We start from the raw sequence: 55,688 nt of genomic DNA on the forward strand, positions 1-55,688 counted from the left end.
CCGCGACGGGTGCGCCACGATCGGGAACCCGAAGTCCGACGGCAGCGAGGAGCCGATGTCGTGCCAGCTGCCGCCGAAGTCGTCGCTGCGGTAGACGCCGAAGTGGTGCTGCAGGTAAAGCCGATCGGGTCGGGACGGGTGCATGGCGACCTTGTGCACGCATTGCCCGAACTCCGGGTATTGCTGGCCCTCGGGCATGAAGGGGGCGCGGATGTTCTGGTTGGCGGCCTCCCACGACAGGCCGCCGTCGGTGGTGCGGTAGAAGCCGCCCGTGGAGATCGCGACGCCCATGGTGCCGGGATCGGTGGGGTGGTTGATGATCGTGTGCAGGCACAGGCCGCCGCCGCCCGGCTGCCAGTGCGGCCGGTGCGGGTGCTCCCACAGCCCCTCGATGAGCCGATAGGTGACGCCGCGGTCCTCGGAGCGGAACAGCGCGCCCGGCTCGACGCCCGCCCACACCACGTTGGGCTCCGACGGGGAGGGCATGAGCTGCCACACCCTGGTCAGGGTCGCCTCGGTCTTCTCGGGGAAGGCGATGGGCGGCTGCTCAGCCTCTCCCCAGGTCCGGCCGAGGTCATCGGAGTACATGACGGACGGTCCGAAATGGCCGTATTCGATGCCGGCCAGGAGCCGGGGCGTGGCGCCGCGGGTGTCGATGGCCACCGAGGGCACCGCGACCGTGGAGAACTGGATCGGCTCGATCTCGAACGGACCGCCGTCCGCCGAACGGGCGAGGAACAGGCCCTTGCGGGTGCCGATCGCGAGAATTGCCTCACTCATTCCATCCCCTCCTCTGCTTGCGGCCATCGTGCCACGGAACACCGACAAGAACCGAGGACTGGGAGATTCCCCCTTAGGGCGCTGGTCGCGCCGTTCTTTACCTGACAGGTAATCGTGGGCCTTCCCTCGCGGCCGGTAGGTTGCCGGATATGGGAGCGATTGCCGTACGAGAAGAATCTTTTGGTGATTTGTTGCGATCGTGGCGTCAGCGGCGCCGGGTGAGTCAGCTCGATCTGGCCATCGAGGCCGACGTTTCGGCCCGCCACATCAGCTTCCTGGAGACCGGGCGCGCCCGGCCGAGCCGCGAGATGGTGATGAAGCTCGCCGAGGAGCTGGAGGTGCCGTTGCGGCACCGCAACAGGCTGCTGATGTCGGCGGGGTTCGCGCCGGTCTACCCCGAGCGCGAGGTACGCGCCCACGTCGTACGGCAGGCGCTGGACAAGATCCTGGCCGGGCACGAGCCGTACCCGGCGATCGTGGTGGACGCGGGGTGGAATCTGGTGGCGGCCAACTCGGCGGCCGGGATGCTCATGGAGGGTGTGCCGGCCGAGCTGCTGGAGGAGCCCATCAACGTGATGCGGCTGTCGCTGCATCCAGAGGCGATGGGCGGGCGGCTGCTCAACCTGGCCGAGGTGCGCGCCCACCTGCTGCACCAGCTGCGCAGGCAGGCCGAGATGTCCAGCGACGGGCAGCTGGCGGAGCTGCACGACGAGCTGGCGTCCTACACCTATCCCGGCGTGGACCTGAACGTGGCGCACGTGCCGGGACCCGGCGACATCCTGGTGCCGCTGCGGATGGCGGCCGGCGACCGGGTGCTGTCGATGTTCACGACGATCGCGACGTTCGGGACGCCGGTGGACGTGACGCTCTCCGAGCTGGCCATCGAGACGTTCTGGCCGAACGACGAGGAGACCGCCGCCGTGTTCCGGCACAAGGCCGCGTACTCCGCATGATCGCGTCGCACGTGGCCGGCCCCGCGTTTCGCGTGGTCGCCGATCGGTGAGCGTCTCGTGGGAACGGCGACTCTCACGCAGAGGCAGAGGGGTTGCCGCCGGTCCCGCGGAGGACGGCCGCTAGCGGGCCGTGGCCGGGAGGTCGGGGACGGGGTCGCCGGCCGCGGTGGGCGCCTCGATGGCGATCGTGGCGGGGCCGCCGCCGGCGATCGGGAGGCCGCCGGTGACGGTGTAGGTGCGCACGTCGTACCCGTCGCCCGCGGGCCGGGCCACGGCCGTGAACGCGGTGAAGGCGTTGCCGCCGGGGATGACCGAGGTGGAGATGTAGTCGCCGGCCATGCGGCCCTGCGCGGTGTCGGCCAGCCTGCCGGGCTCCATCGGCCCGTGCAGCTCGGCGGGCGCCGACCAGGTGGCGCCGCCATTGGTGGAGGAGGTGTAGCCGACCGTGAGGCGGCAGGTGCCGGCCGTGCAGGCGGCGTCCGGGTAGCGGTAGTAGGCCAGGGCCAGCCGGGCCGAGCCGCCCGAGGTGGTGCGGTCGACGCCGAGGCCGGGGATGACGTGGTCGCCTCCGTCCCTGGTGGCCCGCGTGACGTACCCCCAGTCGCCGCCGTTCGCCGACTTGCTCAGCACGATGTCGTTGCCGGCGCAGCCGGGCTGGAAGCGGCAGTCGTGCCAGGCGACGTAGACCGTTCCGGTCGCGTCCGTCTCCGCCGAGGGCAGCGGCGAGGCGCGTAGCCCGCCCGCGACCGGGTGCCGCTGCACGGAGGAGACCAGCACGCCGGCGCTCCAGCTGTCCCCGCCGTCGCGGGAGCGGAAGGCGCGGATCTGGTTGTCGTTGCTCAAATACGGCACCACCACGGCGCCGTCAGGCCGCACGACCGGCTGGCCGCCCAGCCCGGTGGCGGTGGTGCCGGTGACGGTCCAGGTCAGGCCGCCGTCGGACGAGCGGGCCAGCGCGATCGCGTTGCCCCTGGCGTGATCGTCGAAGGCGACGTAGCAGCGGCCGCGGTAGGGGCTGTCCTGCCCGTTGTCGCAGCCGATCCAGCTCTTGTCCAGATCGCCCCCGTTCGCGACGGCGGTCGTGACCGGGGCGTCCCAGGTCAGGCCGCCGTCGGTGGACCGGCTGGTGAGCACCGCGGCGCCCGTGATCCCGCCGGAATCGGTGATCCCCACGGACGAGATGAGCCAGACGTCATGGCGGGCGTCGTAGGCCACCGCCGGGTTGCTGACCCGGTGGTACGGGCCGTCGCCGAAGACGGTGATGCCGGGCAGGACGCCCCTGGCCCACGTGGCGCCGTTGTCCGTGGAGGTCGCGAACGCGATCCCGGAGGCCCCGCCGTCGAAGTACCTGCCCGCCTGCTGGGCGGCGACGATGGTGGTGCCCCACTGGTAGGTGTCGGGTCCTGCCTGGGTGCCGTGCTGGCTGGTGGCGTTGGCGTACGGGTCGGCGCCTATCTCGGTCAGCGGCACGTCCGCCACGGCCGGGGCCGGGGTGAGGAAAAGCGTCGTGACGATGACGAGCGCGCCGATTCCTCGGCGACTGGCGGGGGATGGCACAGTCGACCTCCACGTGGCGTGTCAACTTCCACATGGCACTGTCCAACCCCCGCTGTCAACCTCTTGGTGAGGATCACCGCTCGCTCTGGATGACGTCGCGGTGGATGCGCGAGAGGGGGACGCCGTCGATCTGCAGGCGGCGTACCGTCTCGTTGACCATGGCGGACGGGCCGCACACGTACACCTCGTGCTCGGCCCAGGAGTGGAAGCGCTGTGTGACCTCGGGCAGGTGGCCGCGCATGCCGTCGTACGACGGCTGGTCGGAGACCACGGGCAGCACCCGCAGCCAGGGGAACGACGACTCCATCCTGATCAGGTCGGGCAGGTCGTACAGCTCCTCCGCGGTGCGGGCGCCGTACAACAGGTGGATGTTGGGGCGGCGGCCAGAGGCGATGATGGACTCGATGATCGCCTTCAGCGGTGCCAGGCCCGTGCCGCCCGCCACGCACAGCACGTCGCGCTCGCCGCACTCGCGCGGCGTCATCGTGCCCATCGGCGGGCCCACCAGGAGCGTGTCGCCGATGCGGGTGTGCCTGATGAGCGTGGTGGACACCCAGCCGCCGGGGACCGAGCGCACGTGCAGCCTGATCGTGTTGTCCGGGCGCGGCGCGTTGGCGATGGAGAAGGTGCGCCACACCCGTGGCCAGCGCGCGGTCTGCACGTTGACGTACTGTCCCGGCAGGTACGGCAGCAGCTGCGTGGGCCGCAGCGTGATGACCGCGATGTCGCGATAGCGCCGCTCGTGGTCGATGACCTCGGCCAGCCACCAGGCGGGCGAGACCCCCGAGTCGGACTCGGCCGATTCGATCATGAGATTGGCGGCGGCCGTGTAGGCCGTCACCCAGGCCGCCTCGATCTCGTGGTTCCAGACGGCGGCGGCGAAGCGGCGCAGCGTGGCCAGCAGGGCGTTGCCGATCGCGGTGTAGTGCTCGGCGATCACGCCGTACTTGCGGTGGTCCCTGCCCAGCTGGCCCAGGAAGCCCGCCAGGCTGTCCGGGCTGTCCAGGCTCCACACGATCCGCGTCAACGCGTTGAACAGCCGGTCGCGCTGAACGTCCATCGCGGGCGGGAACATGGCTCTCAGGTGCGGATTCTCGGCGAACAGCCGACCGTAGAAGTAGGCCGTGGCCTTGTCGGCGTGCGGCTCGACGACGGAGAAACTCTCTTTCACCAGGCGCGGATTCAACGACATATAACGCAACCCCACTTATGGACCGGAAACGTATTCCGGTCGCGTTGTCCACCTCCCTGACGGCTCCGGGTCGTGAGCGCCCGGCGGGCCCCGGCTCATCCGACGCGCTCGAAAACGAGTCTTACACCGCTGTTCACGCGTCACAACCGTTTCCCCTCAATACGGTGCGAAGCAGAACTATGAGTAGCGGCTTCGTGATTCTGTGCACTCGGCGGCGCTGCTTTTTCGGACAACAAATACGAATAAAAGTCATATTCGTATTTCATTCCTCTGTTCGATGGACGGCCACGCGTCCTGCTCATGGAACGGCCGGGGGCGGCGGCATGTCTCCTTACGGCGTCGCGAACGGCGTTCCGGCGCGGCGGGCGTACGACCCGGCCGTCCACGGCCCGTCCCTCACCTGACGGCTCAGCGCCACCGGGCCGTACAAAAGGGGCAGACGGTCGGCGGCGGGGAGCGGCGATCATGCGAAACGCAGGCCGGCCCTGCTTACGGGACTGAAGTGATGGGTGGGGATCTTTGCGAGAGACGACATATCGGAAAGCCAGTGCGTCATGATGGGCATGTGGCCGTCACCGGACGGCGGCGGCCCAGAGCCACCACGCCACGGGAGATCGCATGTCCCGACCGCTGATCGGTATCTCCGCCTACTTCGAGGCAGCCCGCTGGGGCGACTGGGTCAGGGAAGCCGTGCTGTCGCCCACTTCCTACACCAAGGCGGTCCTGCGGGCGGGGGGCGCGCCCGTGCTGCTGCCGCCGCTCGGCCCGCAGGCGGTCGAGGACTACGTACGCGGCCTCAACGGCGTGGTGCTGGCCGGCGGCGTCGAGCTGGCGGCCGCCGCCTACAACGGCGAACAGGACGCGCGGGTCCCCGAGCCGCAGCTGCTCCGTGACCGGTTCGAGCTCGCCCTGGCCAGGGCGGCCGTGCGCGCCGACATCCCGATCCTGGCCGTCTCCAGGGGCATGCACGTGCTCAACGTCGCCCAGGGCGGCACGCTGATCCCGTGGCTGCCGGAGGTGCTCGGCAATGACCGGCACGGCGAGCCCGGCGCGACCCACGTGATCCAGGTCAGCGTGTCCAGCAAGCTCGGCAAGGCGGTCGGCGACCGGATCGAGGTCGTCGCGCCGCACCGCCAGTCCGTACGCCGGCTCGGCGGCGGCCTGCTGGCCGTGGCCTGGGCCGAGGACCAGATCGTCGAAGGGGTCGAGCTGCAGGGGCACCGGTTCGGCGTGGGCGTGCAATGGCATCCGGAGCGCGGCGCGGACAACCGGCTCTTCGATGCGTTCATGGAGGCGGCCCGCTAGGCTGCGATCATGCCGCTGCACCCCCAGGCGCGGGATTACGTCGCCCTCCATCCGTCGGATCTCAACACCGATCTGGCCACGCTCGACCTGGCCAAGATCCAGGAGCTGCGCGCGCAGGACGGCATGGCGGCGCACAGAGGACCGCTCACCAAGCTGCCGTTCGTCCGCGACGAGCGCGCCGAGGGCGTGCCGATCCGGATCTACCGCGCCGACCCCGGCGACGGCCTGCTGCCGGTCGTGGTCTACTTCCACGGCGGCGGCTGGGTCTTCGGCAGCGTCAAGCGCAACGACGCGGCCGCGCGCGACCTGGCCATCCGCACCGGTGCCGTGGTGGTGTCCGTCGACTACCGGCTGGCCCCCGAGCATCCGTTCCCGGCCGCCGCCGACGACGCCTGGACCGTCGTGCGCGACATCTTCGCCAGGCCCGCCTTCTACCAGAGCAGCGGCAGCGTGGCCGTCGTCGGCGACAGCGCGGGCGGCAACCTGGCCGCCGTCGCCGCCTGGCAGGCCCGCGACGCCGGGTTGCGGCTGTCCCACCAGGTCCTCGTCTACCCGGTGCTCGACGTGGCCATGGACACGCCGAGCTACCGTGAGTTCAGCAAGGGATTCGGGCTGGACGCCGAGGAAATGGCGTGGTTCGCCCGGCAATACGCGTCCGGCGTGGACCCGGCGGACCCGCGGCTGTCCCCGCTGCGCCTGCCCGACGTCACGGGCCTGCCGCCCGTGACCGTCGTGACCGCCGAATACGACGTGCTCAGGGACGAAGGCGAGCGGTACGCCGACCGCCTGGCGGCGGCGGGCGTGCCCGCCGAAGTGCGCAGGTTCGACGGGGCCGTGCACACGTTCTTCGTCCTGCCGGGCCTGTTCGACCAGGCCGTCGAGGCCCGCGACTACGTGGCGGGGCGACTGCGGGAATCGATGTGACATACGACAAGCTCAAGATCGACACTCCGGCCGACGGCGTCCTGAGGGTCACGATCAGCAACCCGGCGAGGCTCAACGCCGTCGACGCGACCGCCCACCGCGAGCTGGGCGAGATCTGGCGCGACGCGGACCGCGACGACGGCGTGCGGGCCGTCGTCGTCAGGGGAGAGGGCGAGGCGTTCTCCGCCGGCGGCGACCTGTCCATGATCGAGGAGATGACCCGCGACCACGCCACCAGGCTGCGTGTGTTCGCCGAGGCCCGCGACATCGTCTACAACGTGCTCAACTGCTCCAAGCCGATCGTCTCCGCCATCCAGGGCCCCGCGGTCGGCGCCGGGCTGGCGGTGGCGCTGCTGGCCGACATCTCGGTCGCCGGCCGCACCGCGCGGATCATCGACGGGCACACCAGGCTGGGCGTCGCGGCGGGCGACCACGCCGCGATCGTCTGGCCGCTGCTGTGCGGGATGGCCAAGGCCAAATACCACCTGCTGCTGTGCGAGCCGGTCACCGGGGAGCAGGCCGAGCGGATGGGGCTGGTCAGCCTGTGCGTGGACGACGACCACGTACACGACAAGGCCATGGAGATCGCCGTCCGGCTCGCCGCCGGCGCCCAGGAGGCGATCAGGCTCACCAAATACTCGCTCAACAACTGGCTGCGCCTGGCCGGGCCTGCCTTCGACGCCTCGCTGGCCATGGAATTCCTCGGCTTCAGCGGGCCCGACGTGGCCGAGGGCGTACGCGCCCTGCGGGAGAAACGGCCCCCCGCGTTCGGCTGAGCGTGTGCTTCTCAGGCCCTCGGGTAGGCGCAGGCACATGAAGGACAACGACGTCGTAGACCTGCTGCTGCACCAGCACGAAGAGATCAAGGGCCTGTTCGACGAGGTCGAGAACGCCGCCCCGGAGGACAAAGCAGAGGCCTTCCAGCGGCTGGTGCGGCTGCTGGCCGTCCATGAGACGGCGGAAGAGGAGATCGTCCACCCCTACGCTCGCCGCAAGATCGATCACGGCGACGAGGTGGTGGACGATCGGCTGGCCGAGGAGAACTCAGCCAAGGACATGCTCACGCTGATGGAGGAGGCGGGCGTCGACGACCCCAAGTTCGCGGTCAACCTCGCCACCTTGCGCACGGCGGTGATCGCGCACGCCGAGGCCGAGGAACGAGAGGAGTTCCCCAGGTTCCGGCAGGCGACCGGCGACAAGGAACGTCAGGCGATGGCCGTCGGGGTCAAGGCCGCCGAGGCCATGGCGCCCACGCACCCGCACCCCGGCGTCGAGACGGCGACCCAGAACCTGCTGCTCGGGCCGCCGGTCGCGATCATGGACCGGGCCCGGGACGTGATCCGCAAGGCGATGGGCAAGCCGGGCTGAGCACGCCCGGTCAGGTCCGGAGGAACGCGTGAACGCGGCCGAGCCCGGCGAACCCGAGCCGGCCGTAGAAGTCCTTCGGCCAGTCGCCCGCGTCGGCCACCAGGAAGATCAGCTCCGCCTCCGCCTCGGCCGCCTCCGCGAGCAGCGAGGCCATCAGGGCACGCGCGTAGCCCTTGCCCCGATGCTCCTCGCCGGTGAAGACGCCCTCGATCTGCGCGACGCCGTCGTGCACGTAGAGGTCGGCCCTGGCGGCGATCTCGCCGTCCGGGGCGCGTACCCCGCGAAAGCCCACGAGGTCGGCGCCCCGGAGCCGGGCCTCGACCCGTGCGGCGAGCCCGTCGATCACCTCGTCGGGCGCCTCGGGCAGCGTACGGCGCCAGTCACGCCGTAGCAGGGGCATCAGCTCCGCCAGGTCGAGCCGTTCGGCCGCGGGCGGGTCCTGCGCCGGCGTGCCGCGGAATGCCATGACGAGGTTGGTCTCCTGCGCGTAGCCGGCGGCGGCGAACGCGGGCGCGACCGCCGTCCCGAGCCGGTCGTCGTCCACGCACACCAGCCGGTGAGCCCGGTCGGCGAGCGCCTCGTCGGCCGCCCGCAGCAGCTTCGCGGCCGCCGTTTCGGACGGCTGCGGGTCGAGGGACCGGACGATCAGCTTGTTGTCGTCGTAGGAGCCCGGATAGCGGTCGTCGAGCACGGCGAACCCGCCCGGCACCGCGATCTCCCGCGGTGCCCTGCGCCGGGCGAAGGCGTGCACGAAGCCGATCGCGCGGGCGAGCTCCACGTCAGCGGGCACGGCGTACCGCTTCCAGGAAGGCCCGGATGAGCGCCGGGTCCTTGACTCCCGGCGAGAGCTCCACGCCGCTGGACACGTCCACCCCCCATGGGTCGGCGGCCGCGATCGCCTCGGCCACGTTCGCCGGGCCGAGGCCCCCGGCCAGCAGCCACCGGCCCGACGGGCGGCCGCGGACCGCGGCCCAGTCCCACGGCTGTCCGGAGCCCGCGTGCGGCGCGTCGACGAGGAGGAGGTCCTCGTCGTAGGCGCCGCACCGCAGATCGGCCGCGGCGTCGACGGCCCGCACCAGGACGACGCCGAGGTCCTTCAGCGCGGTGAAGTCGCCGTGCGGGTGCCTGCCGTGCAACTGGATCGCCCGCACCCCGGACGCCAGTGCCGCCGCCCGCACCGTCTCGGGATCCTCGCCGCGGAACACGCCCACGGTCAGCACGCGGTCGGGAACCAGCGCGGCCAGCTCCGCGGCCCGCTCGGGCTCGACCCTGCGCGGACTTCGGGTCATGACGAACCCGATGGCGTCGGCTCCCGCCTCGACGGCGGCGGCCACATGCGCGGGCTCGCTCAACCCGCAGATCTTGACGTACACACTTATGAACCCTAGCTCCGTCCGCACATGGTCGCTCCGCGCCCGGGACGCCCGGCGGCGCAAGGGCGGCGATCAGGTGAAGCGCGGGCCTACCGGCGTCGGGCGGCCGCCGGTGACCAGGCCCAGATCAGCACCGCGGCGGTGAGGCCGAACAGGAGCACTCCGCTGGGCACGTGGGCGGCCAGCCACGCCCAGGTGAAGTGCTGGCCCATGCCGGCGACGAACAGCGCGAGGCTGGCCAGCGCCGGCCAGCCCGCTCCGCGCCCCGGCCGCCAGACGAGGACGGCCAGCAGGATCTGCACGAGGGCCACGAGGTGGACGGCCATGCCCGCCATGACGTGGGTCTCGGACATCGCGCCGGACTCGACCGCCTGGCCCGCGAACGAGGCCGCCACCAGCAGCGCCGCCGCCTGGGCGATGACGGCGACACGCAGGCTGTAGAGCAGGCCGGGGGAGACCCGGCCCGTCGTCTCCGGCCGGGGCATGACCGCGGTGTCCATGATCGGGTCCTTTCCTCGAAGGTGGCGAGGAACCACATCGTGACGAGGCGGACGGTGGCCGGTCGTCAGCCTGCGGGATGACCGCCGGTCCGCCCCGCGGTTTACCCGACCGGCGGATGGCCGCGCTGCGGGCGTACCGGGCGGAAGGACGCGTCCACGAGGCCGGCGCGGTGGGCGACGACGGCGGCCTGGATCCGGTTGCGCAGGCCCAGCTTGTCCATGGCGGCGGCGATGTGGGTCTTGACCGTGGTGACGCCGATGTGCAGCTCCTCGGCGATCTCGGCGTTGGACAGGCCGGTGCCGACCAGCGAGAGGACCTCCAGCTCGCGCTCGGTCAGTCCGGCCGGCGGGGGTGCCGCGGCCTGCTCCTCGGCTGCGAGGAACCGCTCCACGACCCTGCGCAGCACCGACGGCGCCAGCAGCTGCTCGCCGGCCGCCGCCCGGCGCACGGCGTCCACCATGCGTTCCGGCTCGTCGTCCTTGACCAGGAAGCCGACCGCGCCGGCACGCAGGGCGGCGTGGACGTTGGCGTCCTCGGCGAACGTGGTCAGCACCACGATCCTGGTCCCAGGCCGGGCGGCGAGCACGCGTTTGATCGCCTCCAGGCCGTCGACCCTGGGCATGCGCAGGTCCATGAGGACCACGTCGGGAAGGTGGCGCTCGGCCAGGCGCACCGCCTCGGCGCCGTCCTCGGCCTCGCCCACGACCTCCATGTCGCCCGCGGCCTGCAGCAGCATGCGCACGCCCGCGCGGACTAGCGCCTGGTCGTCGGCCACCAGCACACGGATCATGCGGCGCTCCTGGCCGGCAGGCTCGCCGCCAGCCGCCAGCCGCCCTCGCCGTCGGGGCCCGCGGAGAGGGTGCCGCCGAGGGCGCGGACGCGTTCGCGCATGCCCGCCAGGCCGCGGCCGGAGGAGGGCAGGCGCTCGATGAGGGCCGGTGGGCGGCCGTTGCGGATCTCCACCGACAGGCCCTCCTCCGCGCGGGCGACGACGACGCTGACCCAGGTGCCGGGGCCTGCGTGTTTGAGCACGTTCGTGAGTCCTTCCTGGACGATGCGGGCGGCCGAGGCGCGGGCGATGAGCGGCGCGTGATCGGTGGCCGGGTCGAGATCGAGGTCCACCACGAGGCCCGCGGCGGCCATGCGCTCGGCCGACTCGCGTACCACGTCGGCCGGGTTGGCCAGCAGGTCGGGCTGGCGGTCCGGGTCTCGCAGCAGGTCCAGCAGATCGCGCAGGTCCTGCAGCACCTGGTGGCCGGTCTCGCGGATGTCGGTGAGCGCGTCGGCGACGGGGCCGTCGGGCGCGGTGTAGCGGGCGGCGCTGGCCCGCAGCACCATGGCGCCGACGTGGTGGGCCACGATGTCGTGCACGTCGCGGGCGATGCGCTCGCGTTCGGCGAGCTGGTCGGCCCGGACCTGGGCGAGCGCCGCCCTGGCCGACTCCTCGGCGCCCTGCCGCGCCGCGGCCGTGGCGGCCTGCCGCATGCCCAGGTAGCGGCCGATCGCGATCGGCGTGGCCACCAGCGTCATCAGCACCCCGATGCGGAACAGCGTCACGTCGGTGTCGTCACCGACGATGGCGATCGCCGTCAGCAGGGAGCCGGTCGCGTACGCCGCCACCGTCCAGGGCCAGGAGTCCACCCGCATGGCGAACACGCCGATGGCGATGAGCGTCAGGATCACGCAGGTGTTGACGGCGTCGTTCAGGTAGATGTCGGCGCAGACCAGCAGCACGCCCTGCAGCAGGAAGACCAGCCCGGGCATGCGCCTGGCGATGCCCAGCGACAGGCCGCCCACCACGGCGAGCAGCCCGACCACCCAGACGGGCTGGGTGCCGGAGTGCCAGGAGGTCCAGGTGCCGAGCACGGTGATCGCCACCCCGCCGGCCGCGAGCAGCGCGTCGGGGGTGACGTCGCGCTCCTCCAGCGGCCCAGCGGAGCTGCGCAGGTAGGACCCCAGCACGGCGGGGAAGACCGCCAGCAGGCCGGCGTACATCCACGTGTTGGCGTTGAGCGTGACGCCGGGGTCGGCGATGTTGACCGCGGTCGCCGCGAACGTGGCGGCCATGGCCGCCACGGTGGCCCGCAGGCCCGAGCCGTGCCCGGCCACCCCGAGCGCCACGCAGATGAGGATCTGCAGGGTGTTGGAGGTGAAGGACCCGAGCTGGTCGGTGACCACCAGGAAGGCGGCCAGGTAGAGGGTGACGGCCACCGGCCAGCGCCGGACCAGCCCCATGGGCAGGCCCGCCAGCAGCGCCATCGGGACGTTCATCGCCGCGGGCAGGTATTTCGTGTCGCCCGCTTGAGCCGTCGTCAACAGGTCGAGGGCCACACCAGAACCCGCCAGGAGGACATCCAGCGGCACACCGCGCCAACGCATACACTCACGCTATCGGGCCAGCATGAACGGCTGATCCTCCGCGCGGGGGACTGCGTCTCCTCCTTGTGGCCGCCGATCCGACCGAGAGAGGGAGCGAACCGCGGGGATCTTGCCGCTAATTTCGTGACATGTCCAACGACACCGCACTCTTTCTCGGTCAGTTCCTGCGCGCCCCCGCCATGATCGGGGCGCTCGCGCCCAGCTCGCGCCGGTTGGCCTCCGCGGTCTGCGCTCCGATCCCGGAGCGCGGGGAGCCGACCGTGGTGGAGCTCGGCCCCGGCACGGGCGCCTTCACCACGGAGATCCAGCAGCGGCTCGCCGGGCGCGGCCACCACCTGGCCGTGGAGGTCAACGAATTGATGGCACGGCTGCTCGCCGAACGTTTCCCCACCGTGGACGTGGCGCACGCCGATGCCGCGCGGCTGGGCGAGCTGCTCGGCGAGCGCGGGCTGAGGCAGGCCGATGTGGTGGTGAGCGGGTTGCCGTGGGCGGCGTTCCCGGAAGAGTTGCAGCGTGAGTTGCTGGAGGCGGTGACGGAGGCGATGGGCTTGGGCGCGGCGTTCACGACGTTCTCCTATATTCACGCCATCCCGCTCAGCTCCGCCCGGCGCTTCCGCGGGCTGCTGGCCGAGCGTTTCGAGGAGGTCGTGGCCGGGCGGACGGTGTGGCGCAACACTCCTCCGGCTTTCGTGTTCCACGCGCGCAGACCCCGCCGTTCACTGAGGAGTTGACAGCGCCGGGTGCGATCGTGTGGCCGGCGCCGGGCTCGCCGGCCACAACACCTCCCGACCGGCGGAAAGGCGGCAGATAGGCGGGCCGCTGCGGCGCAGTTCCACGCAGTAGGGTCTGCTGCGTGAGCGAAACTTCCGCGGAGGACCGGATCTGGACGGTTCCTAACCTGCTGAGCTTCCTGCGTCTCCTGGGCGTGCCCGTGTTCCTCTGGCTGGTTCTCGGGCCCAAGGCGGACGGGTGGGCCATCGGGGTCCTCGCGGTTGCCGGGTTCACCGACTGGCTCGACGGGAAGATCGCTCGCGCGTTCAACCAGACCAGCAGGCTCGGCAGGATCATCGACCCGGCCGCGGACAAGCTCTACGTGTTCGCCACGATCCTGGCGCTGCTGCTACGGGAGGTCATCCCCTGGTGGCTGGTCGTGGTCATCCTGGGCCGCGAACTGTTCGTCGCGTGTTTCATCCCCGTCCTCCGCAGACACGGCTACCGGGCACTCCAGGTGCATTTCCTGGGCAAGGCCGCGATGTTCAACCTCATGTACGCCTTCCCTCTCCTCTTCCTTGCGTCCCACACTGGGTGGTATGCCGATATAGCCAGAATTGCTGGGTGGGCCTTCGCGCTCTGGGGAACGGGTCTGTACTGGTGGTCGGGGGTGCTGTATGTGATACAGGTGCGCCAACTCGCAACCTCGGCCAAAGAGGAGTGATCGGGTGAAGGCGGTCGTCATGGCAGGCGGGGAGGGCACTCGGCTGCGTCCGATGACCGCCAACCAGCCCAAGCCTCTGCTCCCCGTGGTCAACCGCCCGATCATGGAGCACGTGCTGCGCCTGCTCAAGCGGCACGGCGTCACCGAGACGGTGGTCACCCTCCAGTTCCTGGCGGCGCTGGTGCGCAACTACTTCGGCGACGGCGACGAGCTCGGCATGAGCCTCCAGTACGCCACCGAGGACCTGCCCCTGGGCACCGCGGGCAGCGTCGCGAACGCCGCCGACCGCCTCCGCGACGACCGTTTCCTGGTGATCTCCGGCGACGCTCTGACGGACATCGACTTAACCGACATGATCCGATTTCACCGGGAAAATGCGGCCCTGGTGACAATCGGCCTGAAGCGCGTGCCGAACCCCCTCGAGTTCGGGATCATCATCGTCGACGAGGGCGGCCGCGTACAGCGCTTCCTGGAGAAGCCCACCTGGGGCCAGGTCTTCTCCGACACCGTCAACACCGGCATTTACGTCATGGAGCCCGAGGTCCTCAGCGCGGTCGCCCCGGGCGAGCCCGTCGACTGGTCGGCCGACGTCTTCCCCGCCCTCCTCGACCGCGGCGCCCCCATCTACGGCTACGTGGCCGACGGCTACTGGGAGGACGTCGGCACCCACGAGAGCTATCTCAAGGCCCAGGCCGACGCCCTGTCCGGCAAGGTCAGCCTGGACATCGCCGGCTTCGAGCTCTCGCCCGGCGTGTGGGTCGCCGACTCGGCCTCGGTCGACCCCGACGCGGTGCTCAAGGGCCCGCTGCTCATCGGCGACTACGCCAAGGTCGAGGCGGGCGCCGAGTTGCGCGAGTACACCGTGCTCGGCAACAACGTCGTCGTCCGCGAAGGCGCCTTCCTGCACCGCGCGGTCGTCCACGACAACGTCTACCTCGGCCCCGGCGCCCACCTGCGCGGCTGTGTGATCGGCAAGAGCACCGACGTGATGGCCGGCGCCCGCATCGAGGAGAACGCCGTCATCGGCGACGAATGCGTCATCGAGGCCGAGGCGTACGTCTCCAGCGGCGTCAAGGTCTACCCCTTCAAGACCATCGAGGCCGGCGCGGTCGTCAACACCAGCGTCATCTGGGAGTCGCGCGGCCAGCGCAGCCTGTTCGGCCCCCGGGGCGTCAGCGGCCTGGTCAACGTGGAGATCACAGCCGAGCTGTGCGTGCGCCTGGCCAGCGCGTACGCCACCACCGTGAAGAAGGGCGAGTACGTCGTCACCTCCCGTGACTGCTCGCTGGCCGCCAGGGCGCTCAAGCGGGCCGTCATCGGCGCGCTCACCGCCGGCGCGATCAACGTGCTCGACCTGGAGGCCGCCCCGCTGCCGGTGGCCCGCTTCCACACCGCCCGCGAGTCGGCCGCCGGCGGCATCGCGCTGCGCACCACGCCCGGGGACCCGCAGAGCGTGGACATCATCATCATGGACGACCGCGGCGCCGACCTGCCCCCGGCCGCCCAGCGCAAGCTGGAGCGGGTCTTCTCCCGCCAGGAGTTCCGCCGCGCCTTCCCCGGCGAGATCGCCGAGCTCACCTACCCGGCCAGGGCGGTCGAGGACTACACCCAGGAGTTGCTGCGCCACGTCGGCGTGGGCGACGTCAGAGACATGAAGGTCGTCGTCGACTGCGCCGGCGGCACCTCCTCGCTGGTCATGCCCACGCTGCTGGGCCGGGTGGGCGTGGAGGTGCTGACCGTGAACGCCCGCCTCGACGACGTCTCGCCCACCGAGACGCTGGCCGAGCGCCGCCGCGACCTGCAGCGCCTGTCGGAGCTCGTGAGCTCCTCGCGGGCGGCGTTCGGCGTCCGCTTCGATCCGGTCGGCGAGCGCATCGCCCTCGTGGACGAGATGGGTCACCTCATCAACGACGAACGCGCCCTGCTCGTCGTGCTCGACCTCGTCGCCGCCGAGCGCAGGGGCGGCCAGGTGGCGCTTCCGGTCACCGCGACCAGGGTCGCCGAGCAGGTCTGCCGCTTCCACGGCGTCCAGGTGCAGTGGACCTCCACCTCCCTCGACGCCCTCACCTCGGCCGCGGCGGGCGCCGACATGATCTTCGCGGCGGATGGGCGCGGCGGGTTCGTGGTGCCGGAGTTCAGCCCCGCCATCGACGGGCTGGCCGCGTTCATGCGCCTGCTGGGCCTGGTCGCCCGCACCCGCCTGTCGCTCAGCCAGATCGACGCCAGGATCCCCGAGGTCAAGATGCTCAAACGCACCGTGCCCACGCCGTGGGCGGCCAAGGGCGCCGTCATGCGCTCGGTCATCGAAACGGCCGAGTCCGAGCCAGACGGCCACCGCATCGACACCACTGACGGCGTGCGGGTCGCCCGCGAGGACGGCAGCTGGGTGCTGGTCCTGCCCGCCGCCGCCGAGCCCGTCACCGACCTGTGGGCCGAGGCCCCCGACATGGACAGCGCCCAGGCCCTGCTCGAACGCTGGGCGCGCATCGTCGAGCAGGCCGCGTCCTGACCGCCGATCACGCAACGTGGCGGTACGGTGGGAAAAGCTGCGGACGCAGGCCCCGCAGCCGGCAAAGTGCCGCAGAATTGCGGCTCATGCGCGCGCACGGCGCCGCAAGATCGTAATGTATAAACGCGCGGCGGCATGGACCACGGGGCGGAAGCGGCGGTAACTTTGTCTGCGTCCAAACCAACCGTCCAGCGCCCCGAGTTGACCTTTGCCGCTGATCAGCGTAAGTTGCGGCATTCGCAAACGTGAAAAGCGAAGCGAGGCGCGCCCCGAGCACCGTCGCCGCGTCTTCGCGGTAGGAGGCCGAGCCGATCGATGCCGAGCGTCTACTGCACGCAGTGCGGGCACGCCAACCCCGAGGATGCCCGTTTCTGTTCCCGCTGTGGGTCACCGCTGACCAGACCCGAGGTCTCCGGGGACACCACGTCGACGATCTCGGTCGCGGGAATCGAGGCGTACGAGGCTGAGACAGGCGACATGCTCCTGGCCGAGAGGGCGCTGCTCGAGCAGCTGCCGCCCGGCACGGCGTTGCTCTCGGTGACCAGGGGTCCCAATCAGGGGAGCCGCTTCCGGCTCGACAAGGAGCTGACCACGACCGGGCGCCACCCGGAGAGCGACATCTTCCTGGACGACATCACCGTCTCCCGCCGCCACGTCGAGTTCTACCGCCACCGCGGCGGCCAGTTCTCGGTGCGTGACGTGGGCAGCCTCAACGGCACCTACGTCAACAGGGAGCGGATCGAGGAGGTTCCCCTGCACTCCGGAGACGAGGTGCAGATCGGCAAGTTCCGCCTCGTCTTCCTGATGCGTGGCAACTCCGGCGCATGATTGAGCGAAGCGAGCGATCAAGGCACGCGGCTTCGTGCGAGGTCATGCGGCCGGCAGAGGAGGCCGCATGACCTCACAGGCCGCGCGCTCGCACATGAGTATCGGGGAGGTGCTCGCGCTGCTCCAGGGCGAGTTCCCCGATGTGACCATCTCCAAGATCAGGTTTTTGGAGGGCGAGGGGCTGATCGAGCCCGAGCGCAGCCCTTCCGGCTACCGCAAGTTCACCCACCTGCACGTGGAGCAACTGCGCTTCATCCTGACCGAGCAGCGTGACCACTACCTGCCGCTGCGGGTGATCAAGGACAGGATGGCCGAGAGCTTCGGCCGCCCCCGCGCGGTGCAGGACAAGCAGGAGGTCAGGCTCAGCCGGGCGGAGCTGCTGGAGGCGGCCGGGATCGACGAGGAGACGCTCGCCGAGCTCGAGGACTACGGCCTCCTGGAACCGGTGGCCAGGCGCTACGACGAGGAGGCGCTCAAGGTGGCGCGGACCGTCGGCGCTCTGGCCCGCTTCGGCCTGCACGCCAGGCACCTGCGCGCGGTCAGGGCCGCGGCCGAGCGCGAGTGCGGCCTGGTGGAGCAGACCGTCGCCCCCATACTGAAACGACGCGCCCCGGGGGCCATCGGCGAGGCCGACGAGGTCGCCCGAGAGTTGTCCACGCTCCTGCTCGACCTGCACGCATCCCTTGTGCGCACGGGGGTGCGAGCTGTGTTGGGGCGTTGAGACCGTAGCGAGCTGGGAGGCGGGGGCACATCCAGGCCCGCTGGGTGTTACGTTGAATTGAAGTAGCCAGTCAGCAGAAGCGACGAGCAAATAGCTGTGCCGGGTGACCGGTCAGGAATACGGAGCAGCCCGTGTTGCAGATGGAGGTCGTGGGCGTACGAGTTGAAATGCCCACAAATCAGCCGATCGTCTTGCTCAAGGAGGCACACGGGGAGCGGTTCCTTCCTATATGGATTGGCATGACCGAAGCCACGGCCATCGCCCTGGCCCAGGCGGAGGAGCCACCGCCCCGGCCGCTCACCCATGACCTCTTCCGAGACGTGCTCAGCGCCCTCGGCGTCGGCCTGCGGGCGGTCAACATCGTCGCGCTGCGCGACGGCATCTTCTTCGCCGACCTCGTCTTCTCCAACGGCGTGGAGGTGAGCGCGCGGCCGTCGGACTCGATCGCGCTCGCGCTGCGCACGGGAGCGCGCATCTTCGCCAGCGAGGAGGTGGTCCAGGAGGCCGGCGTAGTCATCCCGGACGACCAGGAGGATGAGGTGGAGAAGTTCAGGGAGTTCCTTGACACGATCACTCCCGAAGACTTCGGCAGGGCGGGGTAGGTATTTCGGTGCATTTACGCTTCACGACGCGCCGAGCCGGATCGTTGACTCGCCATGGTCACGGTCCTACGGTGCAAGTGAAACCTGCGGTCGCCCTTTACGAACCCCCAGATCAGGCCGTGGGATGAGAGAAAGCCGGAGGTCCGCGTGGCGGTCAGCAGCGGCGAGGGAAAGACGGCCGGCCAGGAAGATCCGGTGCGGCGTGAGGACGCGCGGCAGCGTGCCGGAGAGCAGGGTCTGCTCTTCGACGAGCAGCCCGCGGCGTTGCCGGGCGACATCGGATACCGCGGGCCGACGGCCTGCGCGGCGGCCGGCATCACCTACAGGCAGCTTGACTACTGGGCGCGCACGGGGCTGGTCGAGCCCACGATAAGAGCCGCGCACGGATCGGGCTCCCAGCGGCTCTACAGCTTCCGCGACATCCTGGTGCTCAAGGTCGTCAAGCGGCTCCTCGACACCGGGGTGTCGCTGCAGCAGATCCGCACGGCCGTGCAGCACCTGCGCGATCGCGGGGTCGCCGACCTCGCGCAGATCACGCTCATGAGCGACGGCGTCAGCGTCTACGAGTGCACCTCGGCCGACGAGGTGATCGATCTGCTCCAGGGCGGTCAGGGCGTGTTCGGCATCGCGCTCGGCCGGGTCTGGCGCGAGGTCGAGGGATCCCTCGCGGAGCTGCCGGGGGAAAGAGCGGCGGTCGAGGACACCGTCCCGGCCGACCACCCCGCTGACGAACTCGCCCAGCGGCGACGCGCGCGACGCATAGGGTAGGCGCGCAAACCGCCGCTGCCTGGTGCGCGCCGCTGGACGCGCCACGCCGTAGGCGCGCAAACCGCGGCCTGCGGCGCATCGCTGGACGCGCCACGCCGTAGGCGCAGGCCGCTGCCTGTTGTGCACCGCATGGACGCGCCACGCCGTAGGCGCGCAAACCGCGGCCTGCGGCGCATCGCTGGACGCGCTACGCCGTAGGCGTTGCCTGGAGTGCTGGACGTTTCGCATAGGGTAGTAATCGCCCGGCGACGTAGCATGTATCGCATAGGGTTGTAATCTAGGACAGCAAGGCTGACGACCCCGTGCGGGAGAGTCTCCGGGCCCTCGGGTCCGGAGCGCCGAAGGAGCAACCCTCCCCGGAATCTCTCAGGCATCCTGTACCGCTCGGGCGAGGCAACTCTGGAAAGCAGGCGCGCCCGCCAGGCGCGCCTCACCGACGGTGCAAGCCCCTGTCCCGGGGTGAAGCTCTCAGGTCGCGGTGACGCCCGCGCTGACAGAGGGGGAGATCCGGCACTCGCCCGCGCCCTGGCGCCGGTCTCCATAGCCTCGGGAGGCATTCCCTATGACCGATCTGTCCGCTCCGCCGTTCTCGTCCAGGCACATCGGCCCATCGGAGTCCGAGCAGCAGCGCATGCTCGAGGCCGTCGGCTTCGAGTCCGTGGCGGACCTCGTGGCAGTGGCCGTCCCCGAGGCCATCAGGGCCAAGGACCGGCTCAAGCTGCCCGCCGCGGCGAGCGAGACCGAGGCGATCGCCGAACTGCGCTCCCTCGCCGACCGCAACCGGGTGCTCACCTCCATGATCGGCCTCGGCTACCACGACACGATCACGCCCGCCGTCATCCGCCGCAACCTGCTGGAGAACCCGGGCTGGTACACCGCGTACACGCCGTACCAGCCGGAGATCTCGCAGGGCCGCCTCGAGGCGCTGCTGAACTTCCAGACCGTCGTCTCCGACCTCACGGGCCTGCCCGTCGCCGGAGCGTCCCTGCTCGACGAGGGCACCGCCGCCGCCGAGGCCATGACGCTGGCCCGCCGCGCCGGCAAGTCCAAGAGCAGCGTGTTCGTGATCGACGCCGACACCCTGCCCCAGACCAAGGCCGTGCTGGCCACCAGGGCCGAGCCGCTCGGCATCACGCTGGTGGAAAGCCCGCTGGACGGCGAGCTGCCCGAGTGCTTCGGCGTGCTCGTCCAGTACCCGGGGGCCTCCGGGCGGGTGCGCGACTTCCGCGCCGTGGCCGCCGCGGCCCGCGAGATGGGCGCGCTCGTGGTGGCCGCCGCTGACCTGCTGGCCCTGACGCTCGTGGCCGCGCCGGGCGAGCTGGGCGCCGACATCGCGATCGGGTCCTCGCAGCGCTTCGGGGTGCCGTTCGGGTTCGGCGGGCCGCACGCCGCGTACATGTCCGTCCGCGAGGGCCTGCAGCGCCAGCTTCCCGGGCGTCTCGTGGGCGTGTCCGTGGACGCCGACGGCGACCCCGCCTACCGGCTCGCGCTGCAGACCCGCGAGCAGCACATCCGCCGCGAGAAGGCCACCAGCAACATCTGCACCGCGCAGGTCCTGCTCGCCGTCATCGCCGGCATGTACGCCGTCTACCACGGTCCCGACGGGCTGCGCCGCATCGCCCACCGGGTGCACCGGCACGCTGTCGCCCTCGCCGAGGGACTGCGCCGGGCCGGCCTGGAGGTCGTGCACCGCGAGTTCTTCGACACCGTCCTGGTCCGGGTGCCCGGCCGGGCCGCCGAGGTGGTCGCCGCGGCCGCCGAGCGGGGCGTCAACCTCTGGCGGGCCGGCGACGACCACGTCTCCATCGCCTGCGACGAGAAGACCGGCGCCGCCGAGGTCGCCGCGGTGTGGGCGGCCTTCGGCCTGTCCGGCACGGACGTGGACATCGAGGGCTGCTCGGACGCGCTGCCCGCCGGGCTGCTGCGCGAGTCGGCGTACCTGACGCACCCGGTCTTCCACAGCCACCACTCCGAGACCGCGATGCTGCGCTACCTGCGCAGGCTGCAGGACAAGGACATCGCGCTCGACCGCTCCATGATCCCGCTCGGCTCCTGCACGATGAAGCTCAACGCGAGCACCGAGATGGAGCCGATCACCTGGCCCGAGTTCGCCGCGATCCACCCGTACGCGCCCGCCGACCAGACCGAAGGCTACCTGGAGCTGATCGGCACGCTGGAGCGCTGGCTGGCCGAGGTCACCGGCTACGACGCGGTCTCCATCCAGCCGAACGCCGGCTCCCAGGGCGAGTTCGCCGGGCTGCTCGCCATCCGCGCCTACCATCGCGCGCACGGGCAGGCCGGACGCGAGGTCTGCCTCATCCCGTCCTCCGCGCACGGCACCAACGCGGCCAGCGCCGTCATGGCCGGCATGCGCGTCGTCGTCGTGGCCTGCGACTCCGACGGCAACGTGGACCTGGAGGACCTCGACGCCAAGATCGCCAAGCATCGTGACGCGCTGGCGGCGATCATGGTGACGTACCCGTCGACGCACGGCGTGTACGAGGAGACGATCACCGAGGTGTGCGCCAAGGTGCACGAGGCCGGCGGCCAGGTGTACGTCGACGGGGCCAACCTCAACGCCCTGGTCGGGCTGGCCAAGCCGGGCGAGTTCGGGGCCGACGTGTCCCACCTCAACCTGCACAAGACGTTCTGCATCCCGCACGGCGGCGGCGGCCCCGGCGTCGGCCCGGTCGCGGTGCGCGGCCACCTGGCCCCCTACCTGCCCGCCCACCCGCTGCACGACGACAGCCCCGTCGGGCCCGTGTCCGCCGCTCCGTACGGGTCGGCGGGGATCTTGCCGATCTCGTGGGCGTACATCCGGATGATGGGCTCGGAAGGGCTCACGGCGGCGACCGAGCAGGCCATCCTGTCGGCGAACTACCTGGCCCGCCGGCTGGCCCCGCACTACCCGGTGCTGTACACCGGGCGCGGCGGGCTGGTGGCGCACGAGTGCATCATCGACCTGCGGCAGATCACCAAGGAGACCGGCGTCACCGTGGACGACGTGGCCAAGAGGCTCATCGACTACGGCTTCCACGCGCCGACCATGTCGTTCCCGGTGGCGGGGACCCTGATGATCGAGCCGACGGAGAGCGAGGACCTCGCCGAGCTCGACCGGTTCGTGGACGCGATGATCGCCATCCGGGGGGAGATCTCGAAGGTGGCGTCGGGCGACTACGACAAGACCGACAACCCCCTGCGGAACGCGCCCCACACGGCCGAGTCGGTCACCGCCGACGAGTGGCCGCACCCGTACTCGCGGACCGAGGCCGCGTACCCGCTGTCGTCGCTGCGTGACGGTAAGTATTGGGTGCCGGTGCGGCGCATCGACCAGGCGTACGGGGACCGCAACCTGGTGTGCTCGTGCCCGCCGCTGGAGGCATACGAGGACTGACGGCTCTGCTGCTCAGGCGCAGCCTCCCGCCGGGAGCCTGCGCCTGACGCGGAACGAGGGCGAGCGCGGAGAACCCCGCGCCGGCCAGTCCTTCAGCGTCAAGTGAGGAGACATGATCGCCAGAAGTCGTTAAGCTTCGGTGCGACTGTCGCCTGAAGGAGCTCTCTTGACGTCCTCAGAGCTGGAGACCCCGCCTCTCGACACCGCCCGCCGCCTGGCCGAGCACGGCGACCTGGACGGCGCCGCGGCCATCCTGTCCCAGCTGGCCGCCGACCCGGAAGGACCCGACAGGGCCCAGGCCGCCGTCGGGCTCGCCGTGGTGCTGGAGGAGCGCGGCGACATCGAGGCCGCCAGGGCCGCGGCCAGGACCGCGCTGGCCACCGGGCACCCCGAATACGCCGCGCAGGCCGCCTGCCACCTGGCTCAGGGCTTCGAGCGCGAAGGGCGGGACGAGCAGGCCAGGGCCGCCTGGCAGGCCGTGCTGGGCGTCGGCACGGCCGCCTACGTGCCGCTGGCCCACCTCGCGCTGGCCCGGCTGGCCGCGAACCTCGACGAGGCGGAGAAGGAGCTGCGGGCCGCCATGGCGGCCGGTGACGCCCGTATCGGGGCCCACGCGGCCCAGCAGCTCGCCGACCTGCTGCTGGAGCACGGTGAGCCCGGGACGGCGGCCGAGGTCCTCATGGACGCGCTGGAGGCGGCGCCGGAGGAGGAGGTGCCGGGGCTGCGGGTGCAGCTCGGGATCGCCCATCTGGAGCTGGCGTGCGCGGAGTTCGCCGAGACGGTGGAGGGCGGGGCCGATGCCCCGACCAGCGCGCTGGCCATCGAGCTGCTGGCCCGCACGCTGCCGCTGCGCGGGCGGGGGGACGACGCGGACCGGGTGTGGTCGTACGGGCTGGAGCACGAGGACGAGAGCCTGGCCGCCGAGGTCCGGCTGCGCTACCACCGCGGCGCCTGACCCTCCGGCCCGGCCGCGCACGATCTTGCCCGCGACGGTCTGGCGCTCGCCGCGATGGCCGGAGCGACCGGCGAAACTCCCCGCGTCATGCCTGAGATGTACGACGGTGGACCCGGGGACTGATGCGGAGCGGGGCGCCGCTCTGCGAAAGTGAAGCCGTGTGGGAATCGGGCGCCGGATGGCTGCTGGTCGCTCTGGTGACGGCATGCGCCGCCGCCGTGCGCCGCCGCCGTGCGCCTGGTCGGCACCGGCGACGCCCTCCTGGCGCCCTCGATCACGCGGCGGCTCGTCGAGCGCTTCGCCGCAGGCGACCGCCATCCCGCTCAAGTGCCGCCCCTCCACCGCGACCTAGCCGCGCTGTCACCCAGGGAACTCGAGGTCCTGATCCTCCTCGGCCGGGGGCTGTCCAACGCCGAGCTGGCCGGCGCGCTGACCCTCAGCGAAGCCACCGTGAAGACACATGTCGCCCGCATCTTCGCCAAGCTCGGCCTGCGCGATCGGGCACAGGCCGTCGTGCTGGCCTACGAGACGGGGCTCGTCTCTCCGGACCGGTCCACGTAGGACCGGCGCCGGCCGCGTCCGGCAGCGGTCATGGCGCACCGCCCGGCCGGCGGGCACTGTCGCACCACGTGCAGGCCCGGCGCAAGGGCGGGCCGGGTCAGCCGCGGCGCATGATGGCCGCGGCGGCGGCCACGTTGATGACCGCGATCGCCAGCCACGCGACCACCAATCCCACCGGCCCCGCCCCGCCCACCGCGATCGCCGTCAGCGGGATGCCGATGCCCATTGAGCCCAGCGCGATCGGGATCATCGCGGCGCCGGGATTCTTGACCTTGCGGGGGCCGGGACCGTACATGTCCAGCTCGGCCCGCACCCGGGCGGCGATCGTCGCGTCGAGGCGTTCCACGAACGACTCCACGAGCGCGGCCTCGTAGTCTGGACCGAGATCACGCCGGGCGTCGAGCGTGGCCTGCAGGTCTTCCCGGATGGGGCGCTTGTCTGACATAGGGACATCATCCCCGGCGTGCGGCGCGCCGTCATCCGACCTGAGAGCTAAGGCGCGATCCTCCCCAGGTACGGTGCTGCCATGGAGGTCATGACCCCGCGAGGGCCGGCACGCGTCGACGTCGACGAGGCGGCGCGGCCGCGGCTGCTGCTCGTGCTGACCCACGGGGCGGGCGGGGGAGTGGACGCCCCCGACCTGGTCGCTGTGCGCGACGCCGCGCTCGGCGCGGGAGCCAGCGTGGCCAGGGTGACGCAGGCGTTCAGGGTGGCGGGGGCGCGCGCGCCCGGCTCGCCGGCCAGGCAGGACGAAGCCTGGGAGGCCGTGCTTAGTGAGTTGCGCGCGCGGTGGCCGGACCTGCCTGTCGTGCAGGGCGGGCGGAGCAACGGGGCGCGGGTCGCCTGCCGTACCGCCAAGGCCGTCGGCGCGGCCGCGGTCGTGGCGCTGGCCTTCCCGCTGCATCCGCCGGGGAGGCCGGAGCGTTCCAGGGCCGAGGAGCTACGGGGCGCCGGGGTGGACGTGCTGGTCGTCAACGGGGACCGCGATCCGTTCGGGATCCCTGACGCGGCGGACGCGGCGCGCCTGGTGGTGCTGCCGGGGGAGGGTCACGATCTGAAGCGGGACCCCGCCCGGGTGGGCGAGGTCGTTGCGGAATGGATCGCCCATTACGCTGCGCCGCGTCCGGCGGTCCGCGGCCGGTAGCGGGCGTTCGCACCCACGGTGCGCCGCGTCCAGCGCTTCCGCGCCGGTAGCGGCGTTCGCGCCTGCGCGTGCGTCAGGCAGCGCCGACCACAGGCCGGTGCGGGGCGATGACGGCCCCGTTGGGAAGGAGCTCCCCGGTGTCCTCGAACAAGACGACGCCGTTGCAGAGCAGGCTCCAGCCCTGCTCGGGGTGGCGGGCCAGGGTGCGTGCCGCCTCGCGGTCGGGCGCCTCTGCATCCGGACAAGCCGGGTGGTGCGGGCACATCGGCGTGCCTCCGATATCTCGTGGGATGCTCCCGTTGAGGGGCGGGAGCCTGCTCGGGTTGTTCTTTCAGGCAAGTGTGCGACGCATGTCACACATTCCGACATAGTCCATTAGGACTGTTACAGGGGGAATCCCGGAACGTGTGACCTTCGACACAGCGTGCCTTATGCAGGATAACGGTCCAAGCGCGACACGCGCATCACGTTTGCAAACCCTTGAGGAGAGCGTCGAGTCCGCGGTCGAAGTCATCATCGGCTCTTTCATCCCTCCTTACCCATTCGTCGACCTCGGGATCGGCCCAGCCTGACTGCTGTACTTCGACGGCCACGCTGCCGAACACGAAAGCCCGCAGCGCGCGTACGGCCTCCGCCGCGTTGTCCAGGCCGCCGTCGGCGAGTTGCTCGGTCTGCTCCTTGATGGCCAGGGCCGTAGCCCCTTTGGGGGGTTTCGTGAGCGCGAGGGCCAGGACGCCCGGGTGCTCGCGCAGCAGCTCCCGCTCCGCCCGGCACCACGCCTTGGCCGTCTCCTGCCAGGTCGGACCCTGCTCGACGTGGACGGTGGTGACATGTTCGGCCAGGGCGTCCATCAGCGCCTCCTTGCCCCGGGGCAGGTGATGGTAGATGGCCATGGCCTCCACCTGCAGCGCGTCGCCCAGGCGGCGCATGGTGAGCCGGCGCAGGCCCTGGCTGTCGGCGATGTGCAGTGCGGCCTCGATGATCCGCTCGCGGGAGAGGGGCACGGGTGGTCTCTTGGCGGGCATGTGATCATCTTACAATGTAAAGGGCGCCGCGCCGGGCCGATTTCCGAGCGTGTCGCGAGACGGCGTACGCTTGGCGCTTGAACGAATACCGGCAGTGTGAAGGGGCAGGGTCGATGGCGTTTTTCCGTCCGCGGGTGAGCCGGGAGGCCGAGGTTCGCTACCACGCGGACCAGGAGATCTCCAAGAGCTTCCCCCAACTGCTCGAAAAGGCCAGGCAGGCCGAGAAGACGCTGCGTGAGTTGCGGGCCGCCGCGGCCGACGAGATCGAGCTGATGGCCGCGGGGCAGGCGTTCGACCGGGCGCTGACGGAGGCGCTGCGGGCGGCCGAGGCCGGGCAGCGGGCCACGTTCGGGGTGAAGGCCTACGACAACCGGATCGCGCGGCGCAAGGCCAAGGCGACGCCTGCGGGGGCCATGTGGACGGCCGAGGTGGAGCGGCTGCGCACGTTGCGCGAGGAGAACCGGATGTGGGGGATTCCCGGCGTGCCCCGGCCGCTGCCGGCGACCCGCTGACGATCCCGCTCACCCCGATCGGGGGCGGGCTCCCTCCTCCGACCCGGGGCCGGGTTCCGGTCCTGATCATTCCGTCGCGCGTACGCCCGCTGCGCCCGTCATGTGGTGTGCGGGCGTGAGAAAGCCCCGGTCACATGGCGTGCCGGGGCTTCGGGGTTCAGCTGGCCCAGTCGAGCAGCGGGCGGGTGTTGCTCGGGTGCCGCAGCTTGGACAGCGACTCCTTCTCCAGCTGGCGGATCCGCTCCCGGGTCAGCCCCAGGTGCTTGCCGATCTCGTCCAGCGTGTGCGGCTTGCCGTCCACCAGGCCGAAGCGGAGCGCCATGATCTTCGACTCCCGCGGCGACAGGTTGTCGAGCACGCCCCGCAGCTGGTCGCCCAGCAGCTGGCGGTCGACGATCTCCGACGCCTCCGGCGAGTCGACGTCCTCGATGAGGTCGCCGATCGTGGTCTCCCCGTCCTCGCCGATCGTCGCGTTCAGCGAGATCGGCTGGCGGCTCGTGCGCAGCAGCTCCTCGATCTGGTCCGGGGTCTTGTCCAGCTCGACCGCCAGCTCCTCGGGCGTGGGCTCGCGTCCCAGGCGCTGGTGCATGTCACGCTCGACCCGCGACAGCTTGGAGAGCATCTCCAGCACGTGCACGGGCAGCCGGATCGTGCGGGCGGAGTCGGCGAAGCCGCGCTGGATGGCCTGCCTGATCCACCACATGGCGTACGTGGAGAACTTGAAGCCCTTGGTGTAGTCGAACTTCTCCACCGCCCTGATCAGCCCCAGGTTGCCCTCCTGGACGACGTCCAGCAGGGACATGCCGCGGTCGGTGTACTTCTTGGCGACTGAGACGACCAGCCGGAGGTTGGCCTCCAGCATGTGGTCCTTGGCCCGCCGGCCGTCCTCGACGACCAGGTGCAGGTCTTCCTGCGCGTCCGGGGACAGGTCGGGCTGGGTCTCCAGCTTGTACTCGGCGTACAGGCCGGCCTCGATGCGCCTGGCCAGCTCGACCTCCTGCGCCGCGGTGAGCAGCGTGCGGCGGCCGATGGACTTGAGGTAGGTGTGCACCGAGTCGCCCATGACCGACTGGGTGTCGTCCAGGTCGATCTGCTCGCTGTCGAGGTCCGCGTCCTCGGCGCTCAGCACCAGCTCGTCGTCGGGCACGTCTTCCACGTGCTCCGGCTTGGCCTCGGACGGGACGACGCCCCTGGCCGCGGCCGGTGCGGCGGCTTTTGCCTCGGTGGCCTTGCGGCCGGTAGTCTTTGATCGTGAGGCGGGCGCCTTCTTGGGGGCGCTTCCCTCTGTCTTCCTGAGGGTGCTCTTCTTGGAGGCGGTCTTGCTGAGAGACGGCTCGCCTTCGGCGGCCAGGCTCACGCCGGCCTCCGACAGTTCGCGCAGGATCGTACGCCCCTCGGAGGGACTGACGCCGGCCTCGGCGAACGCGTCACGCAGTTCCGCCAGAGAAAGGTGACCCTGAGCTCGCCCTCGTTCAAGCAGCTGGTCGAGAGTCGCGGGTGGGGTCGCCACGGCGGTTGTGGGCATGAGGACACCTCCTCCGTACGGAGTTTGAAGCAAACGGGCAGGTTGTGGTGGGGCGGCTTCGCTGTCCGCACGGCGCACCAGTATCAATAACGCCAATCGCCGCCATTTGTTCCCGCGTGGCCGAAAACGCGAAACAGGGGCAGATCGCCCGCAGGCGAGCCGCCCCTCACGCGGGTCCTATTCGTTGATGATGATCCCCCCGGTCGAGGCCTCGGGCATGGGCATGGGCTGGGCGTCTTCCATGCGCTGGTCCGTCCAGTATTCGAGGACCTTGTCCGGATCAGGGTTGACTTCCCTGGAGATCACGGTGCCGTCGCTGCTCTTGGGGGACGGCTCCGGCTGCTCCGGCTGTCCGGACGGTGACGCCTTCTCCACCACTGCTCTGGTCTCCTCGAGCTTGCCCGCCGAGGCGGCCGCCGCGATCGAGACACCGGCGACCACGATGACGCCGACGATGGCCGCGGATGCCCACATCTTGCGGGTCTGGTCCATGAAGGCTCCCTCCCTCTCCGCACTTTGACGCAGCCGCAACTCGTCAGGTTCCTGCCCTAAGCCGTACCAGGTCGGTCTTGCCGTTCGCCAGCAGCGGCAGGCGGGGCACCAGGCGCAGGTCGCGCGGGGCGGCGTGGGGAGGAAGCCTATCGCGGCAATATGCCCGCAATTGGGGAAGCGTGGGGGGCGTGTCGGGGTCGGCGGGCACGACGACGGCCGTGACCAGCTCGCCCCATTCGGGATCCGGCGTGCCGATCACCGCCACGTCGGCGATTCCGGGGTGCGTGTCCAGCACGGCGGCCACGGCGGCGGCCACGACCTTCTCGCCGCCGGTGTTGATGACGTCGTCGGCCCGGCCCAGCACCCGCAGCCGGCCGCCGGTCAGCTCGCCCAGGTCGGAGGTGACGAACCAGCCCCCGTCGAACGGCGCGGCGGCGCCGAAGCGGTAGCCGGAGAACAGCACGGGGCCCGCGATCCTGATCAGGCCGTCGTCCCCGATTTTGAGATCTACATTGTAAAGGGGCTGGCCGTCGTACACGCAGCCGCCGCACGTCTCGCTCATCCCGTACGTCGTCACCACCCCGGCGCCGAGGTCCCTGGCCCGCTCCAGCAGCCCCGCCCGGGGCGCGGCGCCGCCGAGCAGGATCGTGCGGAACACCGACAGATCCGCCCCTATCTCCACGAGCCGGTGCAACTGGGTGGGCACCAGCGAGACGTGGTCGGCGCCGGAGTCCAGGACGGCGCGCGGGTCGAACCCGGCATGGATGATCGGCTCGCTCTCCGACAGCAGGGCGCGCACGAGGACCTGCAGGCCGGAAACGTGGGAGACGGGCAGGCAGCACAGCCACCGCTCGCCCTTGGAGGCCTCCACGCGCCGCAGTGAGGCCGCCGCGGAGGCGCGCAGCGCGGTGGCCGACAGCATCACGCCCTTGGGCGCGCCGGTGCTGCCGCTGGTGGCGATCACGACCGCCACGTCCCCGGGCACACCGGCCCCGCCGTCCTGCGGCGCACCGTCGAGGTGGGTGGGGCGCAGCGCGGCGAGCGCGGCGCCGGCCTGGCCGGGAGGAAGCGGCAGCACGGCCGGCCCATCGCCCTCGAGGGCGTCACGGATCGCCGTGAACAACGCGGGTCCCGGAGGCTGCACAATGGCATGCAGCGGGCGGTCCGGATGCGACGGGTTCCTCCACATGCTCGTAAGGTTAGTGGCGACAGGTCGATCAGCGGCGCAGCGGAAAACGGGGGGCATCGTGCGGCGTTCTCCCGAAGCTTCCGAAGCTGTGAAATCTCCCGAAGTTCGCGAATCTCCGGTGGTCTTCCGGATCCCCATGCGGACGCGTTTCCGGGGGCAGACCGTCAGGGAAGGCGTGCTGCTGCACGGTCCCGCGGGGTGGGGTGAGTTCTCCCCGTTCCCCGAATACGGCCCGCGCGAGTGCGCCCGCTGGCTGGCGTGCGCCCGCGAGGCCGCCTTCGAAGGGTGGCCGGAGCCGGTGCGCGACAGCGTCCCGGTCAACGCGACCGTGCCCGCCGTGGGTCCCGAGGAGGCTTATGAGCTGGTGCGGCGCTCCGGCTGCGGCACGGCGAAGGTCAAGGTGGCCGAGCGGGGGCAGACGTTCGACGACGACGTGGCCAGGGTGGAGGCCGTACGCGACGCGCTCGGCCCCTCGGGCCGGCTGCGCGTGGACGCCAACGGCGCCTGGAGCGTCGAGGAGGCCACGCGGCGGCTGAAGCGCCTCGATCGGTTCGACCTGGAATACGCCGAGCAGCCGTGCGCGACCCTGGAGGAGCTGGCGGCGGTGCGGCTGGCCTGCGACGTGCCGATCGCGGCCGACGAGTCGATCCGGCGGGCCGAGGACCCGCTGCGGGTCAGGGCGGCCGAGGCGGCCGACATCGCGGTGGTCAAGGTCCAGCCCCTGGGCGGGGTGCGCAACGCGCTGCGGGTGGTGGAGGCGTGCGGCCTGCCCGCCGTGGTCTCCAGCGCCGTGGAGACGTCCGTGGGGCTGGCGGCGGGGCTGGCGCTGGCCGCCGCCTTGCCGGAGCTGCCGTACGCGTGCGGGCTCGGCACGATGTCCCTGCTGACCGGCGACGTCGTGGCCGAATCGCTGGTGCCGGTGGACGGGCGGCTGACGGTGCGCCGCCCGACGGTGAATTCTCAGCATTTGTCGGCATTTGAGATTGAATCTCCCCAGTGGCTTCGCCGGATGCAGGAGGCGTCACGTTGAACCCCGCTACCGCGCTGGCCACGGTGCTGGTCGACGAGCTGGTGCGCTGCGGCCTGACCGACGTGGTGCTGGCGCCCGGCTCGCGCTCCGCCCCGCTGGCGCTGGCGCTGCACGCCGAGTCGCGGGTGCGCCTGCACGTGCGCATCGACGAGCGCTCGGCGTCGTACCTGGCGCTGGGGCTGGCCAAGCGGGCCGAGCGGCCGGTCGCGTTGATCTGCTCCTCGGGCACGGCCGCCGCCAACTTCCACCCGGCGGTGATCGAGGCCGGCGAGTCGGGTGTGCCGCTGCTGGTGCTCACCGCCGACCGCCCGCCCGAGCTGCGCGGCACCGGCGCGAACCAGACGATCGACCAGCTCAAGCTGTACGGCTCGGCGGCCCGCTGGTTCGCCGAGGTCGGCGTGCCGGAGGAGCGTCCCGGGCAGGTGGCGTACTGGCGGTCGCTGGCCTGCCGCGCCTACCAGCGCGCCTCCGGCCCGGGCAGTCCCGGCCCGGTCCACCTCAACCTGTCCTTCAGGGAGCCGCTGATCCCCGACGGCGACACCACCTGGTGCGAGCCTCTCGACGGCGGCGCGAACGGCCCCTGGGTGCGCGCCAGGGTCGCGCCCCCGCCGATCGCCCTGCACATCCCGCCCACCAGGCGCGGCGTGCTCGTCGTCGGCGACGGCGCCGCGAACGTGCGCCGCTACGTGGCGGCCGCCGGGATGGCGGGCTGGCCGGTGCTGTCGGAGCCGAACGGCGGCGCCCGCTACGGCGACCACGCCATCTCGACCTACCACTACCTGCTGGGCACGCCCGAGTTCGCCGACGCCTACCGGCCCGACGTCGTGGTCACGCTGGGCCGTCCCGGGCTGTCGCGGCCGCTGCTGTCGTGGTTGCGGCGGACCGAGCAGCACATCGTGGTGGCGCCCGACCTGGACCGCTGGCCGGACCCGACCCGGTCGGCCACGCAGGTCGCGCAGGCGGTGGAGATCCCGGTCGCCTCGGGCGACGACAGCTGGCTGCACGCCTGGCGGCAGGCGGACGCGGCGGCCAGGGCGGCCGTGGACGCGGTCCTCGACGCCTCGGGCACGAGCGAGCCGCGCCTGGCCAGGGACCTGGTGGACGCGCTGCCGAACGGGGCGTTGCTGTTCTGCGGGTCCTCGATGCCGATCAGGGACCTGGATCAGGCGATGCGGTCGCGGCGCGGCATCAGGCTGATGGCCAACCGGGGCGCCTCCGGCATCGACGGGCTGGTGTCCACGGCGATGGGGGCGGCGCTGGCGCACAACGGGCCCGCGTACGCGCTGGTCGGCGACCTGTCGTTCCTGCACGACCAGAACGGGCTGATCCTGGGCCCCCGCGAGCCCCGCCCCGACCTGTGCCTCGTCGTGGTGAACAACGACGGGGGCGGCATCTTCTCGCTGCTGCCCCAGGCGGCGATACGCGACTCGTTCGAGCGCGTGTTCGGCACGCCGCACGGGGTGGACCTGGGATACGTCGCGGCCGCGAGCGGCACGCCGTACACGCTGGTGGAGGAGATCACCGACCTGCCCAAGGCGCTGCGCGGCGAAGGGCCACGGGTGGTCGAGGTGCGTACGGACCGCGAGGAGAACGTGCGGGTGCACGCCCTCCTGCGCGAGGCCGCCCAGGAGGCCGTCCGCGCCTGCCTAGCCGCCCAGCGCGTCCAGTAGGCGGTTGAGCGGGCTGTCCAGGTTGTATCGGTCGGCCAGGCGCACCAGCGCCTCGGGGTCGCGCGGCTTGGCCGGCAGTGCCAGGTCGACGGCGGGAAGCGGCGCGTCGGGGGCCACCTCGACGACGGCGGGGGCGGCGCGCAGGTAGTCGCGGGCGGCGGCCAGCCGGGTTCGGCTGCCCGCGGGGAAGCCGTCGGTGGCGCCCGCGTCCAGGGCCTCCAGCAGGGCCTGCAGCGAGCCGAAGCGGGTGATGAGAGCGGCCGCGGTCTTCTCCCCTACGCCGGGGACGCCGGGCAGGCCGTCGCTGGGGTCGCCGCGCAGGGTGGCGAAGTCGGCGTAGCCACGGCCGGGGATGCCGTATTTGGCGGTGACGAACGCCTCGTCCACGATCTGCAGGTTGCGGATGCCCCGGGCGGTGTAGAGGACGCGGACCGGGCGGGCGTCGTCGACGAGCTGGAACAGGTCGCGGTCACCCGTGACGATGTCGACCGCGCCGCCGGCCCGGTGGGTGAGCGTGCCGATCACGTCGTCGGCCTCGTAGCCGGACGACTCCAGGCGGGCGATGCCGACGGCGTCGAGCACCTCCTCGATGACGGCGATCTGCGGCACGAGCGCCGCGGGCACCTCCTCGATGTTGCCGTGGGCGACGCGGTGCGCCTTGTACGTCGGGATCGCCGCCACGCGGAACGCGGGCCGCCAGTCGGCGTCCATGGTGGCCACGAGCTCCGCGGGGGAGTGCTGGCGGACGAGGGTGGCGATCATGTCGATGAGGCCGCGTACCGCGTTGACGGGGGAGCCGTCCGGAGCCGTGACCGACTCCGGGACGCCGTAGAACGCGCGGAAGTAGAGGGACGGGGTGTCCAGAAGCATCAGCACCCGTCTATCGTCGCACTCTCCGCCCGCCGGTGGCGCGGGTCCGCCGGGGCCGGGACGACCACCGCCAGCAGGCACGCGTCGTCCTCCGGGTTGGGGCCGCCGATGTCGGCCAGCAGGCGGTCGAGCCCGGCGTCCAGGTCGCCTCCCGGCACGTCGCGGGCGGCGGCCAGCGCCAGGTCGAGGCCGACGTCGATGTCGCGGGTGCGCCGCTCGACCAGCCCGTCGGTGAACATGAGCAGCAGGTCGCCGGGCCGCAGCCGGGTGGTGGCGAGCTCGTACGGGCGGCCGAAGGCGGCGCCCAGCAGCACGCCCCTGGGCTGGTCGAGGCGGCTGGCGACGCCGTCGCGCACCAGGATGGGCGCCAGGTGGCCGGCCTGGCTCCAGGCGAACACCCGGGTCTCCGGGTCCAGGTGGCCGATGATCGCAGTGGCGGTGATGTCCTTGAACTGGTGCAGGACCAGCTCGTTCAGCCAGTCCAGCAGCCGGTTGGCGGGCCGTCCGGTCATGGCCAGGCCGACGAGGGCGTGGCGGAGCTGGGCCATGTGCGCGATCGCGGGCAGGCCGTGGCCCGAGACGTCGCCGATGGCCAGCAGGAGCCGGCCGTCGGGGGCGGGCGCGGCCTCGAACCAGTCGCCGCCCAGGTTCGCGGTCTTCTCGGCGGGCACGTACCGCACCGCGATCCTGGTGTTCGGCAGGTCCAGGCAGCCGGCGGGGTCGGGGAGAATGGCCTCGCGCATGGCCAGCATCACGTGGCGCTCCTCGGCGGCCCGCTCGCGGGCCTCCAGCAGCTGGCGGCGCGACTCCGACATCATGCGCTCGGCGCGGCGGCGGCCGGTGATGTCCTGGATGACGCCGTGCAGGCCGATCGGGCCGCCCGGGGCCATCAGCGGTTCGAGCACGGCGCGCAGGTCGCGCAGCTCGCCGCCGCGGCGGATGCGGAACTCGGCCTGGACCGGCTCGACGCCCTGCACCGCCGACCACAGGAGCCGGTCCAGCGCGGCCACGTCCGCCGGCTCGACGTGCTTGGCGAGCTGGGGCAGGGCGACGGGGCCCGCGTCGGGGTCACGGCCGAAGATCGTGTAGACCTGATCGGACCAGATCGTCTCCCCGGTGTGGAGGTGCCATTCCACCCAGCCCATGTTGCCGAGCCGCTGGGCGTGCGCCAGCCGTACGGCGAGCATCTCGGCGTCGGCCTCCGGCCCGAGCAGCTCGGCCGCGCCTGTGACGTCGACCATCATCTCACTCTCAAAGTGCAGTGGATCTGGACAATTGTCCCCACACTACGTGTTCGTCGTTGCACGGAGTGTAGCCATGCCTTGCCGTGTTGTGAGAGCTTTTCACGGATTTTAGGAGGGGTGATCCGGAGTAGATTGTCGCTGTGACGTCCTCAGACTTGTATCCCGTGACCCGACTGGCCGCCGTGCAGGAGGCCACCGCCAAGAGCGGGCTCGACGCCCTGCTGCTCACGCCCGGCCCGGATCTGCGCTATGTGAGCGGTTACGACGCCAAGCCGCTGGAGCGGCTGACGTGCCTGGTGGTGCCCGCGGCGGCGGAGCCGTACATGATGGTGCCCCGCCTGGAGCTGCCCGCCGGCGAGGCCTCGCCGGCCTCGCGGCTCGGGCTGGAGTTCGTGGCCTGGGACGAGACCGACGACCCGTACGCGATCGCGGCCGCCAGGCTGGGCTCGGTCGCCAAGGTCGGGCTGGCCGACCGGATGTGGGCGATGTCGTCGCTGCGCTTCCGTGAGGTGCTGCCGGACACCGAGCAGGTGCTGGCCGGCAGCGTGCTGCGCGAGCTGCGGATGCGCAAGTCGCCGGCCGAGGTGGCGGCGCTGCGGGAGGCCGGGGAGGCGATCGACTCCGTGCACCGGCGGGTGCCCGAGTTCCTGCGGGCCGGGCGCACCGAGCGCGAGGTGGGCCGGGACATCGCCGAGGCGATCCTGGCCGTGGGGCACGCGACCGTGGACTTCGTGATCGTGGCCTCGGGTCCCAACGGCGCGAGCCCGCACCATGACGTGTCCGACCGGGTGATCCAGGCGGGCGAGCCGGTCGTGGTGGACATCGGCGGCCAGTTGCACAACGGCTACTGCTCCGACTCCACCCGCACCTACAGCGTGGGGGAGCCGCCCGCGGAGTTCGCCGCCTATTACGAGGTGCTGCGCCGGGCGCAGGACGCGGCCTGCGCCGCGGTACGTCCTGGCGTGTCGTGCGAGTCGATCGACGCGGCCGCCCGCGACCTGATCGCCGAGGCGGGATACGGCGATTATTTCATCCACCGGACCGGGCACGGGATCGGGATCGAGACGCACGAGGAGCCGTACATCGTGGCCGGGAACGGCGAGCCGATGGAGCCCGGGTTCGCTTTCTCCGTGGAACCGGGCATCTATCTGCCGGGCCGGCACGGGGCCCGGATCGAGGACATCGTGGTGTGCACGGACAACGGCGCCGAACGCCTGAACGACACCCCCCGCGAGCTGGTGATCGTGTAGATAGGACGGCCACCCTCCGTCCCTTTTGCATTTCGGGGCGTGCGCCGAGGTGCGAATGGCGGACGTGGCCGGGATCCGGGCGATGTGGACTTCGTCTTCGCCGCGGTTGAAACATTCCCGCCGCGATATTCCCGGGCAATCGCCGGGCCTTTGGAAAAAGGCATCCGGCTGATGTGTTCGCCGCCTGCAACGGCGTTGCCGCGGCAGGCGGCGGCCCGCTGCCCGGCGCGGCCGTCCCAGGGCGTCCGCGGCCACGTCGTGGACGGTCCGAAGGCGCCCCGCCGTGAGATGGCGGGCAAGTTCGTAGCCACTTGTGACGACACGACTGCTTTGCGTGTGCTTAGGTGTCCTTTGACTTGTTGTGTCCCGGAGTGGGAGTTGAAGGGTGTCAAGGTACGGCTGGCGTCACTCGGTGTTCGCGCCCGTGATGAGCGTGGGGTTCGCGGCACTGCTGCTGGTGGCCGGAGTGGTGGAAACGCTGCTGGTGTCCGTGGGCGCGACCACGGCGCCGGCGGCCGCGGAAGTCGTGGTCACGCTCATCATCGCGGTGTTCCTGACCGCCGTCCTCAGGATCGTCAGAGCCGTGCCGGACATCCGGCGCGAGAGCGCCGCGACGGCGCGCGCCGTGGCGAACATCCAGACGGTGAAGCCGGCCGAGGACACGCTCGTGGCGCGGCGGCTCAGGCTGTTCAGGGAGGCGGCCGAGGCCGGCAACGACTGCGAGGCGGTGCTGAGCGCCCGCTCGGCGCTGGACGACAGCGAGATGGCCAACAAGCACCACCTGGACCACGCGCTCATCTGGGCGCTGCCGGTTTTCGGGTTCATCGGCACCGCGCTGACCATGGCCGCGATGGTCACCTCGTTCTCCGACGCCCTGGACCGCCAGGGGGACCCCGGCGTGCTGATCACCGCGCTCAAGCAGCACGTGCTGCCCGAGCTGGCGTCCGCGTTCGGCGTCACCCTGATCGCGTTGTTCCTGAGCGTGGTCGCGTTCGGGGCGATGGCCCTGGTCGAGCGGTCCGAGCGGGCTGCGGTGGCCGCCGCCGACGAGGTGTTCCTGATCTACATCGCGCGCCTGCCCGCGAAGCAGGCGGCCCCCGCCATGCATGGGCTCACCCAGGAGCTGGCCCAGTCCAGAGGCAGGACCGAGGAACTCGTCAAGGGCCTCGACGCGCTGCGCACCGCGGTGGAGCGGCTGAGCGCGGTGGAGGGCCGGCCGCACAGGTACACCCTGGTGAGGGAGCCGTGAGGAAGCGTCCCGCCACGTCGTTCGCACCGCCACTCGACCTGCGCTTCATCGACCTGTTCATGTCCATCGTGCTGGCGCTGTCGTTCGTCGCGATCATGCTGACCGTCGTGGCGCGGGTGCTGCCGACGGAGGCCGCCTCGCCGCCCGCGAGCCGGCAGCAGAGCGTGGCCCAGCTGAAGAAGCAGCTCGACGCCGCCGTGGAGGCCAAGCGGAAGGCCGAGGCCGAGCTGCGGACCACCCGCGCGCAGATCGCCGAGCAGACCGCCTTCGCCCTGCCGTGGTGGCTGATCGGGTTCTGCGCCGTCCTCGGTGCGGCCGCCGTGTTCATGGGCTGGCGGATCCGGCTGTGGAACAAGGGAAACCTGCCACGCCTGCGCAGCTGGCTGCTGGTCACCGTGGTGGTGGCGGTGGTGACGGTGGTGATCAGGTCGCTCAGCGACAGCGACGGCTATCTGCTGCTCGCCGAGATCCCCTGGTGGGCCGCGGACGCCCTCTGCCTCGGGCTGCTGCTGGTCGCGTACGTGCTGATCTCCGTCATCCGGGCCAGCCACGCCACGCTCGGCGATATCAAGGCGCGGTCGATGCGCAGATCGATGGCCGGCGAGGAGCTCCGGCGCCCCGTCGAGCCCACCCGCTGACCGGCCGCAGCGGCGGCGGGAGTGCGTTCCGCCGGCTACGGGGCCGCTTGTGACACAGTCGCTGTCATGTTCACGGAGATCACGTACGCCACCGCCCCCGGCTCCGAGCGGCCCAACGAGGACCTGGTGATCGCCGGCCCGTCGTGGATTGTGGTGCTCGACGGGGCCACGGCGGCGGCCGGGGTGGACAGCGGGTGCGCGCACGACGTGCCGTGGCTGGTGGCGCGGCTCGGCGGGGCGCTGGCCGGGCGGCTGGCGGTCGATCGCGACACGCCGCTGGCCGGGGTCCTGGAGGCGGCCATCGACGCGACGGCGGCGGCGCACGGGCAAGGATGCGATCTCGGCAATCCGGATTCGCCGTCCTCGACGGTGGCCATGGTCCGCCTCGGGCCGGAGCGGGTGGAGTACCTCGTGCTGGGTGACTCGCCGGTGGTGCTCTCACTGGCGGGCGGCGGGGTCCAGGTGGTGGACGACGACCGGCTGGAGCGGTTGCCGGGCGGGCGGCCGTACCCGCCGGAGCTGGTGCGGCGGATGCGCAACGCGCCCGGCGGGTTCTGGGTGGCCGCCGCCCGGCCCGAGGCCGCCGGTCAGAGCGTGACCGGGGCGGTGGACGCACGGGAGGTGCGCGGGGTCGGGGTGTGCACCGACGGGGTGGCGCGGCTCGTCGACTGGTACGGCTGGAGCTGGGCCGACGTCGTGACCACGCTGGACGGCGCGGGCCCCGGCGCGGTGATCAGGGCAGTGCGGGAGCTGGAGGCGGCGCGCGGGCCGGTGCGCGGCAAGCGGCACGACGACGCCACCGCGGCCTGGGGACGCGCCATCCGCCGGTAGGCGCCCCGGCTTCGCTGACGGCCTCCGGACGTGCCGGAATCTCACTATCTGGATATGTCATCTGATGATGTATCAGATCTCGCCCGCAGGGCTCTGGGATGACGAGGGTAGCGGCCGCCGGCCGGACACCGGGCCTCACCGCGCCGGCGGCCGTTCGAACACGACCTCGCCGGGTCGCCGCGGCGAGCTGCGCACGGCCGTGCCGGAACACGTCCCGATCGGGGGCGATGTGCTCCGCACGGCCGGGCCGCCGCCCCCGTCATGGGCCTCCCCCCGCGCGGAGGTGCGGTGCCGGCCAGAGGCGGCGACGTGGCGTCCGCAGTCATCGGAGCACGCCGAGGGGCCATGCTCCTGATGCTTGATCGATAGTGTGCGATCATGAAAGGATTCCCCAACAGATGCATGAATCCGCGTATGGGGGGTCGTCGCCCATGATCCGCGAGCCGATCGAGCGGCCCTAGGATGCCGGACGACGAGCTGGACGAGGCGTTCGAGCTCGGCAAGACGTGTGCGCTGGCCGCCGAGTGCGGCAGAGACCTGCGGCGCTGCGCCCAGATGTACGGCGGGCTGTTCCCGCTCGCGGCCTTCGACGCCGAGCTCTACAGCACGCTGACCCTCTCCATGGCCTTCAGCGCCCCCTGGGCCGGCGCCGACCGCCTGAAGGTCGTCAACAGGACCGCGTTATGGGTCCTGGCCGTGGACCGGCTCGTCGACCACACCGCGACCACCCGCGAGCAGGTGAACCGCCTGACCCGCGAATGCCTGTCCGTCGCCGACGGCGCCGTGCCCCGCTCGGCGGTCACCCGCTTCCTGGCCGACCTGCGCGACGAGCTGGCCACCGTCAAGGAGTTCGGCGACCTGCGGTGGCTGTGGCGCGACCAGCTCGCCAGGATGCTGGCGGGCATGACCCGGGCGTGGGTGTGGCGGGACATCCGGGCGGTGCCCACGCTGGCCCGCTATCTCGACAACGCCGACGGCCGCGGCTCCTGTTTCGTGGACCTGTCGCACCTGATCTACACCGGCGACGACTGGTCGAAGGCCCGCCTGGAGGAGCTGCGGGAGGTCAGCAGCCAGGTGCAGCGCTACCTGCACCTGCTCGGCGACGTCGCGTCGTACCGCAGGGACATCAGCTGGGGCGACCTCAACATCCTGGCGCTCGGCGTCAGCCGCGCCGAGGTGACGGACACGATGGCGGTGCTGGCGCATGAGGCCGCCCGGCAGATCGAGCCGGTACGCGAGCACAGCCCCCGCACGGCCGCCTACCTGCGCCGGCGGATCGGGTTCAACGCCGGGTTCAACGGCTTTTCGGACCGCGGCCACACAGCTTAAAGGTCCTGTCCGAGCACATGACAAACGGGCTTGACTGCTCCGGGGGACGACCCACGCCCAAGGCGGGACAGCGGCGACAAGCGTGACAATTTTTTTCTTGTAAAACTTTGCGGCTTGAGTGGAAAATGTGGCGTTGCTATGGTGTCTCGATGCCAGGCATGTGGATCGGCCTTCACAACCTACCTTGACAGGTACCACTGACCACGGCACCTCAGGGGCAGGCCGCGCATGCGCGGGAGATGTACGGGCGGTGCTGGATGGAATTCGGTCGCTCAGACCGTTGGCGGCTACCGACGGCGATCAAGATCTTGATCGCCGGTGGATTCGGCGCGGGCAAGACCACCATGGTGGGTGCCGTCTCCGAGACCCGGCCATTGCGCACCGAGGAGGCGCTCACCCAGATCGGGACCCACGTCGACGACTTATCCGGCGTCGAGAGGAAGCTCACGACCACGGTGGCCATGGACTTCGGCCGCATCACCATCCGCGACGACTACATGCTCTACCTGTTCGGCACCCCGGGCCAGGAGCGGTTCTGGTTCGTGTGGGACGAGCTGGCCATGGGCGCGCTCGGCGCCGTGGTGCTGGCCGACACCCGCCGCCTGGACGACTGCTTCCCCTCCGTCGACTACTTCGAAAAGCGCGAGCAGCCGTTCATCGTGGCGCTCAACTGCTTCGACGGCACCCAGCCCTTCACCGTCGGCGAGGTGCGCTCGGCGATCGGCCTGGAGCCGGACATCCCTATCGTGCGCTGCGACGCCCGCCGCCGCGACTCCGGCCGGGAGGTGCTCGTCACGCTGGTGGAGCACGCGATGCGCAGGGGCGTCACCCCGGTCGGGACCATGTCGTGACCATCAACGGCTACCTTTGACCGATGGAGGAGATCGACCGCCGGATCGTCACGCTCCTGGCCCGCGACGGCCGGATGAGCTTCACCGACCTGGCCAGGGAGACCGGGCTCTCGGTCTCGGCGGTGCACCAGCGGGTGCGCCGCCTGGAAAAGCGCGGCGTCGTACGCGGATACGCCGCGATCATCGACCATGACGCGATCGGGCTGCCGCTGACCGCGTTCGTGTCGATCAAGCCGATCGATCCCGCCGCCCCCGACGACGCCCCCGAGCGCCTGGCCCACCTGACGGCCATCGAGGCCTGCCACAGCGTGGCGGGAGACGAGAGCTACATCCTCAAGGTGCGCGTGGGCTCGCCGACGGCGCTGGAGGACCTGCTGCAGCAGATTCGCGCCTCGGCCAACGTCTCCACCCGCACCACGGTCGTGCTGAGCACGCCGTACGAGCACCGCGCCCCCGACGTGGCCGGCGGACCTGCCATCGGCCAAGACGGCCCCGTCTGACCTCGGGGCGCCGCCGACCGCGATCGCCGCGGGTCTCTGCCGCGGCGACGCGGAGGCCCGGCGCCCTATGGCGGGGCCTGGAGGGCCGAACCTGATGATCGGCCGGGTGAGCCGGGTTCAGCACTCCCAGGCGGCTCAGGCCGTACCTGAGGGCTCGTAATGGGCACGCAGGCGGCTCAGGCCGTACCTGAGGGCTCGTAATGGGCACGCAGGCGGCTCTTGGCCGTCTCCGTGGCGCCGAGGTGCTCCAGACCGAGCAGCGCCGCCCCCAGGATCGGCGGCACGTCGGCCACCACGAGCTTGGCTCGCGGCGCCCTTTGCGCGAACTCCCGGTCCAGCAGCGACGTCATCAGCGGATCCCGGGCCGTCAGCAGCCCGCCTCCCAGCACCACCTCCGTCGGCGTCTCCAGCAGGCCGAGCCGGCGCAGGCACACCTCGGCAAGCACCGTCACCTCCCCGGCCTGCCGCTCGATCAGCGCCCCGGCCACCGGGTCCCCGGCCGCCGCCACCGCGAACACGCCCGGCGCCAGCTCGTGCAGCCGTTCCTCGCCCAGGCGGCCGAAGTGCAGCTCCAGCACCAGCTCCTCGACGGTGCGCGTGCCGAAGTGGGACGTGACCAGGTCCGCCAGCGCGGTCGGCGCGCCCCGGCCGTCCTCGGCGCGTGCCGCGTGCCACAGCGCCTCCTCCGCCAGGCCATGGCCGCCGCCCCAGTCGCCGCTGAGTCGGCCGAGCGCGGGAAAACGGGCCACCGCGCCTGCCGGGGAGACGCCGACCGCGTTGATGCCCGCCCCGCACACCACGGCCACGCCCCACGGAGCCGACGCGCCGGCCCGCAGCAGCGCGAACGTGTCATTGCGCACCACCACATCCCCGCCGAACCCCCTGGCGGTGAACTCGCGGGCCAGCGCCTCCTCCTCCACAGGCAGGTCCGCCCCCGCCACGCAGGCCGACACGTGGTCGAAGCCGCCCACGCCGGGCGCCGGCGGCTCCCAGGACGCGGCGGCACGCCCGGGCGTCAGGGCGGTGACCGCCTTCTCGACCACGCCGACGGCCGCCGCGGCCCCGTCCCGCTGCGGCACGAACGCCCCCGCGCGCCCTGTGGCGAGCACCTGGCCGTCCTCCGACACCAGCGCCACGTCGGTCTTGCTGTTGCCGCCGTCGACCGCCAGCACGAGCCTGGAGCGCGCCACTAGCCCACCGTCCACGGCAGGTGCTCGCGCCCTGCCTCCAGCAGCAGCCCGGTCAGCTCCTCGGCGTACTCGTCCTGCCCGATCAGCGGATGGGCGAGCAGCGCGTCCCGCACCCGGTCCGCGCCGCCGCGCAGGGCCGCCTCCAGGGCGAGCGTCTCGTACGCGGACACGTTCGCGATCAGCCCGGCGTACAGCGGCTCGACGGCGGGCATCGGCAGCGGCACGGCCCCGCCGGCGCCCACGGCCGCGGGCACCTCGATGACCGCCTCGTCGCCGAGGAACGGCAGCGTGCCGCCGTTGCGCACGTTCACCACCTGGGTGTCGCCCCGGTCGCCGAGCAGCGAGGCGATGAGCGCCACCGCGGCCTCCGAATAGAACGCCCCGCCCCGCTGGGACAGCAGCTCGGGTTTCTCCACCACGGACGGGTCGGCGTACAGCTCCAGCAGCCGGCCCTCCATAGCCGCCACCTCGGCCGCCCGCGACGGCTTCGCGCGCTGCTCGCGCACCACCGCGTCGTGGGCGTAGAAGTAACGCAGGTAGTAGGACGGCACGACGCCGAGCCGCTCCAGCAGCCCCGGCCGCAGCCCGACGCTGTCGGCGATCTCCTGGCCGTGCTCGGCGAGCAGCGCGGGCAGCACATCCTCGCCGTCCAGGTAGACAGCCCGCTCCCAGGTCAGGTGGTTGAGGCCGACGTGGCCCAGCGACACCCGCGCGGGCTCGACCCCCAGCCAGGCGGCGAAGCGGCGCTGGAATCCGATCGCCACGTTGCACAGCCCGATGGCCCGGTGCCCGGCGTCCAGCAACGCCCTGGTGACGATGCCGACCGGGTTGGTGAAGTCCACGATCCAGGCGTCCGGGGCGTGCGCGCGTACCGTCTCGGCGATCTCCAGGACGAGCGGGACGGTGCGCAGCGCCTTGGCCAGCCCGCCCGCGCCCGTCGTCTCCTGCCCCACGCAGCCGCACCGCAGCGGCAGCGTCTCGTCCAGCTCACGCGCCGCCTGCCCGCCCACCCTGAGCTGGAACAGCACCACCTGCGCCCCCGCGACCCCCTCCGCGACCGACGAGGTGGCCAGCAGGCGGGCCGGATGCCGGGCGTGCGCCAGCATCCGCCGCGACACCCCCGCGACCAGCTCGAGCCGCGCGGCGTTGGGATCTATCAAGGCGATCTCCGTCACCGGCAGCTCGTCGCGCAGCCGCGCGAACCCGTCGATCAGCTCCGGCGTGTACGTCGAGCCGCCCCCGACCACGGCGAGTTTCAACCCTTCACTCCTGTCAAAGTCACGCCCTCGATGAAAACTCTCTGGGCAAGGAAGAACACAATGATCACCGGTGCCGTCACCAGCAGGGTGGCGGCCATGGTGAGATTCCACTGCACGCTGTGGAACGCCTTGAACGTCGCCAGGCCGAGCGACAGCGTCAGATCCTCCTGCTCGACGCCGGCGTACAGCAGCGGCCCGTAGTAATCGTTCCAGCAGTAGAAGAACTGGAACAGGGCCACCGCCGCGATCGCCGGCCTGGCCATCGGCAGCACCACCCTGATCAGCGTCCGGAAGTCGGAGCAGCCGTCCACCTTCGCCGCGTCGGTGTAGTCGCGCGGGATCGTGACCAGGAATTGGCGCAGCAGGAAGATGGAGAACGCGTCGCCGAGCAGCATCGGCAGGATCAGCGGCCACAGACCGTCGGTCAGCCCCAGCCGGGCCCACACCAGGTAGATCGGCACCGCGACGACCTGCGGCGGCAGCATCATCGCCGTGATCACCAGCAGGAACGCCGCCCGCCGCCCCCGGAAGCTGAACCTGGCCAGCGCGTAGGCGACCGGAACCGACGACACCACCGTGAACAGGGTGCCGAGGGCCGCGTACATGAGCGTGTTGCCCGCCCAGCGCAGCAGCAGGGACTTCTCGAACACCACGGCGAAGTTGTCCCAGTTCCAGGCGCGCGGCCACAGCTCGCTGGTCAGCGCCTGCTGGTCGGTCATCAGCGCGGTCAGCGCGATGAACGCCACCGGGGCCAGGAACATCAGCGCCAGCGCGATGGCCAGGGCGTGGGTGGCGATCCACAGCAGCGCGCGCCGCCTGCGGGCGCCGGCGCCGTCCTGCCGCGCGCGCCGCGCGACGGCCGGCCGCGGCGGCGCGGTGCCGGGCGGGATGATCGTCGCGCTCATGAGCCCTCCTCGGCGCGGCGGAACTGCCGCACCAGGATCAACGTGAAGATCATCGAAGTGGCGAACAGGAGCAGCGCGAGCACGCACGCGTACCCCATGGAGTAGTCGCGGAAGCCGGCCTGGAACAGCCACTGCGGCAGCGTGAGCAGCGACTCGTCCGGGTAGCCGGGGGAGAAGCTGCTGCCGGCCGAGTCGGTCACGCCCGAGGCCACCCGGGAGGCGATCATCGCCTGGGAGAAGTACTGCAGGGCGTAGATGACGTTCGTGACCAGGGCGAACATCAGCACCGGCGCGATGGTCGGCAGGGTGATGCTGCGGAACTGCCGCCACGCGCCCGCTCCGTCGATGGCGGCGGCCTCGTACAGGTGCTTGGGGACGTCGAGCAGCGCCGCCATGAAGATGACCATGAGCTGGCCGCAGCCCCACAGCGACAGCAGCGTCAGGCTCGGCTTGGACCAGTCCGGGTCGCCGAACCAGTCCGGGCCGTGGATCCCGAACAGGGCGAGGACCTGGTTCACCGGGCCGGTGCCCGGGTTCAGCAGGAACACGAACGTGATCGTGCCCGCGGTCATCGGCACCAGCGACGGCAGGTAGCAGATCGTACGCAGCAGGCCGGCCCCGGCCTTGACCCTGACCACGAGCTGCGCCAGCGCCAGCGAGAACAGCACGGTCGCGGGGACCATGACGGCCACCAGCCACAGCGTGTTCTTCGCCGAGGTCACCACGCGCGGGTCCTGCAGCAGGTAGCGGTAGTTGTCCAGGCCGGTGAACTCGAGGGTGTACATGTCGTAGCGGTGGAAGGAGAAGTACACCGTGGACAGCAGCGGGTAGACGAAGAAGATCGACACGCCGGCGAGCCACGGCGACAGCCAGACGAGGGCGCGCAGGCCCTCGCCGCGCCGCCACCGCGGCGGCGCGACGGGGATGGAGGTCACATCAGCCTCCGGACAGCTTCAGCTTGTCGTTGATCTGCTTGTCGACGTCCTTCAGCCCGGCGTCCAGGTCGGGTACGGCGCCTTTTTCCCACTTGGCGATGAAGGTGGCGAAGGCCTCCTGGTTGAAGACGCTGTTCACGCTGGCGGGCAGCGTCGAGGTCTTCGGATGGGCGTAGATATCCAAGAATGTTTTGAAATTGTCGTCCTTGGCCAGGTCGGGGGACTCCATCGACGCCTTCGTCGTGGGGACGTTGCGCAGCGCGTTCGACAGCGTCACCAGCGAACTCGTGTCCGTGGTCAGGTATTTGATCAGCTCCCAGGCCTGCTGGGGGTGCTTGGCGCCCTTCGGCACGCCGATCACGGTGCCCGCGGTGAAGCCGCTGCCGTACAGGTCGGGCCGGTCGTCGGCGACGGGCAGGGGAGCGGTGCCGTAGTCCAGGTCCTCGGCGTCATTGGCGATCATGGCGTTGCGCCACTCGCCGTCCAGGATCATCGCGACCTTGCCCTTGAAGAAGGGGTGCTCGGCGCTCCACTCGTCGCCCAGGCTCTTGCGGAACTTCTCCAGCTTGTCGTGGCCGTACCAGTCGACGAGCTCCTTCTGCCACGTCAGCAGCCGCTTCCAGGCCGGGTCGGAGCCGATGGCGGAGGTGCCGTCGTCGTTGTACCACTTGGCGCCCACCATGGGGCCGAGGTGGCTCGGGCTGTTCTCGTAGTACTGGACGCTCGGGATGAAGCCGGCGACCTTGATCTCGCCCTTGGCATCGCGGACGGTGAGCTTCTTGGTCAGCTCGGCCAGCTCGGTCAGCGTCTTGGGCGGCGCGTTGCCCTTCATCAGGGCCTTGTTGTAGTAGAGGCCGTAGGCGTCGGCCAGCAGCGGCAGCGTGCACTGCTTGCCGTCGAAGGCCGTATAGGAACGTGCCACGGCCGGCAGCACCGACATGTCGATGCCGTCCTGCCGGATGACCGGCGTGAGGTTCTGGAACGATCCCGACCTGCACCATTGGGCGACGTTGTCGGTGGTGAACGAGGCCGCCACGTCGGGCGCGTTGCCGCCGCGGATGGCCTGGGTGATCTGGTCGTCCTGGACGCCCTTGGTGGCCTTGACGGTGATCTGCGGGAACTTCTTGTTGAACCCCGCGATGGCCTCCTCGAACGCCTTGACCTCGGCGTCGGTGGAGAAGCCGTGCCACAGCTCGAGCGTGGCGGCGGGGAGGGCCTGCGAGGCGGATCCTGAGGGTTTGGGCTGGGCGCCGAGCGACGGCCCTGCCTCCTTGCCGGCGGTGCAGGCGGTCAGCGCGAGGGCCGCGGCGACCGCCAGGGGGACGAAACGCACGGGGGGTGCCTCCTGCCATGGATCATGACGGAACAGTTGAGCTGAAGACCTCCTCGCGCACCGTGTCGAGGGCCAGGTCGAGGGCGCCGGCCAGAACCGGGTTGCCCTCCACGCTCGACAGGCGCACGCGGGGTCGCGGAATGGTCAGCGCGTGCAGCTCGTGCTCGACCAGCTCGCGCAGGGTTTCGCCGCCGGACAGCACGACGCCGCCGGTCAGCACGATGAGGCCGGGATCGACGACGGAGGTGATCGCGGCCAGGCCGATGGCCAGGCGGGCGGCGATGTCGCGCAGCCCCGCCCTGGCGTCGTCGGCCTTCTGCCCGGTGCCTTCCGCCGCGCGCACCGCGTTCGCGATCGCCTGGCGGAAGTCGCCGCCGCGCACGCCGTACGAGCGCAGCAGCTTGAGCACGTAGGGGCCGCCGGCGAGCGCCTGGTAGCCGTGGTTGGCGTAGCGGCCGGCCTCGCGGGCCGTCGGCGCGCCCGGGGTCGGCATGTAGCCCACCTCGCCCGCGCCGCCGGTCGCGCCCCGGTGCATCCGCCCGCCCAGGACGATGGCCGAGCCGATGCCTTCGTCCGCCCACAGCAGCACGAAGTCCTGGCTGTCCTGGGCGGCGCCGTGCGCCTGCTCGGCGAGCGCGACGAGGTTGACGTTGTTCTCCACGTCGACGGGCACGCCGAGCCCGGCGCTGAGGGTGGGCACCAGGTCGGGGAGCTGCCAGCCGGGCACGTCCTTGGCGGCGGCGTACCCGAGCCGGCCCGTGGACGGGTCGATCGCGGCCTGCACGCCGATCACCACCCGGCGCAGCTTGTCGGGCGGGTTGGCGCCCAGGAGAGCGGCGTTGAGCCGGTCGACCAGCTCGCCGTGGGGCCGGCGCGGCGTCGGCAGGATGTGCTCGCCCACGATCGCGCCGGTGATGTCGGCCACCTTGGCCTCGATCCGGTCGGGGGTGACGTCGAGCGCGCCCACGTACGCCGCGGCCGGGTTGATCCGGTAGACCTCGGCCGTACGCCCGGGCAGCCCCTCTCTGATGCCGTCGAGCACCACCAGCCCGGCCTCCTGCAGCCGGGAGAGAAGCTGGGATGCCGTCGGCTTGGACAGTCCGGTGAGCGCGCCGATCTCGGGGCGGGTCAGCGGGCCGCGGTCGAGGAGGGCCTGCAGGGCCGCGCGATCGTTGATGGCGCGTAGCAGACTGGGTGTCCCCGGCACCGGACCGCTCACGGTGACTCCTTCGCTTGAAGTTAGGAAACTTTCCTAACTAGCGATGAACATAGGGAGATCCCGCGGGAAAGGTCAAGAGGTGAAACGAAGACGTAACCGAGCGCGTTGTGTAAGGAAGAAAGCGACGGAGTGCCTCGACGGGCATGCTAATGTCATCGTTTGTCGTAACAATAAGCAGAATGGCCCGGAGTGTCCCATTAACCACAATAATGGTCAGGCGGCAACGCGTCAAACCGAGCTCGCGAAGGAACAGGCGTACGTCACCCGCCTCTACGACCGCCTCGACACGTTGCGCGAGCGTACCCAGCGTCAGCTCAAGGAGGTCCTGGCCGCGGGCGCCGTCGGCACGATGCAGAACCGATCCGAGCGCGACTCGTTCGCCGACATGTACGCCTCCCGGCTCGCGCGGCTCTGGGCGGTCGAGCGCGGACTGGTTTTCGGCCGGCTCGACCATGCCGAGGAGGGCAGGCTCTACATCGGCAAGCTCGGCCTCACCGACGACGAACAGCAGCGGCTGCTCATCGACTGGCGCGCCCCGGTGGCGCAGCCGTTCTACCGCGCCACCCCGGCCGCCCCGATGGGCGTGACCAGGCGCCGCCACCTGCAGAGCAAGGGCCGCGCGGTCGTCGGCGTCGACGACGACCTGCTCGACCTCGACGCGCTCAGCGACGACGACCGCGCCACGCTCAACGGCGAGGCGGCGCTGCTGGCCGCGCTCGACGAGCGGCGCACCGGCCGCATGCGCGACATCGTCGCCACCATCCAGGCCGAGCAGGACCGCGTCATCCGCAGCGACCTCGGCGGCGTCCTGGTCGTGCAGGGCGGCCCCGGCACCGGCAAGACCGTCGTGGCCCTGCACCGCGCCGCCTACCTGCTCTACACGCACCGGGAGCGGCTGGAGCGGCGCGGCGTGCTCATCCTCGGCCCCAACCTCACGTTCCTGCGCTACATCGAGCAGGTGCTGCCCTCGCTCGGCGAGACCGACGTGCTGCTGTCCACGGTCGGCGAGCTCTATCCGGGGGTGACGGCCACCGCCAGGGAACGTCCGGAGGTGGCCGCGCTCAAGGGCGACCTGCGCATGACGGAGGTGATCGCCAGGGCGGTACGCGAGCGTCAGCAGATCCCGCGCAAGCCCATCGAGCTCGCCGTCGGCCGCATCACGCTCACCATCGACCGCTCCATGCTGGAGGCGGCCAGGAACAAGGCCACCCGCTCACGCCGCCCGCACAACCAGGCCCGCGCCGTGTTCGTCAGGTCGCTGCTCAACGCCCTGGCCAGGCAGCAGGCCCGGAAGATCGGCAAGGGGCTCATCGACGACGATGAGCTGGCCGACCTGCGTGAGGAGCTGCGTACCGAACCGGTGGTGAAGTCGGCGCTCAACCGGCTGTGGCCGTACCTGACGCCGCAGCGGCTGCTGCTCGGCCTCTACGGTTCGGCCGAGCGCCTCGGCTACGCCACCGCCTCCTTCAGCCCTCAGGAGCGGGCGCTGCTGCGCCGCGACGGGGGCGAGTGGACCGAATCCGACGTGCCCCTCCTCGACGAGGCCGCCGAATTGCTCGGCGACATCGACGAGCAGGTGCTGCGCGCCACCGCGCTGCAGGCCGAGGAGGAGCTGGCCGCCGCCCGGCAGGCCGAGGAACGCGAGCGGGAGGCCGAGCTGGCCTACGCCAGCGAGGTCCTGGAGCTGACGGGGCTGTCCGACGTCATGGAGGCGGAACGCCTCGCCGAGCGCCAGCGTGGCGAGGGCCCCTACCTCACCACCGCCGAACGCGCCGCGGCCGACCGCACCTGGGCCTACGGGCACGTGATCGTGGACGAGGCGCAGGAGCTGTCGGCGATGGCCTGGCGGGCCGTCATGCGCCGCTGCCCCACGCGGTCGATGACGATCGTCGGTGACATCGCGCAGACCGGCTCGGCGGCCGGGGCCCGCTCGTGGGCGGAGGTGCTCGACCCGTACGTGGCCGGGCGCTGGCGCCAGGAGCGGCTCACCGTCAACTACCGCACGCCGGTGGAGCTGATGGCGGTCGCCGCCCGCATGCTGGCGACCATCGACCCCGCGCTCGAGGCGCCCGCGTCCGTGCGCGAGACGGGCGCCGAGCCGTGGTCGGCGCCGCTGCCGGCGCTGCCCGAGCTCGCCAAGGCCGAGGTCGGCGAGGGCGGCAAGGTCGCCGTGGTGGTGCCGGACGCGCTGCTGGAATCGCTGGGTGCGCAGATCGCCGGCACCGTGGCCGGCGCCGTCGTCGTCGCGCCCGGCTCCGGGCGGGCCAAGGGGGCGGACGCCCTGGACGCGCCGGTGACCGTCATGGGGGTCGCCGACGCCAAGGGGCTGGAGTTCGACTCGGTGATCGTGGCCGAACCCGACCTCATCGCCGCCCAGTCGCCACGAGGGCCCAGCGACCTGTATGTTGCTCTCACCCGTGCCACGCAGCGGCTCGGGGTCGTGCACGAGCGGCCGCTCTCACCCGCTCTGGCGGGCTTGCCAAGCCGCTCGACCGTACCGGCAAATGGGCTATGACCTGCTTTGCGGCGGCCACCCAAGCATGTCCTACCTGCGGAAACTTGATGTTTCTGCTGATCGGGACACGGTTGACATCTGAGGTGGAGTCGGTAGTTTGCTGCGCAGTCCAGCACGGGACTTGGCCGGTTGGCCGTCTCTGACATCGCCGGATCCTGCGTCCGTGACGGAGCGTGGCTTCGTCCACACAGCCAGGTGCAGGGCCGTCGGTCCGTCGAGTCGGGGCACCCCAACCGGGCGGGGGGTTGGACCCGGGACGGGTCCGGGAGCCCAGTAGACAACGGAATTCCGCGCTCGCCGCCGACGAGACGGGTCCGGTCCGAAGGGTTTCCGGGCCCTCTTCCCGCTCTCGTGCGCAGGACCGCCGGTGCGCCGGGGTGGTTCCGTCCGTCGCGGGATCACCCTGCCGCTCCCGTCGTCTGCGTTCCGCTGAATCTTCGATCTTCCTGTGCCGCGCTGGCATGAGCGCGGCCCTGGGGCGGTAGCGTTTTCGCAAGCAGGCGTTCGACGGTGGCTGAGGAGACCCGGAGTGGTTCAGGACAGAGCGAGCCTACCGCCCACAACCGGGCACGGCTCCGACCCGGCTGACGAGGCCGTGCCGGGCATTTCCGACCCGCCACCGACCCCGCCCGCCGCGCCGGCCCCGCCGGTCTCGCCCTCCTCGACCACAACGGCCGCGCCGCCGGAGATCGGCGCGGCGACCGCGCCCGAGCCTCGCGGCGGCGGCACGGAGCCCGCGACGACGCGCTCCGGCGGTTCCGCGCCGGAGCCGCGCAAGACGCTGCTGGCCAGGGTGGCGGCCGCCGTGGTCGGCGGGATCGCGCTCTTCGCCGCCTTCCCGCCGCTGGGCTGGTGGCTGTGCGCCCCTCTGGGCATCGGCCTGATCGTCGCCTCCCTCTACCGCACCGGCCCCCGGCGGGCCGCCTGGCTCGGCTACCTGAGCGCCGCCGTGTTCCTGTTCCCCGCCCTCGCCTGGGTGCGCACCATCGGCGACGACGTCTGGGTCATGCTGGTCGGCACGGAAAGCCTGTTCTACGCGGCCATGGCCGCCCTGGCGTCGCCGGTGTTCAGACTGCGCTGGTGGCCGGTGTGGTTCGGCGGCCTGTGGGTGGCCATGGAGTGGGCCCGCAGTCAGGTGCCCATCGGCGGGTTCCCCTGGGCGCGGGTGGCCTTCAGCCAGGGCGAGTCGCTGTTCACCTCCTACGCCGCGCTCGGCGGCGTGCCGCTGGTGTCGTTCGCCGTCGCCCTGTGCGGCGCCCTGCTCGCCCACGCCGTCCTGGTGCGCGGGCCCGTCCCGCCGTGGCGGCGGGCGGTCCCGGCGGCGCTGGCCCTGGCCGTGCCCGTGCTGAGCTTCGCGATTCCCCGTCCCGGCGACGAGGGGCGGACGGTCAACATCGGCATCGTCCAGGGAAACGTCCCGGGCAGGGGCATGTACGCCCTCGGCGACGAACCCGCTGTCGTTTTGAAGAATCATTCCAACGAGACGAAACGCCTGGCGCAGGCCGTACGCGACGGCAAGCTCCCCAAACCGGACATCGTCGTCCTGCCGGAAAACTCCACCGACATCGATCCTTACCAGGACGCGTTCGCCCGCCAGATCATCCAGGACTCGGTCAGCGACGTCGGCGTGCCCACGCTCATCGGCGCCGTCGTGGCGATCGGCGAGGACCAACGCGCCACTCGCAGCCTGGTGTGGGACCCCGTGACCGGGCCCGGGGCCCACTACGACAAGCAGAATCTCGTGCCGTTCGGGGAGTACACCCCGTTCAAGGACATCGTGCTCGCCCTGTGGGAGCGGGCCGGCCTGGTCGGCAGGCAGTCGGTCCCCGGCGACAAGCCGGGCGACCTGAAGATGGGGCCGGTCACGATCGGCGCCGTCAACTGCTACGAGGTGGCCTACGACGACACGGTGCGCGGCACCGTACGCGCCGGGGGGACCCCGCTGGTGGTGCAGACCAACAACGCCTCCTACGCCCTGTCCAACCTCCCGGCGCAGCAGCTGGCCATGTCCCAGCTGCGCGCGGTCGAGCACAACAGGGCCGTCGTGACCGCCGCGACCACGGGAATCTCGGCATTCGTCACGCCGGACGGTAAGGTCTCCTGGCAGACCCGCGAACTGGTCGCGGACATGAACGTGGTCAAGGTGCCCGTACGCACCCAGGAAACGATCGCCACCAGGGTGGGGGCGGTTCCTGAATGGGCATTGATGGTGATGGGAGCAGCGGCGGTCGGAGTCGCCGCATGGCGTGGCAGGCGGCGAGGCGACCGGGTGAGGAACGACTGACTATGGAGACTCTCGGCCGGGTGCTCGTCGTCGTACCGACCTACAACGAGCGCGACAACCTGTCCATGATCGTCGAGCGTGTCCGCGCCGCCGTGCCGGGGGCCCATGTGCTCGTGGCCGACGACAACAGCCCCGACGGCACCGGTGAGATCGCCGACGAGCTGGCCGCGGGCGACGACCACGTCCACGTCCTGCACCGGCCCGGCAAGCAGGGCCTCGGCGCCGCCTACATCGCCGGCTTCCGCTGGGGCCTGAACGAGGGCTACGACGTGCTGGTCGAGATGGACGCCGACGGCTCGCACCAGCCCGAGGAGCTGCCCAAGCTGCTCGAGGCGCTGGCCGACGGCGCGGACCTGGCGATCGGCTCCCGCTACGTGCCCGGCGGCAAGGTGGTCAACTGGCCGCACCGGCGCGAGCTGCTGTCCAAGGGCGCCAACGTCTACACCCGGGTCATGCTCGGCCTGCCCGTACGCGACGCCACCGCCGGGTTCCGCGCCTACCGCGCCGCCACCCTGGAGAAGGTGGGCCTGTCCGGCGTGGAGTCGCAGGGCTACTGCTTCCAGGTCGACCTGACGCTGCGCACCTCCACCCACGGGCTGCGGGTGGTGGAGGTGCCGATCACGTTCGTGGAGCGCACGGTCGGCAAGAGCAAGATGAGCGGCAAGGTCATGGCCGAGGCGCTGTGGCGGATCGGCCTGTGGGGGGTCACCGGCCTGCCCAAGCGGCTGCGCCGCGACCGCGGATGAAGGAACGCTTGCGGCGCGCCGGACGTTGTTCCTGGCGTACGCGTGTGTGCGAATCGAGGAAACGATGCGGCTCCTGCTGTTCCTGGCCTTCCTGGTCGTCCCCGTTCTGGAGATCTGGCTGCTGATTCAGGTCGGGTCCGTGATCGGCGGGCCCGCGACCGTGGCCCTGCTCATCGCCGACAGCCTGCTGGGGGCGTGGATCGTGCGCCGCGAGGGGCGGCGGGCCTGGCGGGCGCTCCAGGAGGCGCTGCAGTCCGGCCGCATGCCCGAGCGTGAGCTGGCCGACGGCGGCCTCATCCTGGTGGGCGGGGCGCTGCTGCTGACGCCGGGCTTCTTCACCGACGTGCTCGGGTTCCTGTGCGTGCTGCCGTTCACCCGGCCGATGATGCGCCGCCTGGGGGCGTGGTTCTTCGAGCGCAGGGTCAAGAAGATGGCGGCCGCCTCGCCGTACGCCAACCTCTTCCCGCCGCGCCCCGACGTCGGCGCTCCGCAGGGTGGCCGGGTGGTGCACGGCGAGGTCATCCGCGAGGACCGCGACTCCTGACGGCAAGCAGAACCCCCGGGCCGCAGGGCCCGGGGGTTTCACCGTGAGAGGAGATCAGGCGCTCTTGCGGCGCTGGGCCCTCAGGACCGCAAGCCGCTCGTTGAGCACCTCCTCAAGGTCTTCGATGGATCGCCGTTCCAGGAGCATGTCCCAGTGCGTCCGCGGGGGCTTCGTCTTCTTCGACTCCGGCTGCTCGCCGTCCACCCGCACCGCGGTAGCGCCGCACATGCGGCACTCCCAGGTCGCGGGAATCTCGGCCTCGGCGGCAAGCGGAACCTCGAAACGATGGCCCTTCGGACAGGTGTAGGACACCTCCTGGCGCGGAGCCAGATCCGTGTTACGGTCGTTCTCGTAGCTGGTTGCCCCGAGCCGGGTGCCACGAAGCGCGCGCTCGCCCATGTTTAAATGCCTCCTACAGGGCCCCCTTGCGTGGGGGGTCTGTCTCCCACGGTGTCTAACGCTTGGTACCGTGATGGGATTCCCACCCGCGACGTGATCCAATCGCGCTTGGGGTGTCGGTTCTTCGCGCGGCCCGTGTTTTCCGGGATTCCCGTGTGCGAACTGTGCCGGGCCGTCACGCCGCGTGGCGCGCCTCCGGGAGCGCGGCGGGCCGCCGCGCCGCTCCAGCCAGGACCGCCGCCAGCCACAGGCCGCCGATCATGATGAGCGCGCCGTGCGCGATGCGCAGCGGGTACGGGCCGAAGAACTGCGGGATGAACAGCATGAAGCCGAGTGCCAGCGCCGTCCCGCTCCATCGGGGCAGCACGCCGGACCGCCACACCGAGATCGCCGCCATGATGGTCCCGGCGGCGAGCAGGAGGAGCCCGGCGGCGAACATGGTGACCGCGAGGAGTCCGTACCTGAACTCCTGCGCCAGCTCCATCAACGCGGGCGCCTGATCGCGCAGGGAGCGCCGGGCGATGACGTTCAGCCCGAAGTCCTCTGCGCCGTAGTACGGCAGGGTCAGGCCCGCGCCGATCCACGTCACCACCGCCGCGCGCAGCGACAGCCGGTCGCCCAGCACCTGGTGCAGGCCGAGCACGGCCAGACCGAGCAGGACGAACCCAAGCATTGCGGCGGCGTGCCCGGCGACCCAGGCGGTGGACGCCATCGCGGCGGCGTCGTCACCGGAGGGGCGGACCGCCGGATAGACGAGGAACAGGATGCCGCTTGCGGCGAAGGCGGCGGAGGTGAGCCGGGTGGGGGCCATCAATGCTCCTTGCAGAGGGCGTCGCTCATGTATGAGAGCGATGCTCTCGCCTCGGGCGCTCCGATGTCAAGAGCAGTGCTCTCGCTTTGGAGCG

Annotated in this window: 54 protein-coding genes and 2 riboswitches (1 of these 56 only partly in view); of the genes, 30 read left to right on the plus strand and 24 right to left on the minus strand. The window is 71.3% G+C overall.

Going from position 1 to position 55,688, the window contains the following annotated elements; all coding sequences use genetic code 11:
- Nucleotides 1-780 carry the 5' portion of a WD40/YVTN/BNR-like repeat-containing protein gene (locus ACTMTI_RS38765; protein WP_441125697.1) on the minus strand. 300 nt of this gene lie to the left of the window's left edge, so 780 of the gene's 1,080 nt are visible here — the first part of the coding sequence; its start codon is at nucleotides 778-780; its stop codon lies off the left edge, out of view.
- Between the two features lie 149 nt (nucleotides 781-929).
- On the opposite strand from ACTMTI_RS38765, the gene ACTMTI_RS38770 reads away from it, so the two are divergent.
- Nucleotides 930-1,733 carry a helix-turn-helix domain-containing protein gene (locus tag ACTMTI_RS38770; RefSeq protein WP_441125698.1) on the plus strand — a complete coding sequence of 268 codons (804 nt, stop codon included), beginning with the start codon at nucleotides 930-932 and terminating at the stop codon, nucleotides 1,731-1,733.
- 120 nt (nucleotides 1,734-1,853) lie between these two features.
- Here the strand turns inward: ACTMTI_RS38770 and ACTMTI_RS38775 are convergent, their stop codons facing one another.
- Both ACTMTI_RS38775 and ACTMTI_RS38780 read right to left on the minus strand, forming a co-directional pair.
- Nucleotides 1,854-3,290, minus strand: a complete 1,437-nt coding sequence (locus ACTMTI_RS38775; RefSeq protein ID WP_441125699.1) for a sialidase family protein — start codon at nucleotides 3,288-3,290, stop codon at nucleotides 1,854-1,856.
- Nucleotides 3,291-3,363: 73 nt separating this feature from the next.
- Entirely contained in the window at nucleotides 3,364-4,482 is a 1,119-nt protein-coding gene (locus tag ACTMTI_RS38780) for a globin domain-containing protein (RefSeq protein ID WP_441125700.1), read from the minus strand.
- Between the two features lie 618 nt (nucleotides 4,483-5,100).
- Between ACTMTI_RS38780 and ACTMTI_RS38785 the strand changes: the two genes are divergently transcribed.
- From ACTMTI_RS38785 to ACTMTI_RS38800, 4 genes are read left to right on the plus strand one after another with little or no spacing between them, the layout of a single operon-like run.
- Nucleotides 5,101-5,787, plus strand: coding sequence for a gamma-glutamyl-gamma-aminobutyrate hydrolase family protein (locus ACTMTI_RS38785; protein WP_441125701.1), 687 nt, complete (start codon nucleotides 5,101-5,103; stop codon nucleotides 5,785-5,787).
- Nucleotides 5,788-5,796: 9 nt separating this feature from the next.
- A complete protein-coding gene (locus ACTMTI_RS38790) occupies nucleotides 5,797-6,711 on the plus strand; it encodes an alpha/beta hydrolase (RefSeq protein WP_441125702.1) in 915 nt (304 codons plus the stop codon).
- A complete protein-coding gene (locus tag ACTMTI_RS38795) occupies nucleotides 6,708-7,487 on the plus strand; it encodes an enoyl-CoA hydratase/isomerase family protein (RefSeq protein WP_441125703.1) in 780 nt (259 codons plus the stop codon). Before ACTMTI_RS38790 ends, ACTMTI_RS38795 begins: the two co-directional genes overlap by 4 nt.
- Before the next feature lie 37 nt (nucleotides 7,488-7,524).
- Nucleotides 7,525-8,079: a hemerythrin domain-containing protein gene (locus ACTMTI_RS38800; protein WP_441125704.1), complete on the plus strand. Its 555-nt coding sequence runs from the start codon at nucleotides 7,525-7,527 to the stop codon at nucleotides 8,077-8,079.
- A gap of 10 nt (nucleotides 8,080-8,089) precedes the next feature.
- Here the strand turns inward: ACTMTI_RS38800 and ACTMTI_RS38805 are convergent, their stop codons facing one another.
- From ACTMTI_RS38805 to ACTMTI_RS38825, 5 genes are all read right to left on the minus strand, one after another.
- Entirely contained in the window at nucleotides 8,090-8,869 is a 780-nt protein-coding gene (locus ACTMTI_RS38805; protein ID WP_441125705.1) for a GNAT family N-acetyltransferase, read from the minus strand.
- Entirely contained in the window at nucleotides 8,859-9,452 is a 594-nt protein-coding gene (locus tag ACTMTI_RS38810) for a phosphoribosylanthranilate isomerase (protein WP_441125707.1), read from the minus strand. Before ACTMTI_RS38810 ends, ACTMTI_RS38805 begins: the two co-directional genes overlap by 11 nt.
- 89 nt (nucleotides 9,453-9,541) lie before the next feature.
- Complete coding sequence (locus tag ACTMTI_RS38815; RefSeq protein ID WP_441125708.1) at nucleotides 9,542-9,952, minus strand: hypothetical protein; 411 nt, start codon at nucleotides 9,950-9,952, stop codon at nucleotides 9,542-9,544.
- Between the two features lie 101 nt (nucleotides 9,953-10,053).
- Nucleotides 10,054-10,743, minus strand: coding sequence for a response regulator (locus ACTMTI_RS38820; RefSeq protein WP_441125710.1), 690 nt, complete (start codon nucleotides 10,741-10,743; stop codon nucleotides 10,054-10,056).
- Complete coding sequence (locus ACTMTI_RS38825) at nucleotides 10,740-12,332, minus strand: sensor histidine kinase (protein WP_441125712.1); 1,593 nt, start codon at nucleotides 12,330-12,332, stop codon at nucleotides 10,740-10,742. The genes ACTMTI_RS38820 and ACTMTI_RS38825 overlap by 4 nt, the downstream gene beginning before the upstream one ends.
- Nucleotides 12,333-12,460: 128 nt before the next feature.
- Here ACTMTI_RS38825 and ACTMTI_RS38830 point away from each other — a divergent pair, with 128 nt between their 5' ends.
- From ACTMTI_RS38830 to ACTMTI_RS38875, 10 genes are all read left to right on the plus strand, one after another.
- Entirely contained in the window at nucleotides 12,461-13,063 is a 603-nt protein-coding gene (locus ACTMTI_RS38830) for a class I SAM-dependent methyltransferase (RefSeq protein ID WP_441125714.1), read from the plus strand.
- 122 nt (nucleotides 13,064-13,185) lie between these two features.
- Entirely contained in the window at nucleotides 13,186-13,767 is a 582-nt protein-coding gene (locus ACTMTI_RS38835; protein ID WP_441125716.1) for a CDP-alcohol phosphatidyltransferase family protein, read from the plus strand.
- A 4-nt stretch (nucleotides 13,768-13,771) separates the two neighbouring features.
- Nucleotides 13,772-16,276, plus strand: coding sequence for a sugar phosphate nucleotidyltransferase (locus tag ACTMTI_RS38840; RefSeq protein WP_441125718.1), 2,505 nt, complete (start codon nucleotides 13,772-13,774; stop codon nucleotides 16,274-16,276).
- 315 nt (nucleotides 16,277-16,591) lie between these two features.
- A complete protein-coding gene (locus ACTMTI_RS38845; protein WP_441125720.1) occupies nucleotides 16,592-17,104 on the plus strand; it encodes an FHA domain-containing protein in 513 nt (170 codons plus the stop codon).
- Nucleotides 17,105-17,171: 67 nt separating this feature from the next.
- Nucleotides 17,172-17,825, plus strand: coding sequence for a transcriptional regulator FtsR (gene ftsR, locus ACTMTI_RS38850; protein ID WP_441125722.1), 654 nt, complete (start codon nucleotides 17,172-17,174; stop codon nucleotides 17,823-17,825).
- Nucleotides 17,826-17,956: 131 nt separating this feature from the next.
- A complete protein-coding gene (locus tag ACTMTI_RS38855) occupies nucleotides 17,957-18,427 on the plus strand; it encodes a bifunctional nuclease family protein (protein WP_020539830.1) in 471 nt (156 codons plus the stop codon).
- A 147-nt stretch (nucleotides 18,428-18,574) separates the two neighbouring features.
- Nucleotides 18,575-19,195 (plus strand): MerR family transcriptional regulator, encoded by a 621-nt coding sequence (locus tag ACTMTI_RS38860; RefSeq protein ID WP_441125724.1) that lies wholly within the window; start codon nucleotides 18,575-18,577, stop codon nucleotides 19,193-19,195.
- A gap of 295 nt (nucleotides 19,196-19,490) precedes the next feature.
- Nucleotides 19,491-19,588, plus strand: a riboswitch (glycine riboswitch).
- A riboswitch (glycine riboswitch) is annotated at nucleotides 19,589-19,702 on the plus strand.
- A 55-nt stretch (nucleotides 19,703-19,757) separates the two neighbouring features.
- Nucleotides 19,758-22,589 carry an aminomethyl-transferring glycine dehydrogenase gene (gcvP, locus tag ACTMTI_RS38865; protein WP_441125726.1) on the plus strand — a complete coding sequence of 944 codons (2,832 nt, stop codon included), beginning with the start codon at nucleotides 19,758-19,760 and terminating at the stop codon, nucleotides 22,587-22,589.
- Nucleotides 22,590-22,755: 166 nt separating this feature from the next.
- On the plus strand, nucleotides 22,756-23,544 hold the full coding sequence (locus ACTMTI_RS38870) for a hypothetical protein (RefSeq protein ID WP_441125729.1): 789 nt from the start codon (nucleotides 22,756-22,758) through the stop codon (nucleotides 23,542-23,544).
- A gap of 231 nt (nucleotides 23,545-23,775) precedes the next feature.
- Complete coding sequence (locus ACTMTI_RS38875) at nucleotides 23,776-24,105, plus strand: response regulator transcription factor (RefSeq protein WP_441125731.1); 330 nt, start codon at nucleotides 23,776-23,778, stop codon at nucleotides 24,103-24,105.
- 97 nt (nucleotides 24,106-24,202) lie between these two features.
- On the opposite strand, the gene ACTMTI_RS38880 is transcribed toward ACTMTI_RS38875, so the two are convergent.
- Nucleotides 24,203-24,550, minus strand: a complete 348-nt coding sequence (locus ACTMTI_RS38880) for a hypothetical protein (protein ID WP_441125734.1) — start codon at nucleotides 24,548-24,550, stop codon at nucleotides 24,203-24,205.
- 81 nt (nucleotides 24,551-24,631) lie between these two features.
- Between ACTMTI_RS38880 and ACTMTI_RS38885 the strand changes: the two genes are divergently transcribed.
- Nucleotides 24,632-25,249, plus strand: coding sequence for an alpha/beta hydrolase family protein (locus ACTMTI_RS38885; RefSeq protein ID WP_441125736.1), 618 nt, complete (start codon nucleotides 24,632-24,634; stop codon nucleotides 25,247-25,249).
- Between the two features lie 73 nt (nucleotides 25,250-25,322).
- Here ACTMTI_RS38885 and ACTMTI_RS38890 read toward each other — a convergent pair whose 3' ends face one another.
- Together ACTMTI_RS38890 and ACTMTI_RS38895 are read right to left on the minus strand one after the other, a co-directional pair.
- Nucleotides 25,323-25,514 carry a DUF5999 family protein gene (locus tag ACTMTI_RS38890; protein ID WP_441125737.1) on the minus strand — a complete coding sequence of 64 codons (192 nt, stop codon included), beginning with the start codon at nucleotides 25,512-25,514 and terminating at the stop codon, nucleotides 25,323-25,325.
- 199 nt (nucleotides 25,515-25,713) lie between these two features.
- Nucleotides 25,714-26,274: a TetR/AcrR family transcriptional regulator C-terminal domain-containing protein gene (locus ACTMTI_RS38895; RefSeq protein ID WP_441125739.1), complete on the minus strand. Its 561-nt coding sequence runs from the start codon at nucleotides 26,272-26,274 to the stop codon at nucleotides 25,714-25,716.
- 113 nt (nucleotides 26,275-26,387) lie between these two features.
- Between ACTMTI_RS38895 and ACTMTI_RS38900 the strand changes: the two genes are divergently transcribed.
- A complete protein-coding gene (locus ACTMTI_RS38900) occupies nucleotides 26,388-26,786 on the plus strand; it encodes a hypothetical protein (protein ID WP_441125740.1) in 399 nt (132 codons plus the stop codon).
- A 157-nt stretch (nucleotides 26,787-26,943) separates the two neighbouring features.
- Here the strand turns inward: ACTMTI_RS38900 and ACTMTI_RS38905 are convergent, their stop codons facing one another.
- The 3 genes from ACTMTI_RS38905 to ACTMTI_RS38915 form a co-directional block, all read right to left on the minus strand.
- The gene (locus tag ACTMTI_RS38905; RefSeq protein WP_441125742.1) at nucleotides 26,944-28,311 is read right to left on the minus strand and encodes an RNA polymerase sigma factor; all 1,368 of its coding nucleotides are present in this window, start codon (nucleotides 28,309-28,311) and stop codon (nucleotides 26,944-26,946) included.
- A 177-nt stretch (nucleotides 28,312-28,488) separates the two neighbouring features.
- Nucleotides 28,489-28,803: a hypothetical protein gene (locus ACTMTI_RS38910; protein ID WP_441125744.1), complete on the minus strand. Its 315-nt coding sequence runs from the start codon at nucleotides 28,801-28,803 to the stop codon at nucleotides 28,489-28,491.
- 43 nt (nucleotides 28,804-28,846) lie between these two features.
- On the minus strand, nucleotides 28,847-29,992 hold the full coding sequence (locus ACTMTI_RS38915; RefSeq protein WP_441125746.1) for an AMP-binding protein: 1,146 nt from the start codon (nucleotides 29,990-29,992) through the stop codon (nucleotides 28,847-28,849).
- 136 nt (nucleotides 29,993-30,128) lie between these two features.
- Here ACTMTI_RS38915 and ACTMTI_RS38920 point away from each other — a divergent pair, with 136 nt between their 5' ends.
- Both ACTMTI_RS38920 and menD read left to right on the plus strand, forming a co-directional pair.
- A complete protein-coding gene (locus ACTMTI_RS38920) occupies nucleotides 30,129-31,022 on the plus strand; it encodes an o-succinylbenzoate synthase (protein WP_441125747.1) in 894 nt (297 codons plus the stop codon).
- The gene (menD, locus tag ACTMTI_RS38925) at nucleotides 31,019-32,692 is read left to right on the plus strand and encodes a 2-succinyl-5-enolpyruvyl-6-hydroxy-3-cyclohexene-1-carboxylic-acid synthase (protein WP_441125749.1); all 1,674 of its coding nucleotides are present in this window, start codon (nucleotides 31,019-31,021) and stop codon (nucleotides 32,690-32,692) included. The genes ACTMTI_RS38920 and menD overlap by 4 nt, the downstream gene beginning before the upstream one ends.
- Here menD and ACTMTI_RS38930 read toward each other — a convergent pair.
- Nucleotides 32,669-33,562 (minus strand): 5'-3' exonuclease, encoded by an 894-nt coding sequence (locus ACTMTI_RS38930; RefSeq protein WP_441125897.1) that lies wholly within the window; start codon nucleotides 33,560-33,562, stop codon nucleotides 32,669-32,671. The two genes, menD and ACTMTI_RS38930, sit on opposite strands and share 24 nt — an antisense overlap.
- Nucleotides 33,562-34,806: a PP2C family protein-serine/threonine phosphatase gene (locus tag ACTMTI_RS38935; RefSeq protein ID WP_441125751.1), complete on the minus strand. Its 1,245-nt coding sequence runs from the start codon at nucleotides 34,804-34,806 to the stop codon at nucleotides 33,562-33,564. Before ACTMTI_RS38935 ends, ACTMTI_RS38930 begins: the two co-directional genes overlap by 1 nt.
- A gap of 155 nt (nucleotides 34,807-34,961) precedes the next feature.
- Here ACTMTI_RS38935 and ACTMTI_RS38940 point away from each other — a divergent pair, with 155 nt between their 5' ends.
- The 7 genes from ACTMTI_RS38940 (at nucleotide 34,962) to ACTMTI_RS38970 (ending at nucleotide 41,454) form a co-directional block, all read left to right on the plus strand.
- Complete coding sequence (locus tag ACTMTI_RS38940) at nucleotides 34,962-36,056, plus strand: M24 family metallopeptidase (protein WP_441125898.1); 1,095 nt, start codon at nucleotides 34,962-34,964, stop codon at nucleotides 36,054-36,056.
- 385 nt (nucleotides 36,057-36,441) lie between these two features.
- Nucleotides 36,442-37,305: a hypothetical protein gene (locus ACTMTI_RS38945; protein ID WP_441125753.1), complete on the plus strand. Its 864-nt coding sequence runs from the start codon at nucleotides 36,442-36,444 to the stop codon at nucleotides 37,303-37,305.
- Nucleotides 37,302-37,943: a hypothetical protein gene (locus ACTMTI_RS38950; RefSeq protein WP_441125755.1), complete on the plus strand. Its 642-nt coding sequence runs from the start codon at nucleotides 37,302-37,304 to the stop codon at nucleotides 37,941-37,943. The genes ACTMTI_RS38945 and ACTMTI_RS38950 overlap by 4 nt, the downstream gene beginning before the upstream one ends.
- A gap of 66 nt (nucleotides 37,944-38,009) precedes the next feature.
- Nucleotides 38,010-38,774, plus strand: coding sequence for a protein phosphatase 2C domain-containing protein (locus ACTMTI_RS38955; protein ID WP_441125757.1), 765 nt, complete (start codon nucleotides 38,010-38,012; stop codon nucleotides 38,772-38,774).
- A gap of 462 nt (nucleotides 38,775-39,236) precedes the next feature.
- Nucleotides 39,237-40,103 carry a terpene synthase family protein gene (locus tag ACTMTI_RS38960; RefSeq protein ID WP_441125759.1) on the plus strand — a complete coding sequence of 289 codons (867 nt, stop codon included), beginning with the start codon at nucleotides 39,237-39,239 and terminating at the stop codon, nucleotides 40,101-40,103.
- A gap of 257 nt (nucleotides 40,104-40,360) precedes the next feature.
- Nucleotides 40,361-40,954 carry a GTP-binding protein gene (locus tag ACTMTI_RS38965; RefSeq protein WP_441125761.1) on the plus strand — a complete coding sequence of 198 codons (594 nt, stop codon included), beginning with the start codon at nucleotides 40,361-40,363 and terminating at the stop codon, nucleotides 40,952-40,954.
- Nucleotides 40,955-40,977: 23 nt separating this feature from the next.
- Entirely contained in the window at nucleotides 40,978-41,454 is a 477-nt protein-coding gene (locus ACTMTI_RS38970; protein ID WP_441125763.1) for an Lrp/AsnC family transcriptional regulator, read from the plus strand.
- A 176-nt stretch (nucleotides 41,455-41,630) separates the two neighbouring features.
- Here the strand turns inward: ACTMTI_RS38970 and ACTMTI_RS38975 are convergent, their stop codons facing one another.
- From ACTMTI_RS38975 to ACTMTI_RS39000, 6 genes are read right to left on the minus strand one after another with little or no spacing between them, the layout of a single operon-like run.
- Entirely contained in the window at nucleotides 41,631-42,644 is a 1,014-nt protein-coding gene (locus ACTMTI_RS38975; protein ID WP_441125764.1) for an N-acetylglucosamine kinase, read from the minus strand.
- The gene (locus ACTMTI_RS38980) at nucleotides 42,644-43,903 is read right to left on the minus strand and encodes a 6-phospho-beta-glucosidase (RefSeq protein ID WP_441125766.1); all 1,260 of its coding nucleotides are present in this window, start codon (nucleotides 43,901-43,903) and stop codon (nucleotides 42,644-42,646) included. The genes ACTMTI_RS38975 and ACTMTI_RS38980 overlap by 1 nt, the downstream gene beginning before the upstream one ends.
- On the minus strand, nucleotides 43,900-44,808 hold the full coding sequence (locus ACTMTI_RS38985) for a carbohydrate ABC transporter permease (protein ID WP_441125768.1): 909 nt from the start codon (nucleotides 44,806-44,808) through the stop codon (nucleotides 43,900-43,902). Before ACTMTI_RS38985 ends, ACTMTI_RS38980 begins: the two co-directional genes overlap by 4 nt.
- A complete protein-coding gene (locus ACTMTI_RS38990) occupies nucleotides 44,805-45,743 on the minus strand; it encodes a carbohydrate ABC transporter permease (RefSeq protein WP_441125770.1) in 939 nt (312 codons plus the stop codon). The genes ACTMTI_RS38985 and ACTMTI_RS38990 overlap by 4 nt, the downstream gene beginning before the upstream one ends.
- Before the next feature lies 1 nt (nucleotide 45,744).
- On the minus strand, nucleotides 45,745-47,076 hold the full coding sequence (locus ACTMTI_RS38995) for an ABC transporter substrate-binding protein (protein WP_441125772.1): 1,332 nt from the start codon (nucleotides 47,074-47,076) through the stop codon (nucleotides 45,745-45,747).
- 22 nt (nucleotides 47,077-47,098) lie between these two features.
- Complete coding sequence (locus tag ACTMTI_RS39000; protein WP_441125774.1) at nucleotides 47,099-48,295, minus strand: ROK family protein; 1,197 nt, start codon at nucleotides 48,293-48,295, stop codon at nucleotides 47,099-47,101.
- 349 nt (nucleotides 48,296-48,644) lie between these two features.
- Between ACTMTI_RS39000 and ACTMTI_RS39005 the strand changes: the two genes are divergently transcribed.
- The 4 genes from ACTMTI_RS39005 (at nucleotide 48,645) to ACTMTI_RS39020 (ending at nucleotide 54,384) form a co-directional block, all read left to right on the plus strand.
- Nucleotides 48,645-50,810: a HelD family protein gene (locus tag ACTMTI_RS39005; protein ID WP_441125899.1), complete on the plus strand. Its 2,166-nt coding sequence runs from the start codon at nucleotides 48,645-48,647 to the stop codon at nucleotides 50,808-50,810.
- Between the two features lie 529 nt (nucleotides 50,811-51,339).
- Nucleotides 51,340-53,094, plus strand: coding sequence for an apolipoprotein N-acyltransferase (gene lnt, locus ACTMTI_RS39010; RefSeq protein ID WP_441125775.1), 1,755 nt, complete (start codon nucleotides 51,340-51,342; stop codon nucleotides 53,092-53,094).
- Nucleotides 53,095-53,096: 2 nt separating this feature from the next.
- Nucleotides 53,097-53,840, plus strand: coding sequence for a polyprenol monophosphomannose synthase (locus ACTMTI_RS39015; RefSeq protein ID WP_441125777.1), 744 nt, complete (start codon nucleotides 53,097-53,099; stop codon nucleotides 53,838-53,840).
- Nucleotides 53,841-53,886: 46 nt separating this feature from the next.
- The gene (locus ACTMTI_RS39020; protein WP_441125779.1) at nucleotides 53,887-54,384 is read left to right on the plus strand and encodes an FxsA family protein; all 498 of its coding nucleotides are present in this window, start codon (nucleotides 53,887-53,889) and stop codon (nucleotides 54,382-54,384) included.
- A 54-nt stretch (nucleotides 54,385-54,438) separates the two neighbouring features.
- On the opposite strand, the gene ACTMTI_RS39025 is transcribed toward ACTMTI_RS39020, so the two are convergent.
- Together ACTMTI_RS39025 and ACTMTI_RS39030 are read right to left on the minus strand one after the other, a co-directional pair.
- Complete coding sequence (locus ACTMTI_RS39025; RefSeq protein ID WP_043625492.1) at nucleotides 54,439-54,783, minus strand: RNA polymerase-binding protein RbpA; 345 nt, start codon at nucleotides 54,781-54,783, stop codon at nucleotides 54,439-54,441.
- 175 nt (nucleotides 54,784-54,958) lie between these two features.
- Complete coding sequence (locus ACTMTI_RS39030; RefSeq protein ID WP_441125781.1) at nucleotides 54,959-55,594, minus strand: hypothetical protein; 636 nt, start codon at nucleotides 55,592-55,594, stop codon at nucleotides 54,959-54,961.
- Nucleotides 55,595-55,688: the final 94 nt, after the last annotated feature.

This window comes from Nonomuraea sp. H19 (assembly GCF_052068215.1).
In the GTDB taxonomy this organism is placed as follows: Bacteria; Actinomycetota; Actinomycetes; order Streptosporangiales; family Streptosporangiaceae; genus Nonomuraea.

Bases quoted from the DNA above. Each gene is read 5' to 3' on its own strand.
- ftsR (WP_441125722.1), top strand. From the start codon at position 17,172: ATGACCTCACAGGCCGCGCGCTCGCACATGAGTATCGGGGAGGTGCTC.
- ACTMTI_RS38930 (WP_441125897.1), bottom strand. From the start codon at position 33,562: ATGCTTCTGGACACCCCGTCCCTCTACTTCCGCGCGTTCTACGGCGTC.
- ACTMTI_RS38785 (WP_441125701.1), top strand. From the start codon at position 5,101: ATGTCCCGACCGCTGATCGGTATCTCCGCCTACTTCGAGGCAGCCCGC.
- ACTMTI_RS38905 (WP_441125742.1), bottom strand. From the start codon at position 28,311: ATGCCCACAACCGCCGTGGCGACCCCACCCGCGACTCTCGACCAGCTG.
- ACTMTI_RS39030 (WP_441125781.1), bottom strand. From the start codon at position 55,594: ATGGCCCCCACCCGGCTCACCTCCGCCGCCTTCGCCGCAAGCGGCATC.
- ACTMTI_RS38845 (WP_441125720.1), top strand. From the start codon at position 16,592: ATGCCGAGCGTCTACTGCACGCAGTGCGGGCACGCCAACCCCGAGGAT.
- ACTMTI_RS38895 (WP_441125739.1), bottom strand. From the start codon at position 26,274: ATGCCCGCCAAGAGACCACCCGTGCCCCTCTCCCGCGAGCGGATCATC.
- ACTMTI_RS38820 (WP_441125710.1), bottom strand. From the start codon at position 10,743: ATGATCCGTGTGCTGGTGGCCGACGACCAGGCGCTAGTCCGCGCGGGC.
- ACTMTI_RS38900 (WP_441125740.1), top strand. From the start codon at position 26,388: ATGGCGTTTTTCCGTCCGCGGGTGAGCCGGGAGGCCGAGGTTCGCTAC.
- ACTMTI_RS38955 (WP_441125757.1), top strand. From the start codon at position 38,010: ATGTTCACGGAGATCACGTACGCCACCGCCCCCGGCTCCGAGCGGCCC.
- ACTMTI_RS38880 (WP_441125734.1), bottom strand. From the start codon at position 24,550: ATGTCAGACAAGCGCCCCATCCGGGAAGACCTGCAGGCCACGCTCGAC.
- ACTMTI_RS38910 (WP_441125744.1), bottom strand. From the start codon at position 28,803: ATGGACCAGACCCGCAAGATGTGGGCATCCGCGGCCATCGTCGGCGTC.
- ACTMTI_RS38890 (WP_441125737.1), bottom strand. From the start codon at position 25,514: ATGTGCCCGCACCACCCGGCTTGTCCGGATGCAGAGGCGCCCGACCGC.
- ACTMTI_RS38920 (WP_441125747.1), top strand. From the start codon at position 30,129: ATGCGGACGCGTTTCCGGGGGCAGACCGTCAGGGAAGGCGTGCTGCTG.
- ACTMTI_RS38960 (WP_441125759.1), top strand. From the start codon at position 39,237: ATGCCGGACGACGAGCTGGACGAGGCGTTCGAGCTCGGCAAGACGTGT.
- ACTMTI_RS39015 (WP_441125777.1), top strand. From the start codon at position 53,097: ATGGAGACTCTCGGCCGGGTGCTCGTCGTCGTACCGACCTACAACGAG.
- ACTMTI_RS38815 (WP_441125708.1), bottom strand. From the start codon at position 9,952: ATGGACACCGCGGTCATGCCCCGGCCGGAGACGACGGGCCGGGTCTCC.
- ACTMTI_RS38935 (WP_441125751.1), bottom strand. From the start codon at position 34,806: ATGATGGTCGACGTCACAGGCGCGGCCGAGCTGCTCGGGCCGGAGGCC.
- ACTMTI_RS38985 (WP_441125768.1), bottom strand. From the start codon at position 44,808: ATGAGCGCGACGATCATCCCGCCCGGCACCGCGCCGCCGCGGCCGGCC.
- ACTMTI_RS39005 (WP_441125899.1), top strand. From the start codon at position 48,645: ATGCAGAACCGATCCGAGCGCGACTCGTTCGCCGACATGTACGCCTCC.
- ACTMTI_RS38800 (WP_441125704.1), top strand. From the start codon at position 7,525: ATGAAGGACAACGACGTCGTAGACCTGCTGCTGCACCAGCACGAAGAG.
- ACTMTI_RS38825 (WP_441125712.1), bottom strand. From the start codon at position 12,332: ATGCGTTGGCGCGGTGTGCCGCTGGATGTCCTCCTGGCGGGTTCTGGT.
- gcvP (WP_441125726.1), top strand. From the start codon at position 19,758: ATGACCGATCTGTCCGCTCCGCCGTTCTCGTCCAGGCACATCGGCCCA.
- ACTMTI_RS38790 (WP_441125702.1), top strand. From the start codon at position 5,797: ATGCCGCTGCACCCCCAGGCGCGGGATTACGTCGCCCTCCATCCGTCG.
- ACTMTI_RS38965 (WP_441125761.1), top strand. From the start codon at position 40,361: ATGGAATTCGGTCGCTCAGACCGTTGGCGGCTACCGACGGCGATCAAG.
- ACTMTI_RS39025 (WP_043625492.1), bottom strand. From the start codon at position 54,783: ATGGGCGAGCGCGCGCTTCGTGGCACCCGGCTCGGGGCAACCAGCTAC.
- ACTMTI_RS38830 (WP_441125714.1), top strand. From the start codon at position 12,461: ATGTCCAACGACACCGCACTCTTTCTCGGTCAGTTCCTGCGCGCCCCC.
- ACTMTI_RS38885 (WP_441125736.1), top strand. From the start codon at position 24,632: ATGGAGGTCATGACCCCGCGAGGGCCGGCACGCGTCGACGTCGACGAG.
- ACTMTI_RS38780 (WP_441125700.1), bottom strand. From the start codon at position 4,482: ATGTCGTTGAATCCGCGCCTGGTGAAAGAGAGTTTCTCCGTCGTCGAG.
- ACTMTI_RS38915 (WP_441125746.1), bottom strand. From the start codon at position 29,992: ATGTGGAGGAACCCGTCGCATCCGGACCGCCCGCTGCATGCCATTGTG.
- ACTMTI_RS38970 (WP_441125763.1), top strand. From the start codon at position 40,978: ATGGAGGAGATCGACCGCCGGATCGTCACGCTCCTGGCCCGCGACGGC.
- ACTMTI_RS38770 (WP_441125698.1), top strand. From the start codon at position 930: ATGGGAGCGATTGCCGTACGAGAAGAATCTTTTGGTGATTTGTTGCGA.